The 57,671-nt window shown below is 72.2% G+C and carries 45 protein-coding genes and 1 pseudogene (1 of these 46 cut by a window edge); 19 read left to right on the top strand and 27 right to left on the bottom strand.

Annotation, left to right across the window (positions count from 1 at the left end):
* The 4 genes from HHL19_RS31790 to HHL19_RS31775 form a co-directional block, all read right to left on the bottom strand.
* Positions 1-848 carry the 5' end (the start) of a sialidase family protein gene (locus HHL19_RS31790; protein WP_169093851.1) on the bottom strand. 1,390 nt of this gene lie to the left of the window's left edge, so the window shows 848 of its 2,238 coding nt (coding positions 1-848); its start codon is at positions 846-848; its stop codon lies beyond the left edge, outside the window.
* A 103-nt stretch (positions 849-951) separates the two neighbouring features.
* Positions 952-1,878: a carbohydrate ABC transporter permease gene (locus HHL19_RS31785; RefSeq protein ID WP_169093850.1), complete on the bottom strand. Its 927-nt coding sequence runs from the start codon at positions 1,876-1,878 to the stop codon at positions 952-954.
* Complete coding sequence (locus HHL19_RS31780) at positions 1,875-2,927, bottom strand: ABC transporter permease subunit (protein ID WP_169093849.1); 1,053 nt, start codon at positions 2,925-2,927, stop codon at positions 1,875-1,877. Before HHL19_RS31780 ends, HHL19_RS31785 begins: the two co-directional genes overlap by 4 nt.
* On the bottom strand, positions 2,927-4,603 hold the full coding sequence (locus HHL19_RS31775; protein WP_169093848.1) for an extracellular solute-binding protein: 1,677 nt from the start codon (positions 4,601-4,603) through the stop codon (positions 2,927-2,929). Before HHL19_RS31775 ends, HHL19_RS31780 begins: the two co-directional genes overlap by 1 nt.
* 322 nt (positions 4,604-4,925) lie before the next feature.
* Between HHL19_RS31775 and HHL19_RS31770 the strand changes: the two are divergent.
* From HHL19_RS31770 to yicI, 3 genes and pseudogenes are all read left to right on the top strand, one after another.
* A pseudogene (locus tag HHL19_RS31770) lies at positions 4,926-6,251 on the top strand (glycoside hydrolase family 3 N-terminal domain-containing protein); the annotation flags it as partial.
* 885 nt (positions 6,252-7,136) lie between these two features.
* Entirely contained in the window at positions 7,137-7,616 is a 480-nt protein-coding gene (locus HHL19_RS31765; RefSeq protein WP_169093847.1) for a hypothetical protein, read from the top strand.
* Entirely contained in the window at positions 7,613-9,895 is a 2,283-nt protein-coding gene (gene yicI / locus HHL19_RS31760; RefSeq protein ID WP_169093846.1) for an alpha-xylosidase, read from the top strand. The genes HHL19_RS31765 and yicI overlap by 4 nt, the downstream gene beginning before the upstream one ends.
* 65 nt (positions 9,896-9,960) lie before the next feature.
* Here yicI and HHL19_RS31755 read toward each other — a convergent pair whose 3' ends face one another.
* The 3 genes from HHL19_RS31755 to HHL19_RS31745 all read right to left on the bottom strand — a co-directional run bounded on the left by HHL19_RS31755 (position 9,961) and on the right by HHL19_RS31745 (position 14,278).
* Positions 9,961-11,085, bottom strand: a complete 1,125-nt coding sequence (locus HHL19_RS31755; protein WP_169093845.1) for a ricin-type beta-trefoil lectin domain protein — start codon at positions 11,083-11,085, stop codon at positions 9,961-9,963.
* Between the two features lie 18 nt (positions 11,086-11,103).
* Positions 11,104-12,762, bottom strand: coding sequence for a ricin-type beta-trefoil lectin domain protein (locus HHL19_RS31750; RefSeq protein WP_169093844.1), 1,659 nt, complete (start codon positions 12,760-12,762; stop codon positions 11,104-11,106).
* An 88-nt stretch (positions 12,763-12,850) separates the two neighbouring features.
* Complete coding sequence (locus HHL19_RS31745) at positions 12,851-14,278, bottom strand: non-reducing end alpha-L-arabinofuranosidase family hydrolase (RefSeq protein WP_169093843.1); 1,428 nt, start codon at positions 14,276-14,278, stop codon at positions 12,851-12,853.
* A gap of 685 nt (positions 14,279-14,963) precedes the next feature.
* Between HHL19_RS31745 and HHL19_RS31740 the strand changes: the two genes are divergently transcribed.
* The 3 genes from HHL19_RS31740 (at position 14,964) to HHL19_RS31730 (ending at position 21,719) form a co-directional block, all read left to right on the top strand.
* Positions 14,964-17,258, top strand: coding sequence for a beta-L-arabinofuranosidase domain-containing protein (locus HHL19_RS31740; RefSeq protein ID WP_169093842.1), 2,295 nt, complete (start codon positions 14,964-14,966; stop codon positions 17,256-17,258).
* 225 nt (positions 17,259-17,483) lie between these two features.
* Positions 17,484-18,839, top strand: coding sequence for a PHB depolymerase family esterase (locus HHL19_RS31735; RefSeq protein WP_169093882.1), 1,356 nt, complete (start codon positions 17,484-17,486; stop codon positions 18,837-18,839).
* 51 nt (positions 18,840-18,890) lie between these two features.
* Positions 18,891-21,719 carry a glycoside hydrolase family 2 TIM barrel-domain containing protein gene (locus tag HHL19_RS31730; RefSeq protein ID WP_169093841.1) on the top strand — a complete coding sequence of 943 codons (2,829 nt, stop codon included), beginning with the start codon at positions 18,891-18,893 and terminating at the stop codon, positions 21,717-21,719.
* A gap of 60 nt (positions 21,720-21,779) precedes the next feature.
* On the opposite strand, the gene HHL19_RS31725 is transcribed toward HHL19_RS31730, so the two are convergent.
* The gene (locus tag HHL19_RS31725) at positions 21,780-22,202 is read right to left on the bottom strand and encodes a YjbQ family protein (RefSeq protein WP_169093840.1); all 423 of its coding nucleotides are present in this window, start codon (positions 22,200-22,202) and stop codon (positions 21,780-21,782) included.
* A gap of 132 nt (positions 22,203-22,334) precedes the next feature.
* Here HHL19_RS31725 and HHL19_RS31720 point away from each other — a divergent pair, with 132 nt between their 5' ends.
* Positions 22,335-23,411: an NAD(P)/FAD-dependent oxidoreductase gene (locus tag HHL19_RS31720; protein ID WP_169093881.1), complete on the top strand. Its 1,077-nt coding sequence runs from the start codon at positions 22,335-22,337 to the stop codon at positions 23,409-23,411.
* Here the strand turns inward: HHL19_RS31720 and HHL19_RS31715 are convergent.
* From HHL19_RS31715 to HHL19_RS31705, 3 genes are all read right to left on the bottom strand, one after another.
* Complete coding sequence (locus HHL19_RS31715; RefSeq protein WP_169093839.1) at positions 23,401-23,607, bottom strand: hypothetical protein; 207 nt, start codon at positions 23,605-23,607, stop codon at positions 23,401-23,403. The genes HHL19_RS31720 and HHL19_RS31715 overlap by 11 nt on opposite strands.
* A 130-nt stretch (positions 23,608-23,737) precedes the next feature.
* A complete protein-coding gene (gene mltG, locus HHL19_RS31710) occupies positions 23,738-24,628 on the bottom strand; it encodes an endolytic transglycosylase MltG (protein WP_169093838.1) in 891 nt (296 codons plus the stop codon).
* 285 nt (positions 24,629-24,913) lie between these two features.
* The gene (locus HHL19_RS31705; RefSeq protein WP_169093837.1) at positions 24,914-26,749 is read right to left on the bottom strand and encodes an ABC transporter ATP-binding protein; all 1,836 of its coding nucleotides are present in this window, start codon (positions 26,747-26,749) and stop codon (positions 24,914-24,916) included.
* A gap of 97 nt (positions 26,750-26,846) precedes the next feature.
* Between HHL19_RS31705 and HHL19_RS31700 the strand changes: the two genes are divergently transcribed.
* The 5 genes from HHL19_RS31700 to HHL19_RS31680 all read left to right on the top strand — a co-directional run bounded on the left by HHL19_RS31700 (position 26,847) and on the right by HHL19_RS31680 (position 35,730).
* The gene (locus HHL19_RS31700; RefSeq protein WP_169093836.1) at positions 26,847-27,308 is read left to right on the top strand and encodes a MarR family transcriptional regulator; all 462 of its coding nucleotides are present in this window, start codon (positions 26,847-26,849) and stop codon (positions 27,306-27,308) included.
* A 34-nt stretch (positions 27,309-27,342) separates the two neighbouring features.
* The gene (locus HHL19_RS31695; protein WP_169093835.1) at positions 27,343-30,267 is read left to right on the top strand and encodes an FAD-binding and (Fe-S)-binding domain-containing protein; all 2,925 of its coding nucleotides are present in this window, start codon (positions 27,343-27,345) and stop codon (positions 30,265-30,267) included.
* 250 nt (positions 30,268-30,517) lie between these two features.
* On the top strand, positions 30,518-31,942 hold the full coding sequence (locus HHL19_RS31690; RefSeq protein ID WP_169093834.1) for a Gfo/Idh/MocA family oxidoreductase: 1,425 nt from the start codon (positions 30,518-30,520) through the stop codon (positions 31,940-31,942).
* Between the two features lie 138 nt (positions 31,943-32,080).
* Entirely contained in the window at positions 32,081-33,952 is a 1,872-nt protein-coding gene (locus HHL19_RS31685) for an ABC transporter ATP-binding protein (RefSeq protein ID WP_169093833.1), read from the top strand.
* Complete coding sequence (locus HHL19_RS31680) at positions 33,949-35,730, top strand: ABC transporter ATP-binding protein (RefSeq protein WP_169093832.1); 1,782 nt, start codon at positions 33,949-33,951, stop codon at positions 35,728-35,730. The genes HHL19_RS31685 and HHL19_RS31680 overlap by 4 nt, the downstream gene beginning before the upstream one ends.
* A gap of 44 nt (positions 35,731-35,774) precedes the next feature.
* Here the strand turns inward: HHL19_RS31680 and HHL19_RS31675 are convergent, their stop codons facing one another.
* Complete coding sequence (locus HHL19_RS31675; RefSeq protein WP_169093831.1) at positions 35,775-36,704, bottom strand: zinc-binding dehydrogenase; 930 nt, start codon at positions 36,702-36,704, stop codon at positions 35,775-35,777.
* An 88-nt stretch (positions 36,705-36,792) separates the two neighbouring features.
* Here HHL19_RS31675 and HHL19_RS31670 point away from each other — a divergent pair, with 88 nt between their 5' ends.
* Positions 36,793-37,449, top strand: a complete 657-nt coding sequence (locus HHL19_RS31670) for a TetR family transcriptional regulator (RefSeq protein ID WP_169093830.1) — start codon at positions 36,793-36,795, stop codon at positions 37,447-37,449.
* A 68-nt stretch (positions 37,450-37,517) separates the two neighbouring features.
* On the opposite strand, the gene HHL19_RS31665 is transcribed toward HHL19_RS31670, so the two are convergent.
* Complete coding sequence (locus tag HHL19_RS31665; protein ID WP_169093829.1) at positions 37,518-38,309, bottom strand: metal-dependent hydrolase; 792 nt, start codon at positions 38,307-38,309, stop codon at positions 37,518-37,520.
* A gap of 132 nt (positions 38,310-38,441) precedes the next feature.
* Between HHL19_RS31665 and HHL19_RS31660 the strand changes: the two genes are divergently transcribed.
* From HHL19_RS31660 to HHL19_RS31650, 3 genes are all read left to right on the top strand, one after another.
* Positions 38,442-40,955: a DEAD/DEAH box helicase gene (locus HHL19_RS31660; protein WP_169093828.1), complete on the top strand. Its 2,514-nt coding sequence runs from the start codon at positions 38,442-38,444 to the stop codon at positions 40,953-40,955.
* A 12-nt stretch (positions 40,956-40,967) separates the two neighbouring features.
* Complete coding sequence (locus tag HHL19_RS31655; RefSeq protein WP_169093827.1) at positions 40,968-41,831, top strand: acyl-CoA thioesterase II; 864 nt, start codon at positions 40,968-40,970, stop codon at positions 41,829-41,831.
* A 196-nt stretch (positions 41,832-42,027) separates the two neighbouring features.
* Positions 42,028-42,762 (top strand): hypothetical protein, encoded by a 735-nt coding sequence (locus HHL19_RS31650; RefSeq protein ID WP_169093826.1) that lies wholly within the window; start codon positions 42,028-42,030, stop codon positions 42,760-42,762.
* 158 nt (positions 42,763-42,920) lie between these two features.
* On the opposite strand, the gene HHL19_RS31645 is transcribed toward HHL19_RS31650, so the two are convergent.
* Entirely contained in the window at positions 42,921-43,136 is a 216-nt protein-coding gene (locus tag HHL19_RS31645) for a DUF6011 domain-containing protein (RefSeq protein ID WP_169093825.1), read from the bottom strand.
* A gap of 38 nt (positions 43,137-43,174) precedes the next feature.
* Here HHL19_RS31645 and HHL19_RS31640 point away from each other — a divergent pair, with 38 nt between their 5' ends.
* Together HHL19_RS31640 and HHL19_RS31635 are read left to right on the top strand one after the other, a co-directional pair.
* Positions 43,175-43,657 (top strand): glutathione peroxidase, encoded by a 483-nt coding sequence (locus tag HHL19_RS31640; protein ID WP_169093824.1) that lies wholly within the window; start codon positions 43,175-43,177, stop codon positions 43,655-43,657.
* 93 nt (positions 43,658-43,750) lie between these two features.
* Entirely contained in the window at positions 43,751-44,542 is a 792-nt protein-coding gene (locus tag HHL19_RS31635; protein WP_169093823.1) for a putative protein N(5)-glutamine methyltransferase, read from the top strand.
* A gap of 5 nt (positions 44,543-44,547) precedes the next feature.
* Here HHL19_RS31635 and HHL19_RS31630 read toward each other — a convergent pair whose 3' ends face one another.
* Genes HHL19_RS31630 through HHL19_RS31570 form a run of 13 tightly spaced genes read right to left on the bottom strand, consistent with a single transcriptional unit; the run spans position 44,548 to position 56,402 of the window.
* Positions 44,548-45,264, bottom strand: a complete 717-nt coding sequence (locus HHL19_RS31630; RefSeq protein ID WP_169093822.1) for a hypothetical protein — start codon at positions 45,262-45,264, stop codon at positions 44,548-44,550.
* Positions 45,265-45,305: 41 nt separating this feature from the next.
* Positions 45,306-45,848, bottom strand: a complete 543-nt coding sequence (locus HHL19_RS31625) for a hypothetical protein (RefSeq protein ID WP_169093821.1) — start codon at positions 45,846-45,848, stop codon at positions 45,306-45,308.
* A gap of 26 nt (positions 45,849-45,874) precedes the next feature.
* Complete coding sequence (locus HHL19_RS31620) at positions 45,875-46,444, bottom strand: hypothetical protein (RefSeq protein ID WP_240981999.1); 570 nt, start codon at positions 46,442-46,444, stop codon at positions 45,875-45,877.
* Positions 46,441-46,953, bottom strand: a complete 513-nt coding sequence (locus HHL19_RS31615; RefSeq protein WP_169093820.1) for a hypothetical protein — start codon at positions 46,951-46,953, stop codon at positions 46,441-46,443. The genes HHL19_RS31620 and HHL19_RS31615 overlap by 4 nt, the downstream gene beginning before the upstream one ends.
* On the bottom strand, positions 46,950-48,224 hold the full coding sequence (locus HHL19_RS31610) for an MlaD family protein (RefSeq protein WP_169093819.1): 1,275 nt from the start codon (positions 48,222-48,224) through the stop codon (positions 46,950-46,952). The genes HHL19_RS31615 and HHL19_RS31610 overlap by 4 nt, the downstream gene beginning before the upstream one ends.
* Positions 48,221-49,417 (bottom strand): MCE family protein, encoded by a 1,197-nt coding sequence (locus HHL19_RS31605; protein WP_169093818.1) that lies wholly within the window; start codon positions 49,415-49,417, stop codon positions 48,221-48,223. The genes HHL19_RS31610 and HHL19_RS31605 overlap by 4 nt, the downstream gene beginning before the upstream one ends.
* Complete coding sequence (locus tag HHL19_RS31600; protein WP_169093817.1) at positions 49,414-50,454, bottom strand: MCE family protein; 1,041 nt, start codon at positions 50,452-50,454, stop codon at positions 49,414-49,416. The genes HHL19_RS31605 and HHL19_RS31600 overlap by 4 nt, the downstream gene beginning before the upstream one ends.
* Positions 50,451-51,500, bottom strand: coding sequence for an MCE family protein (locus tag HHL19_RS31595; RefSeq protein ID WP_169093816.1), 1,050 nt, complete (start codon positions 51,498-51,500; stop codon positions 50,451-50,453). The genes HHL19_RS31600 and HHL19_RS31595 overlap by 4 nt, the downstream gene beginning before the upstream one ends.
* A complete protein-coding gene (locus HHL19_RS31590) occupies positions 51,497-52,567 on the bottom strand; it encodes an MCE family protein (protein WP_169093815.1) in 1,071 nt (356 codons plus the stop codon). Before HHL19_RS31590 ends, HHL19_RS31595 begins: the two co-directional genes overlap by 4 nt.
* The gene (locus HHL19_RS31585; protein ID WP_169093814.1) at positions 52,564-53,817 is read right to left on the bottom strand and encodes an MCE family protein; all 1,254 of its coding nucleotides are present in this window, start codon (positions 53,815-53,817) and stop codon (positions 52,564-52,566) included. The genes HHL19_RS31590 and HHL19_RS31585 overlap by 4 nt, the downstream gene beginning before the upstream one ends.
* Position 53,818: 1 nt before the next feature.
* Positions 53,819-54,625, bottom strand: coding sequence for an ABC transporter permease (locus tag HHL19_RS31580; RefSeq protein ID WP_169093813.1), 807 nt, complete (start codon positions 54,623-54,625; stop codon positions 53,819-53,821).
* A gap of 2 nt (positions 54,626-54,627) precedes the next feature.
* The gene (locus HHL19_RS31575; RefSeq protein WP_169093812.1) at positions 54,628-55,392 is read right to left on the bottom strand and encodes an ABC transporter permease; all 765 of its coding nucleotides are present in this window, start codon (positions 55,390-55,392) and stop codon (positions 54,628-54,630) included.
* Positions 55,389-56,402: an ATP-binding cassette domain-containing protein gene (locus tag HHL19_RS31570; protein ID WP_169093811.1), complete on the bottom strand. Its 1,014-nt coding sequence runs from the start codon at positions 56,400-56,402 to the stop codon at positions 55,389-55,391. Before HHL19_RS31570 ends, HHL19_RS31575 begins: the two co-directional genes overlap by 4 nt.
* A gap of 614 nt (positions 56,403-57,016) precedes the next feature.
* Between HHL19_RS31570 and HHL19_RS31565 the strand changes: the two genes are divergently transcribed.
* A complete protein-coding gene (locus HHL19_RS31565) occupies positions 57,017-57,646 on the top strand; it encodes a hypothetical protein (protein WP_169093810.1) in 630 nt (209 codons plus the stop codon).
* Positions 57,647-57,671 lie beyond the last annotated feature (25 nt).

The following is a 57,671-nucleotide window of genomic DNA, read 5'->3' as shown; positions in this document are numbered from 1 at the left end:
GTCACGTACAGCTCGCGGGTGAGGCGGTCGTACGCGGCGCGGATCGGCACCCTGGCGGCGGTGCCGGTCGGCTGCCCGGGAACGGGCTCCCAGGTCCTTCCGTCGGACGTGCGGTACAGGTGGGGGCTGCCGGCGGTGCCGTCGGAGTCGCCCCAGCCGGCGTAGACGGTACGGCCCGCGGCGACCAGGAGGGTGATGCCCTGACCGGTGGCGCTCGGGGTGGCGGGGAAGGCCGCGGGCCGCCAGGTGGCGCCTCGGTCCGTCGACTTGAGCAGTCCGTCGTGGCGGGTGCCGAGCCACAGCGTGTCGCAGTTCCGCGGGTCGACCAGGAGCCGTTCGCCGCAACCGCGCCCGTCCTCGTTGGCTCCGAGCTTCACGGTGAGGTCCGTGCGCTTCCAGGTGGCGCCCCGGTCCTCGGACCGCAGTACGGCTCCGTTGCCGGCCCAGGGCTGCGTGTACGTGCCGAGGGCCAGGTACAGCCTGTTCCGGTGGGTCGGGTCGACGGCCATGGCCTCGACGCCGAGGAGGTTCCAGTCGTCCCAGCCGAGGTGGTCGGTCAGCGGGATCCAGCGGTCGGTGCGGTCGTCCCAGCGGTAGGCGCCCCCGATGTCGGTCCTGGCGTAGGCGAGCCCTCGTACCGAAGGGTGGAACAGCACCCCGCTGATGAAGCCGGTGCCGCCCATGGCGACGCCGCGCCACCGGTAGCCGGTCTCGGCGACGGCCGAGGGGGCGGCGGCCGAGGGGGCGGCGGCCCGCGCCTGCCCCGAGAGCGCGGGCAGGGAGACGACCGCGGCCGCGGCGGCGGAGCCGGCGAGAACGGAGCGCCTGCTGAGGTGGAACGTGCTCATGACATACCTCGGTCCTGAGACGGAAGGGGGGATCGAGCGGGGATCAGGGCGCGGGGCCGTGTCGACGCGCGCGGCTCCGCCGCGTGGGCGCGACCAGAGGGCGTCAGCCCTTGACGGCTCCCGTGAGCATGCCCTTCTTGAAGTGGCGCTGGACGAACGGGGAGGCCACCGCGACCGGGATCAGCGCGAGGACCATGACGGCCATCTGCAGCCCCAGGGAGGAGAGTTGGCCGGTGCGGACCGCCTGCTGGAGGCCGGTCGGCGCCTCGGTGTTCTTCTGGACCAGCTGGATGAGCACGTTCTGCAGCGGCATCATCTGCTGGTCGCTGAGGTAGATGGACGCGTTGAACCAGGCGCTCCAGTACCCGACCGCGTAGAACAGCGAGATGACGGCGAGCACCGCGCGCGACAGCGGCACGATGATGGTGAGCAGGATGCGCATCTCGCCGGCCCCGTCGATGCGGGCGGACTCGGTGAGTTCGGGTGAGATCCCCATGAAGAAGGCCCGCAGCACGAGGATGTTGAAGACGCTGACGGCACTCGGCAGGATCAGTGACAGATAGGTGTCGGTGAGGCCCAGCGACTGCACCAGGAGGTACGTCGGAATGAGGCCGGCCCCGAAGAACATGGTCGCCATGATGGCCATCAGGAAGAACCGGTGGCCCAGACTCCCCGGCCGCGACAGGCCGTAGGCCGCGAGCACCGACACCGTCATCGAGAACAGCGTGCCGAAGAGCGTGACACCGACCGAGACCATGATCGCCCGGCTGACCTGGCCCCCGCTGAGGAGTTCCGTGTAGTTGATGAAGGTGATGCCCTGCGGGATCACGACGAGGCCGCCGGCCTGGTCGATCACGGGCTTCGGGGAGAGGCTGGTGACGATCACGATCCACAGCGGGCCGAGCACTCCCAGACAGCAGAGCGCGAGGAAACCGCCCTTGGCGGCGAGTCCCGCCTTGCTCGGCGGCTCCTCCCACACGGGGCGGGCGGGAGCCCTGAGGCTGCGGATGAGCTGCGTGTTGAGGCTCACTTCTTGTACACCCCCTGCTCGCCCAGCAGGTGCGCGAACTTGTTCGCGCCCAGGACGAGACAGACTCCGATGAGTCCCTTGGCCAGGCCGACCGCGGCCGCGTAGCTGAAGTCGCCGTTCTGGATGCCCATGTTCCACACGTAGGTGTCGAGGACCTCGCTGGCCCCCGCGCCGACCGCGTACCGCTGGAGCAGGAACTGCTCGAATCCGACGCTCAGCGCGTCGCCCACCCTGAGGACGAGGAGCAGGGCGATCACCGGGCGCAGCGCGGGCAGCGTGACGTGCCACATGCGTCGCCAGCGCCCCGCGCCGTCCATGGCCGCGGCCTCGTACAGGTCGGTGCTGACGGCGGAGAGCGCCGCGAGGAAGACGATGATCCCCCAGCCGGCGTCCTTCCACACGGCCTGCGCGGTGACCAGGTACTTGAAGAGGTCCGCGTCGGTCATCAGGTCGAAGCCGCTCCACCCGTGCTTCTCCAGGGTCTGCGCGATGATGCCCGCGCCGCCGAGGATCTGCTGGAACACGGTGACGACGAGCACCCACGAGAAGAAGTGCGGCAGGTACATGATCGCCTGCGCCACGGCCCGCACCCGGGGCCGGATCACGCTGTTGATGACCAGCGCGAGGGCGATGGGGACGGGGAAGAACAGCACCAGTTGGAGCACGAACAGGACGATGGTGTTCTTCGCGGCGCTCCAGAACAGCGGGTCGTCGAGCATCCGCGAGAACTGCTCCACGCCCACCCAGGGGCTGTGGAAGATCGCCGTGATGCCGTTGCTCGAGACGTACGGGTCGTACTCCTGGAAGGCGACGACGTTGCCGAGCAGCGGGACGTAGTTGAAGAGCAGGAGCAGGGCGATGACGGGCAGGGTCATCAGGATGAGCGCGCGGTCGCGGCGCCACCGGACCCGGAACGGGACCTTGCCGGGCTTGGCGGCCCCGCGCGGCGCGCTCTCCTTCACGGTGGCCTCGGCGACCGCCGCCACCGGCTCTTCGGCGGCCGCCGGGGGACGCGTCCCGCCGGCCCTGCTCCCGGCCGTGACGGACATCAGTTGCCGCTGCCGTTCTTGTCGAGGAGCTCCTTGTACCAGTCGCGCAGCTTGTCGCCGCCGGAGGACTTCCAGGTGGAGATGGCCTGCTGGATGTCGGAGAGCTTCTTGTTGCCGCGCACGAAGTCGATCTCCAGCTGCTCGAACTGGCTGGAGAGGGTGGCGTACCGGGTCGGCTCGACGATGTTCATGCCGTAGGTGGACGTCTTCTTGACGAAGGCGCCCTGCCGCTGCTGCCACTCGACCTGCATGCGGGTGATGTCGGGGAGGTCGGGGTGGGCGGTGTAGGGGGCCGGGGCCGCGAGCAGCACCCAGGCGTTGTTCACCTCCTGGATGCCCCGGTCGTTCTTCACCGGGGCGCCGTTCTCGACCGTGTAGTGGGTGCCCTCGACGCCGTAGTCGACGAACATCCGCTCCTTGGTGCCGTAGGGCGCGGCCGCGAAGTTGGCGGCGGCCAGCGCGTTCTCGACGGTCTCCTTCGAGGCGTCCTTGCGGATCATCGACCAGATGCCGGCGGGCTGGCCGGCGTACAGCGTCGGGCTGCCGCCGTCGGCGCCGAAGTAGTCCATGCCGGCGATCTCGAAGTCCGGGTTGGACCTGGCCTGTTCGGCGGTCTTGCCGTACCAGGAGGACATGTCGTTGTTGTAGACCAGGACCTGTCCGGCGGTGAACCGCTGGCTCGGGTCGCCCGTGTTCGCCTTGTCGTCGGGATGGACGACGCCCGCGGCGAACAGCTTGCGGACCCACTCCAGATGTTCGAGGTACTCAGGGTGCTCGATGCGGTACGTCAGCTTGCCGTCGTCCCCGATGTTCCAGCCGAGCGACCCGGCGGGGCGGACACCGAAGATGCCCGCCGCCGACCACCTCATGTCACCGCAGGCCCACACCCTGGCCTTGGCGCTGGTGGCCTCCTTGGCCCAGGCGAGGAACTCGTCGGGCGACGTGGGAACCGTGTAGCCCTTCTTGTCGAAGACGTCCTTGCGGTAGAAGGGCACGATGTTGGGCACGGCGGCGGCGGGCATCGGGATGCCGCGCAGCGCGCCGCCGAAGATGCTCATGCGCCAGGAGTCGGTCGGGATCGCGGCCAGGTTCGGGTACTTCTTGACCTTGTCGCCCGCCAGGTAGGGGCCGAGGTCCATGAACTTCGCGGTGACGGCGGTCGAGATCTTGCCGACCAGTTCCCAGCTCGGCACGACCACCATGTCGGGTATGGAGCTGGAGGCGAGAACGGCACCGAGCTTCTCGCCGTAGGTGTTGCCGTCCTGGTTCTGCCAGGTGATCTTGGTGCCCGCCGCGGCGTCGAGCGCCGTGTAGTACGGGCACCCGGGCTTCGGCGGGGTGCCCCAGAGCGGGGCCATGATCTCCAGGGGAGCGCCGGTGCCGAGCCTCGTCGGGACCGAGGTGGCGAGGGCCGCGAGATCGACCTTGCCGGTGTACCCGGCCGACGAGCCGTTCTTCGCCGGAATGTCAGGCTCGGCGACCGTGCTGGCGACATAGGCCGGGAGCAGCTTGTCCGCGGCCTTGCCCGACGTGGCGCCCTCTCGCGACCCGCCGCTCCCCGTATCGCTGCAGGCGGCGAGGAGCGGCATCCCCCCGGCCACCGCTGCGGTGGCGACCGCCGTGGAGGCGAGGAAGCTTCTCCGACTCAGTCCGGAGGAGGCGGCATTCGGCGTCATTGCGTCAACCCTTCGTGGCGCACCTGGACACCCGGCGGTGGGCCGTCGGCTGCGGTGTCGTGACGGGAACTGGCTGAGCTGAAAGCGGACATTCGACCACTGCGGCGCAATGCCTAGTCGAAGCGCTTCGATGTTGCAGCGAGGTTAAGTCAACACCCAGGGGCGCACAAGAGTCGCTTCCAAGATTCCTCCGAGGGGCAGAAGGCGACTCCGGGCCCTTCCTGTAGGCCCTCTTGCATGCGATGACCCCGCTCTCTTGACACCTGCCCTGCGGACTGATGAGCATCGAAGCGCTTCACGAGCGCCTGCCGCTCCCCCTCAAGGGCCGGCCACCGTCTTCCCGCAGGCGGCGGGCCTGGGCGCGACCTGGAACGCGGGTCTCGTACGACGGGTCGGCGAGGCGGTGCCCAAGGAGGTCCGCGCGATGCGCGCCCGCGACGACCGCGTGGGCCTGAACGTCCGGGCCCCGACCGTGAACCCGCCGCGCCACCCGCTGTGGGGCCGCAACGAGGAGGGCTACTCGGAGGACCCGAAGCCCACCTCGGCCATCGCCACCGCCTCCACGCGCGGCCTGCGGGGCGAGCACCCGGCGTACCGGCGCACCGCGCCCGTCCTGAAGCACTGGCCGACCCACGCCGACGCGACGGGCCGCGACGTCACGTCCTCCTCGGTCCACCCGCGCGTCCCGCACGAGTACGGCCTGCGGGCCTTCCGCGAGACGGTCGAGGCGGGCGCCACGGCCGGGATGATGCCGGCGTACAACCTGGTCAACGGCCGCCCGAACCACGTCCCGCCCTCTCTGCGCGAGCATCTGCGCACCCGGACCGACGAGGAGCCGCTCGTCCGCTCGGACGCGGGCGCGCCCTCCACCCTGGTCGACTCCGAGCACTGCTTCGAGACCCACGAGGAGGCGACGGCCGCCGCGTTGCCGGCCGGCGTCGACAGCTGCACCGACCACGGCACCGACAGTTCGGAGATCACCGCACGGGTCCGCGGCGCCCCGCAGCGGGGCCTCCTGACCGAGCCGGACGTCGACGCGGCGGTCCGCCGCCGGCTCTCGGTCCGTTTCCGGCTCGGCGAGTTCGACCCGGAGGACGACCCGCCCGCGCTCACCACGGCCTGCGACACCCCGGACCACCGGGCCCTCGCGCAAGAGGCGGCCGGGCAGGCGGTCGCGCCGCTCAAGAACAGCGGTGGCCTGCTGCCGCTCGTGCCCGGCATCCGGCTCGCGGTGGTCGGGCCGCTCGCCGACGCGTGCGAGCTCGACTGGTGCAGCGGTACGCCGCCGCACCGCTGCACGCCGCTGACGGGCCTGACCGAGCGGTTCGGGTCGGAGCGCGTGCGGTTCGCGGAGGGCGTACGGTTCGCGGAGGGCTTGGACCGGATCCTGCTGAAGACCTCTGCCGGAACCTTCCTGCACGTCCCGGGCGTGCCGACCCCGCGCGCCCCCGACGGCCGCCGCCTCTCCGTCGCCGGGGACGGCCCTGTCCTGGCCTCCGCCGACCAGCCCGGAGGCCGGGTCGTCCAGGAGACGTTCCGCCCGGAACCGCACGAGAACGGCCACCTCCTTCGGCACATCGGTACGGGTCGCCCCCTCTCTGTCGCCGCCGACGGCCTGAAGGTTGCCGAGGGGAACGGGGAGATCTTCGAGGACCCGGCTTCTCCCGGTCCGCGTTCGACATCATCGGTCTCCCGCCCGGCCGGGCCGACGACGCACGTGACGCTGGGAAGAGCCGGGTCGCGGTCCGCCGTGATGTGCGGTTCGTCGAAGCGCTTCGCTCGGCCGAGCAGCCGTAGCGAGGAACCCTTTACGCAGCAAGAGGGCTGACACGCGGGAGTCGTCCTTCTTACCAAGCATTGACATCACCACTTGGGGGTGGCAGCGTCGAAGCGCTTCACCAACCGATCTCTCCCAGCTCGTGAGGTGTCTCTCCCGTGGGTTCTGCTTCCCAGCCCCCCGTTCGTCGGTGGCCGTTCCGCGATCCCGCGCTCCCGTGGGACCAGGTGGTTCACCACGGGCGCTCACGCCCGAGGGCGTCGGTGCCGGGCACACCGAGGGAGCTTGCTCCGAGGCCCCTCACACCGGTCGGCCGGTGACGGCCTCGTGCAGGGGCCTGGGCGGCGAGGGCCCGTGCCCGAAGTGCATCGGGTACCCGCGCCGGCACAGCCGCCACCGTGTGGCCGTGCGCCGACCACGAAGGCGGCCGCGGCCACGGCTCGGACGTGCCCACTCGACCGGCCTGGCCGCGTCGACGGTCGCGCTCTGCCACGGTGACCTCCCGCAGGACTGGGAGACGTCATCCCCCGGGGGCTGCGCCGCAGGCGGTGGCCGGCGCGTCCGGGAGACCGTCGACGCGTTCGCGCGGTGCGCGGCCCTCGCGGCCGGGCGCCACGGGGATCGGGGCGAGCGCTGCACTCTCGACGAGCCGCGCCGCTCCGCCTTCGTCGGCTACGCCGAGAGGCGCCCCGCGCACGGGGCCGATGCCTGGGCCGGCCCGCCGCCGGCCCCCGGCGGTCGCCCGGTGACCCGGAGATGATCGGCGAGCCGCCGGACCTCCCCGGCCTCGACTTCCACAAGCCGGTGACCGCCGCCGCGCCCCACCTCGGGGACGACTCCGAGCTCCGTACCGCAGTCGGCGTGGGCCTCGGCGTCGGCGAGCCGGCCCCGTACGGCGCCCGGCACACCACCATGGGCCGGTCCGTCGTCCCGGCCGCGCTCACGGAGTTCCTCCGCGCCCCGAGACCCGCTGCCCGCGGCTCCCACCGGTCTGGATCTCCGATGACGGCTCGACCGAGGACGACACCCTCGCCCTCGACGACCTGCCTCACGCCCCGGACCGGAGCGCCGACCCGGCCGACCACCTCGTCGCCGTCGCGGATGCCGTCGCGGATGCCGTCGCGGATGCCGTCACGGCCGAAGTACACGCTTACCCGAACGCCCAAGGACAGCTACCACTGGTACCGGGGCCTGATCACCGCGCCTCGCGCGCGGGCGGAGGAAACTGCCCGATGAAGTTCACCGACGGCTACTGGCTGATGCGTCCGGGAGTCACCGCACGCCACGCCGCCGAAGTCGCCGACGTCCGGACCGACGAGCACCGGATGACCCTGTACGCGTCCGTGAAGCACGTGACCGATCGCGGTCACACGCTCAACAGCCCGCTGCTCACTGTGGAGTGCTGGTCGCCGGCCGAGGGCGTGATCGGGGTGCGTACCACCCACCACGCCGGATCGGTGCGGCCCGGACCGGAGTTCGCGCTCCCCGGCGCCGGGCCGGAGGCGGGCAAGGTGCGCCGGGACGGCGACGTCGTCGAACTCGCCTCCGGCGAACTGGCCTTGCGGGTGGACACCGCACGGCCGTGGTGCCTGGAGTTCTCCGCCGGCGGCCGGGTGCTGACCTCCGCGGGAGAGCGGGGGACCGGATTCGTCACCGACGCCGAAGGACGCCACCACATGGTGGGCCGACTCCCCCTGGGCGTGGGCGAACTCGTCTACGGGCTCGGCGAGCGGTTCACCCCGTTCGTCAAGAACGGGCAGTCCGTGGACATCTGGCAGGCGGACGGCGGCACCAGCAGCGAACAGGCGTACAAGAACGTCCCCTTCCACCTGACCAGCCGCGGCTACGGCGTCTTCGTCAACCACCCCGGCAAGGTGAGTTACGAGGTCGGTTCCGAGGCGGTCGGCCAGGTCCAGTTCAGCGTCGAGGACCAGACCCTGGAGTACTTCGTCATCCACGGCCCCACCCCCAAGCAGGTCCTGGAGCGCTACACGGCCCTCACCGGCCGCCCCGCGCTACCGCCCTCCTGGGCACTCGGCCTCTGGCTGACCACCTCCTTCACCACCGACTACGACGAGGCCACCGTCAACCGCTTCGTCGACGGCATGGCCGCACACGGCATCCCGCTGAGCGTGTTCCACTTCGACTGCTTCTGGATGCGCGCCTACCAGTGGTGCGACTTCGACTGGGACCCCGCCACCTTCCCCGACCCGACCGGCATGCTGACCCGCCTCAAGGAGCGGGGGTTGCGGATCTCCGCCTGGATCAACCCCTACATCGCGCAGAAGTCGGCCCTCTTCGAGGAGGGCATGCGCGAGGGCCACCTGGTGCGCCGCCCGGACGGAAGCGTGTGGCAGTGGGACCTGTGGCAGCCCGGCATGGCACTGGTGGACTTCACGAACCCCGCCGCCCACGACTGGTACACCGACAAGCTCCGCACCCTCCTCGACACGGGCGTCGACTGCTTCAAGACCGACTTCGGCGAACGCGTCCCCACCGACGTCGTCTGGCACGACGGCTCCGACCCCGAGCGGATGCACAACTACTACACCCACCTCTACAACGAGGCCGTTTTCGAGCTCCTGCGCGAGGTGCGCGGCGAGGGCGAGGCACTGCTCTTCGCCCGCTCCGCCACCGCCGGCGGCCAGCAGTACCCCGTCCACTGGGGCGGCGACTGCGAATCCCACTTCACCGCCATGGCCGAGTCCCTGCGCGGCGGACTCTCCCTCGGCCTGTCCGGCTTCGGTTTCTGGAGCCACGACATCGGCGGCTTCGAGGGCACCCCCACCCCCACCGTCTTCAAGCGCTGGGTGCAGTTCGGCCTGCTCTCCTCGCACAGCCGCCTGCACGGCAGCAAGTCCTACCGCGTGCCGTGGGACTACGGCGACGAGGCCGTCGAGGTCACCCGCGAGTTCACCCTGCTCAAGCACCGCCTCGCCCCCTACCTCCAGCGGGCCGCCCAGCAGGCCCACGCCACCGGCGTCCCGGTGATGCGCGCGATGGTGCTTGAGTTCCCCGACGACCCGGCCGCCGCCACGCTCGACCGGCAGTACCTCCTCGGCGACGACCTCCTCGTCGCCCCGGTCTTCACCGACGACGGCACGGTCGACTACTACGTGCCCGAGGGGACGTGGACCAACGTCCTGACCGGAGCCCAGGTCACCGGCCCCCGATGGGTGCGCGAGCGGCACGGCTTCCACACCCTGCCGCTGCTCGCCCGCCCCGATTCCGTCATCCCGCTCGCCGCGGACGACCAACACCCCGTCTCCGCCTGGGCGGACGGCGTCGAACTGCGGATCCACGCCTTCGCCGACGGGGCGGAGCGCACCGTCGTGATCCCGCGCACCGACGGCCCCGGCGAGACCGCCCGCTTCCATGTGCGCCGCACCGGCGACCGCCTCCACGTGACCACCGACAGCCCACACCCCTGGCAGCTGCGGATCGGCGGCCCGGACGCGACGGCGCACACCCGGCCGGCCGGCACCTCGGAGGCCGAGCTGCCGTACCCGGCCTGACCCCGACGCCGGATCCCTCCCGGGGACCCGAGCCCGGAGAGGGCTCGGGTCCCCGGCAGTGGTGGTCATCCGGCGGTCAGAGTGGTCCACTTCTGGTTGGAGCCGTTGTGGCAGTCCCACAGCTGGAGCTGTGTGCCGTCGGCGGTGGAGGAGCCGGGGACGTCGAGGCAGCGGCCGGAGGCGGGGTTGCGATAGCCGCCGTTGTAGGGCTGCCAGACCTGGTTGGCGCCGCCGTGGCAGGCCCAGAGCTGCACCTTGGTGCCGTTGGCGGTGCCCCAGCCGGCGGCGTCGAGACACTTGCCGAGGGAGCGCAGGGTGCCGTCGGTGTAGGCGGACCAGTACTGGTTGGCGCCGCCGCCGCAGCTCCACGTCTGGACCGCGGTCCCGTCGGCGGTCCCGGCGCCGCTGACGTCCAGGCACTTGCCGGTGACGCCGGACTGGACGCGTGCGGGGGCGGGGGCGGGGTTCCGCAGCCACCCGGCGCCGTCCGCGGCCTGGACGCCGCGGTGGAAGGCGTCGGCCATCTTCCGGTAACCCGCGTCGTTGGGGTGCAGGGCGTCGGCCAGATCGGCCGTGGTCAGGCCGCTCATGTCGACGTACGCGACGCGCTTGCCCGCCGCCTGCGCCTCGCTCACGATGCCGGGAACGGCCCGGTTGTAGGCGGCACGGTACTGCTCCTCGGATCCGCTGGTGGACACGACCAGGGAGGCGACGAGGACAGTGGCGTCGGGGGCCGCGGCGGTGACCCGGTCGACCAGGGACTTCAGCCGGGCGGTGGCGGTGGAGACCTGGTGGGAGCGGTCCAGGTCGTTGGTGCCGATGTGCAGCGTCACGACGTTGGGCCGGTAGCGGGTCAGCGAAGCGTCGGCCAGCGCGGCGATCTGCTCGATGAGGTATCCGGAGTGGCCCTCGTTGTCGGGGTCGGACATCGAACCGGCCCGCCCCGTACCCACGAAGTCCACCGGGTGGCCGTCCGCCGCGAGCCTGTCCCACAGCGGGGCCCGGTAGCCGTTGCCCGTACTGCTTCCCACGCCCCAGGTGATCGAATCGCCCAGCGGCATGACGCGTAGGGGCGTGTCGGAGGCGGCGGAGGCCGCACCGGCCGGGGTCGCCCCTGCCGCGGTCACCCCGGTCACCCCGAGCGCGGCGGCGACCAGCGTGATCAACGGGCGCATCCAGGACTTGCTCATGCGTTTTCCTTTCTCGCGTTACGGAAGCGTGGTCCACTTCTGGTTGTTCTGGCCGTGGCAGGTCCACAGGACGACGGGGGTCCCGTTGGCCGTGCCGGCCCCGTTCGCGTCGAGGCACAGACCGGCGTGGACGTTGCGCACCGACCCGTCGGCCTGCCTGGTCCACTTCTGGTTGTCCTGACCGTTGCAGGGCCAGATGACGACCGGCGTGCCGTTGGTGGTGCCCTGGCCGGAGGCGTCCAGGCACTTGTCGCCGTAGACGCGGATCTCGCCACCGGCCCACGTGGTCCAGAGCTGGTTGGCCGCCGTGTGGCAGTCCCAGATCAGCGCCTTCGTCCCGGCCGCGGTGGAGGCGCGGTCCACGTCCAGGCAGCGGCCCGACCCGGTGCCGCGCAGACGTGCGGTGGTGGAGGCCAGCGGGCTTCCCCCGGTCATCCGGAACACGGCGACACCGTGCGCGGGCACGTTCGCGGAGACCTGGCCGGAGGTGCTCGACGTACCGCCGGTCCACAGGTCGGTGAGGGCGAACGACTGCCCGGCGAGGCCGACCTGCGCCGCCGTGGCGGTGATGGTCCTGGGGCTCCCTCCCCTGTTGAGCAGGCCGACGGCGACCGAGCCGTCGGACAGGGGCTTGGCGAACACCTCGGTGTCGCCGTCGTCACGCACCCTGCGTCCGCCCGCCCCCAGCGCGTCCTGGTCGACGGCTATCAGGCGGGGGTTGCGCAGGATGGCGCTCACGTCGGCGGACATGGTGCGGATGTCGTTGCCGGCCATGAGCGGGGCACCCATCAGGGCCCACAGGGCGAAGTGGGTGCGGGCCTCGGTCAGGGACAGGCCGGGGCGGCCGACGACCAGCATGTCGGGGTCGTTCCAGTGCCCCGGACCCGACTGCGCGGCCAGGGGTGCGGTGACGTCGAGCACGTTGCCGACGCCCATCGGGTAGCTGTTGGTGTTGGTGTTCTGCCAGATGTCGAGCAGGTCCTCGGTCGTCCGCCACAGGTCGGCGACCTCACCCCAGTCGTAGGTGGCGCCGGTGGGGGCGTGGAAGCTGTTGGGGTTGATGCTGTAGACGATCGGACGGCCCGTGGCGCGCAGGGCGTCGCGCATGAGGGTGAACTGCGCGACCTGCTCGCCGAGGGTGCCGCTGCCGGAGCACCAGTCGTACTTGAGGTAGTCCACGCCCCAGGAGGCGAACGTGGCGGCGTCCTGCCTCTCGTGTCCCTTGCTGCCCGTGGAGCCGGGGTAGGTGCCCACGCCCTGGGCACACGTCTTCTCGTTCGGGGCCTGGTAGATGCCGAACTTCAGGCCCTTGCCGTGGATGTAGTCCCCGAGCGCCTTCATGCCGCTGGGGAACGTGGTGGGGTTGGCCCGCAGGTTGCCGGCCGCGTCACGCTGCGGGTCGAACCAGCAGTCGTCGACCACCACGTACTGGTATCCGGCGTCCCGCATACCCGAGGACACCATCGTGTCGGCGGCCTGGCGGACCTGCGCCTCGGTGATCCCGCATCCGAAGCTGTTCCAGCTGTTCCACCCCAGCGGAGGGGTGAGCGCGGGGCTGCCGGGCGCCGCCTCGGCGGTCGTGTCGGCGGTGGCGGGGGCGGAGGCGGTGACGCAGGCGGTGAGCGTCAGCGCGGCGGCCGCGAGGAGTCGCGGTAATCGTCGGTACGGGGGAACCATGGGGTTCTTCCTTCCTGGCCCGCACGGCGTGGGCCGCCGTGCGGGCCGGATCGGCGGGGTCATGAGTGGTGCTCGGGTGCCGCGGGGTTCAGCGCTGCAGGGTGAGCAGGGCCGGCCGGTACGGCAGTTGCTGGTAGGGGGTTCCCTGCGGTGTGGCGGGGTCGTAGCCCTGGTAGAGGAACCGCAGGTTGCAGGGGTCGATGGTCATGGTCTGGTCGGCGTCGACGCGGATCAGGTCACCGTGGCTGATGTCGTCGGTCCAGGTGGCGCCGCTGTTGGCCTTGCCCGCGAAGGGGCTGCTCTCGCTGCCGGCCTGGACGGTCCACGGACCGTCCAGGCTGGAGGCGGTGAACGAGCGGAAGAAGCGGTCCTCGTTCGCCCCCCGTGCCTCGACGATCATGAGGTACTGGTTCCGGCCCTGGACCTTGTAGACCTCCGGCGCCTCGAACAGGTTCTTCACGGTGTCGCTCATGACCGTCGTGTACGAGGAGCCGAAGTTGCCGGGGAAGTTCCCGATCGGCAGGGTCGACCGGTAGATCTTGCCGTTGTCGTCGGCGAAGAACAGGTGCATGTTCCGGTCGTCGCCGATCAGGGTCGGGTCGATGGGGCCGGACTCGGGGAGGCTGCCGGTGAACAGCGGCTGCGGGGCGGACCAGCCGTTGGGATCGGTGGGGTCGCTGGACGTGCGGTAGGCGAAGGGCCAGGCGGTGCCCCATCCGTTCGAGGCCAGTACCCAGATGTTCTTGGGTGCGAAGTAGAAGAGCTTGGGCGCCACCGCCAGGCCCTGGTCCATCCCGGTCTGGGTGGACGTCGCCATGTCCTGCCAGTCGGTGAAGGGACGGAACGCCATCGTGCCCCACGAGGAACCGTCGGACGTGGTCGCGTAGACCAGGTTCTGGCCGTTGTACGGGACGGTGGTGAAGTCCTTCAATGCGGCCCACCCGTTCGCCGGCCGCGCCAGCGGGCCGGTCGAGGTCCACCGGTACGTCGACGGAAGGGCGCATGTGTCGCCCGGCCCGGACAGACCGGTCCACTTCTGGTTGTCACCGCCGTGGCAGTTCCACAGCTGTACGGCGGTGCCGTCGGCCGCGCCACCGCCCGACACGTCCAGGCACAAGCCGGACTCCACGGCGACGATCGTGCCGTCGGTGCCGACCCGCCACCGCTGGTTCGTACCGCCGTGACAGCTCCATATCACCGGCCGGGTCCCGGCCGTGGTGGCGTGACCCGGAACGTCCAGGCACTTGTCGCCGTACACGGTCAGCCGATTGTCGTCCGTCAGCGTCCACCGCTGGTTGGTCCCGCCGTGGCATTCCCAGATCTGCAGGTTCGTGCCGTCGGCCCGGCCGGCTCCCGGCACATCGAGACACCGGCCGGAGCCGGCACCCCGCAAGGCGCCGCTGGTGGCCGCGTGGGCCGGTCCGGCGACGAGCATCGCCGCCAGCGAGACCAGAGCCGCAAGCACGGCGGGAAGCGCCAGGAACGGATGTCCACGGGGGATTCGGCGTCTGCGCATAGTGACCTCACACATCCTTGAGTCAGCGATTCGAGCGCCCGGGCCCGGAACCGGGCCCCTTCCGGGGTGCGGGGCATGAGGTGCCCGGTCTCCGGCGCCGCCGGACGAAGCCGCACCGCATTTCCGGGGAATGTTCGAAATGACGAACAGCGTGCGATACTTCGTGCAGAAGATAGATTCGCCCCGAGGCGTCGTCAACGTTTTCGACGAGTTTCGCCACGGCGCATGGCACCCCCGCCCGGATCACGAAATCGCCGGGCCCCCCACACAGTTGACCCACGCATCGGATGCCGTTTACGTTCAGCGTCGACCGTGTCGGACCATTCGACCTGTTCGAAATATCGAATATCGAATATCAGAGGTACGGGGACAATCCCTCCCCCGGAAGCAACCTCATGGCCCAGCCCTGGGCGAGGTGAGCACGAACCGGGAAGCACTCTTCGCCGGTCCGGAATAGTACGCACGCATTCGGGCGAATCCCGCTCGAACTCTTCCGGACGGCTATTTCGCCGTGTCGCCCGAAATCACTTCCCCTGGTTCGTCACCGGCGCCTCGAACCAGCGATGGACCTTCCTCCGCTGGACCTTCCTCCATGTCCCCGGCCGGGGCTTCCCGAGGGTGGAGCGGAAACCTCGCCGGGTGTCACCGACCGAGCAATCGCCCTCTCGTCATCGAAAGGTGCACGATGTCTTCCTCCATCAGCCGACGGCGCCTGCTGCAGGCAGCCGGGATCACGGCCGCGGGATCCCTCATGGGCGCACATCCCGCACAGGCGGCCGTTCCTCCCGCAAGGGCCGACTCAGGGGTCTCGGCGCACCCCTTCGCACTCGGCCAGGTCCGGCTCACCGCAAGCCGATGGCTGGACAACCAGAACCGCACGCGGAACTATCTGCGGTTCGTCGACGTCGACCGGCTGCTGTACAACTTCCGCGCCAATCACCGGCTCTCCACCGGCGGCGCCGCCGCCAACGGCGGCTGGGACGCACCGGACTTCCCCTTCCGCACCCACGCCCAAGGACACTTCCTCACGGCCTGGGCACAGCTGTACGCCGTGACCGGGGACACCGTCTGCCGGGACAAGGCCACCTCCATGGTCGCGGAGCTGGCCAGATGCCAGGCCAACAACGACGCCGCCGGTTTCAACGCCGGATACCTCTCCGGCTACCCCGAGTCCGACTTCACCGCTCTCGAACAGCGGACCCTGAGCAACGGCAACGTGCCGTACTACACCATCCACAAGACCCTCGCCGGCCTGCTGGACGTATGGCGCCACATCGGCAGCACACAGGCCCGTGACGTACTGCTCGCCCTGGCCGGATGGGTCGACCGGCGCACCGGCAGGCTGAGCGGCCCGCAGATGCAGGCCATGCTGCAGACCGAGTTCGGCGGCATGAACACCGTGCTGACCGACCTGTACCAGCAGACGGGCGACGCGCGGTGGCTCACCGTCGCCCAGCGGTTCGACCACGCCACGGTGTTCGACCCCCTGGCGTCCGGGCAGGACCGGCTCAGCGGACTGCACGCCAACACCCAGGTGCCCAAGTGGATCGGGGCCGCCCGGGAGTACAAGGCCACCGGCACCACCCGCTACCGGGACATCGCCACCAACGCCTGGAACTTCACCGTCGACGCGCACACCTACGCCATCGGCGGCAACAGCCAGGGGGAGCACTTCCGCGCCCCGAACGCGATCGCCGGCCACCTGAGCAAGGACACGTGCGAAAGCTGCAACACCTTCAACATGCTCACCCTCACCCGGGAGTTGTTCACGCTGGACCCGAACCGGGTCGCGCTGTTCGACTACTACGAGCGGGCGTGGCTCAACCAGATGATCGGCCAGCAGAACCCGGCCGACGACCACGGCCACGTCACCTACTTCACCCCGCTCGATCCGGGAGGCCGACGCGGAGTGGGCCCGGCGTGGGGCGGCGGCACCTGGAGCACCGACTACGGCACCTTCTGGTGCTGCCAGGGCACGGGCCTGGAGATGCACACCAGGCTGATGGACTCCGTCTACTTCCGCAGTGACGACACGCTGATCGTGAACCTGTTCGTGCCCTCGGTGCTCGACTGGTCGGAACGCGGGATCACCGTCACCCAGACCACGGCGTACCCCGTCAGCGACACCACGACCCTGCGGGTCACCGGCGACGTCAGCGGCACGTGGGCCATGCGCGTCCGCATCCCGAGCTGGACCTCCGGGGCCACGATCAGCGTCAACGGCACGCGACAGGACATCACCACCACCCCCGGCAGCTACGCCGTCCTGACCCGCTCCTGGACCTCCGGCGACACGGTCACCGTCCGGCTGCCCATGCGGGTCATCACGCGAGCGGCCGACGACGACCCGAACGTCATCGCGATCACCTACGGCCCGGTGGTCCTGTCCGGCGACTACGGCGACTCGGCGCTCGGCTCCCTCCCGACGCTGAACACGTCGTCGATCACACGGACCAGCAGCGGTTCGCTCGCCTTCACCGCCACCGCCGACGGCTCCCCCGTCGACCTGGGCCCGTTCCACGACGCGCACGGCCACAACTACACCGTCTACTGGAACACCAGCGGCACCGTCCGGCTCGCCAACGTGGGCAGCGGTCTCGTGCTGGGCATCCAGAACATGTCCACGGCCGACGGTGGCCGCGCTCTGCAATGGAACGACTCGGGCACCGCCGACCACGACTGGCACATGATCGCCGACGGCAGCACGGTCCGCTTCCGCAACGCCCACAGCGGCAAGGTGCTCGGCGTCCTCAACATGTCGACGACGGACGGAGCGACCGTCCTGCAGTGGTCGGACAACGGCACCGCCGACCACCGATGGACGCTGCTCGACCAGGGCGACGGAACCTACCGGATCCGCAACGAGCACAGCGGCAAGTTGCTCGCCATCGCGAACGACTCCACCGCCGTGGGTGCGTTCGCGGTCCAGGACTCCGACGACGGCACGGCCGACAACCGGTGGCGCATCGTGAGGAACTAGCCCGCCGAGGAGACCCGGCCCCACCCTCGGCCTCCTGCGTCGGCGACGACTCCTCTCGTCGCGGCGATCAAGGTCGGCCGGCGGCCGCCGGCGAGCATTGAAGCGCTTCACCCACAACTCTCTCGCAGCGCCAGGCATTGACACCACACCCCGGTGATGGAAGCGTCGAAGCGCTTCACCACCTGGTCCTTCCCGGCCGCACCGGATTCCAGAAAGGGCACCGTCATGTCCCGGAAGTCCCCGAAGCGAAGCGTCACGGATGTACTGACAGCCCTGCTGACGGCGGTCTCGTCGCTGATCGCGGCGCTCGTACTGACCGGCACCTCGGCCGCCACCGCGTCGGCCGCGTCACTGACCGAGGTGACCGACTTCGGCAGCAACCCCGGAAACCTGCGGATGTACGTCTACAGGCCCGACAACGCTCCGGCACGCCCGGCCGTGCTGGTGGCGGTGCACTACTGCACCGGCACGGCGCCCGCCTTCCACGCCAACACGCAGTTCGCCCGCCTGGCCGACCAGTACGGGTTCGTCGTCGTCTACCCGGACGCGAACGTCAGCGGGCAGTGCTTCGACGTCTCCTCGCCCCAGGCACTCCGGCATGACGGGGGGAGCGACCCCACGAGCATCGCCTCGATGGTCCGGTACACCCTGCGGAACATGAACGCCGACCCCGCCCGGGTCTATGTCACCGGCGCCTCGTCCGGCGCGATGACGACCAATGTCCTGCTCGGCGACTACCCCGACCTGTTCAAGGCCGGTGCGGCGTTCATGGGCGTGCCGTTCGGCTGCTTCGCCACCACCGACGGCTCCGGCTGGAACAGCGCCTGCTCCACCGGCCGGATCACCAAGACCCCGCAGGAGTGGGGCGACCTCGTCCGGAACGCCTACCCGGGATACGCCGGCCCCCGGCCGCGGATGCAGCTGTGGCACGGCACCGAGGACGAAGCCCTGGACTACGTGAACTTCGGTGAAGAGATCAAGCAGTGGACCCATGTGCTCGGGGTGAGCCAGACCCCGGTCCTCACCGACTCCCCGCAGCCCGGCTGGACCCGCACCCGCTACGGCTCCGCCGGCACGCAGGCACCGGTCGAGGCGATCAGCATCCAGGGCGCCGGGCACAGCCTGCCCGCCGACGGCATGGCGGCCCGGGCCATCGCCTTCTTCGGACTCGACGGATCCGGCGGGGACGGCGGGACCACCACGGGCCCGGTCCACGCCATCGGTTCCGGAAAGTGCCTGGACGTGCCCGGCTTTTCGCAGAGCAACGGCACCCGGACGCAGATCTGGGACTGCAGCGGCGGCGCCAACCAGACCTGGACCAGCACGTCGACCAAGCAGCTCACCGTCTACGGCGGCGCCAAGTGCCTCGACGCGACCGGCACCACGGCCGGTGCCGGAGTCGCGATCTGGGACTGCAACGGCGGCACCAACCAGCAGTGGGACCACAACGCCGACGGCACCCTCACCAGCGTCCGGTCAGGGCTCTGCCTGGACGTGACCGGAGCCTCCACCGCCAGCGGCGCACGGGTCCAGCTGTGGGACTGCCACGGCGGCAGCAACCAGCAGTGGCGCCTCGGCTGACGCCACCGCCCAGAACTTCCCTCCCGATGGTTTCCGAAAGCTGGAGATGTCATGCAACTGTCACGCCGTGGCGTTCTGGTCCTGGGCGCGGCCGGAGCGGCCCTCGCCGGAGGCCTTCCCACGGGCTCGGCCCGGGCCGCCGAGGCCGGGACGGCCGGCGGAACGGACGCTTCGACGCGCACCGAGCGCGTGTATCTGTCCGGTGAGGACGCCGACCACCCGGTCGACTGGGACTTCCTGTGCACCAGCGGCCGGCGCAGCGGCAGTTGGGGCAGCATCCCGGTCCCGTCCAACTGGGAGTTCCACGGATACGGCACCTACAACTACGGGTGGAACCTGCGCCCGGAGGAGAAGGGCCGCTACCGGCACACCTTCACGCCGCCCGCCCACTGGCGTGACCGGCGCGTCTTCCTCGTCTTCGAGGGCTCGATGACCGACACCGAGGCGTGGATCAACGGCGAGCCGACCGGGCCCGTCCACCACGGCGGCTTCTACCGGTTCCGGCACGAGGTGACCGGAAAACTGCGTCCGGGCCAGGACAACCTCCTGGAGGTGACCGTCAGCAAGGAGTCCGCCGACGACTCCGTCAACCGGGCCGAACGCCTCGGGGACTACTGGAACTTCGGTGGCATCTACCGCCCCGTGCACCTTGAGGCGTTCCCGCTCCGGCACATCGAGCGCATCGCCGTCGACGCCCGCGCCGACGGCACGCTGCGGATCGACGCCCATCTGTCGGGTACCGGCTCGGCCGACCGTCTCACCGCCCGGGTCACCGACCTCTCCGGGCGCCCGGTCGGCGCCCCGTTCACCGCGGCCGTCGCTCCCGGCGACACGACGGTGACCCTCAGGACCGCTGTCGACTCCCCCCTCCGGTGGACGGCGGAGACACCGCACCTCTACCGCGTCGAGGTCGCACTCCGCGCCGACGGCGACCGCACCGTCCACCGCGTCGACGAGAGATTCGGCTTCCGCACCGTCGAGGTGCGCCCCGGCGACGGCGTGTACGTCAACGGCGTCAAGGTCCTCCTCAAGGGAGCCAACCGGCACACCATCTGGCCCACCTCCGGCCGGGCGACCAGCGCGCGCATCAGCCGCAAGGACATCCTCCTGATGAAGGAGATGAACATGAACGCGGTCCGGATGGCCCACTACCCGCCGGACCCGCACTTCCTCGACCTCGCCGACGAACTCGGCCTGTACGTGCTCGACGAACTGGCCGGCTGGCAGAAGTCCTACGACGAAGCGGCAGGCAGGCCCCTCGTCGCCGAGATGGTCACCCGTGACGTCAACCACCCGTCGATCCTGTTCTGGTGCAACGGCAACGAAGGCGGCTGGAACACCGCCCTCGACGGCGACTACGCCCGCCACGACCCCCAGCAGCGCACGGTGCTCCACCCCTGGGCGAACTTCGGCGGCGTCGACACCGACCACTACGAGACGTACGACAGCACGCGCCGCATCCTCCGGGAACGGGGGGACGTCTTCATGCCCACCGAGTTCCTCCACGGTCTCTACGACGGCGGCGCCGGCGCGGGCCTCGACGACTACTGGAAGCTGATGGGGCGTGAACGGCTCTCTGCCGGAGGCTTCCTGTGGTCACTGATCGACGAGGGCATCGTGCGGGACGACCTCGGCGGCGCCGTCGACGTGGCGGGCAACGCCGCGCCCGACGGCATCCTCGGCCCCTTCCGTGAGAAGGAGGCCAGCTTCTACACGATCAAGGACATCTGGTCGCCGGTGCAACTCGCCGAGCCGGAGCGGTTCGCCTCCGGCCTGCCGGACGACTTCGACGGGCGGATCCGCCTCACCAACCACTACGCCTTCACCAATACCCGTGCCTGCCGGTTCACTTGGCGGCTTGTGGACTTCCACACCCCGTCGCAGCGGCGGGACGGCCATACGGTCCGCGCCCAGGGCACCGCCTCCGCGCCGGACATCGATCCCGGCGGGCGAGGTGTGCTGCGCCTGCCCCTGCCGTCCAGTTGGCGCCGCGCCGACGCCCTCGCGCTCACCGTCACCGACGCCGACGGACACGAGCTCCACAGCTGGACCTGGACCATCACATCCGCCACCGACCAGGCTCGACGGCTGGTACGGACGGGCCCGGGACCAGCCGTACGCGGCCGGCTCGCGGACGGCAGGCTCACCCTCACATCCCGCCACACCACCGTCACGCTCGACGCCACGACGGGCCTGCTGGCCGGCGTCACCCACCGAGGGAAGCACTTCGCGCTCTCCCGTGGCCCGCTGCCCACCACCGGAACGGCCGACCTCGCCCGCCTGACGCACGGGCCCGACGGCAACGGCTACACGGTGGAGGCCGAGTACTCCGGCGTCCTGCGCCACGTCCGGTGGTGTCTGCACCCCAGCGGCTGGCTGCGGCTGGACTACCGCTACCACCTCACCGGCGAGCACGACCTCTTCGGCGTCGGCTTCGACCATCCCGAATCGCAGGTGACCGGCGTGACATGGCTCGGCCACGGGCCGCACAGGGTGTGGAAGAACCGGCTGCGCGGGGTCGCGACGGATGTCTGGACGAAGCAGTACAACGACACCGCGACCGGTGCCGACGGCTGGGTGTACCCGGAGTTCAAGGGCTACCACGCGGACGTCCGCTGGGCGTCCCTGCACACCACCGCCGGACGCATCACCCTGGTCTCCGAGGACGAGAACCTCTACCTCCGCCTCTTCACCCCCCGGTTCGGCCCCGACCCCCGCCACACCGCGCCGCCCTTCCCGAAAGGCGATCTCTCCTTCCTCGACGCCATCCCGGCCATCGGCACCAAGTTCGACCCACCGGCCGCCCTCGGCCCCAGCGGCGCCCCCACCACGGCGACGGGCGACTACGGCCGAACCCTGTACTTCCGGTTCTCCCCGTAGCCTCCGCCGACGAACCAGGCCAGGGCACGGATCCCGGAGAGTGCGAGGGCGGCCTCGGGACTAACCGAGGAACGACAAGCGGACCTGGCGGTTCGGGTTGTCCTTGTTGGTGTCGACCAGGCAGACCGACTGCCAGGTGCCGAGGCTGAGGCGGCCCGCGATGACGGGGAGGGTGGCGTGGGGCGGGAGGAAGGCGGGGAGGACGTGGTCGCGGCCGTGGCCGGGGCTGCCGTGGCGGTGCTGCCAGCGGTCGTCGGCGGGGAGCAGGTGGTGGAGGGCGGCCAGGAGGTCGCTGTCGCTGCCGGCGCCGGTCTCCAGGACGGCGAGGCCGGCGGTGGCGTGGGGGACGAAGAGGTTGAGGAGGCCGTCGCGGCCGAGGGCCGTCTCCGTCAGGAAGTCCTCGCAGGCGCGTGTCAGGTCGGTGACCGTCTCCCGGGAGCCGGTGGTGAGGCTGAGGACGCGGGTGGTGAAGGAGTGGGACATGGGGCCATCCTGCCGCGCGGGCGGCGGTGGCGCTCGGCCTCGTGGCGGGATGATCGGCGGCGGCCGGAGCGCTGAGGGGTGGGGAAGATCCTGGGGCGGGCCATAGTTAGTAGAAACGTGAACGAAAATTTGGTGGACGTGGTGGTGGTCGGGGCCGGGCAGGCGGGGCTGTCCGCCGCGTTCCATCTGCGGCGGGTGGGGCTGGAGCCGGAGCGGGACTTCGTGGTGCTCGACCACGCGCCGCGCGCGGGTGGGGCGTGGCAGTTCCGGTGGCCGTCGCTGACCTACGGGAAGGTCCACGGGATGCACGCGCTGCCGGGGATGGAGCTGGTCGGCGCCGATGCCGCCCGCCCCTCGTCCGAGGTGATCGCGGGGTACTTCGACGCGTACGAACGGCGCTTCGGGCTGCGGGTGCACCGGCCGGTGGACGTGACCGCCGTCCGGGAGGGCGCGGGCGGGCTGCTGCGGGTGGAGAGTTCGGAGGGGGTGTACGCGGCCCGGGCCCTGATCAACGCCACCGGGACGTGGGACCGGCCCTTCTGGCCCCGGTATCCCGGACAGGAGACCTTCCTGGGCAGGCAGCTGCACACCGCGCGGTATCCGGGGCCCGAGGCGTTCGCGGGGCTGCGGGTGATCGTGGTGGGGGGCGGCGCTTCGGCGACGCAGCACCTGCTGGAGATCGCGGAGTACGCCGCCGGGACGACCTGGGTGACGCGGCGCGAGCCGGTCTTCCGGGAGGGGCCGTTCGGCGAGGCCGAGGGGCGGGCGGCCGTCGCCCTCGTCGAGGAGCGGGTGCGGCAGGGGCTGCCGCCGCGGAGCGTGGTGTCGGTGACCGGGCTGCCGCTCGACGACGCCATCCGGGCGGGGCTCGCGAGCGGGGTGCTCGACCGGCAGCCCATGTTCGAGCGGATCACGCCGACCGGGGCCGTCTGGACGGACGGCCGTACGGTCGACGCGGACGTGATCCTGTGGGCGACCGGCTTCCGGCCGGCCATCGACCACCTGGCCCCGCTGCGGCTGCGCGGGCCGGGTGGGGGCATCCAGCTGGAGGGGACCCGCGCCGTCCTCGACGAGCGCGTCCATCTGGTCGGTTACGGGCCCTCCGCCTCGACGATCGGCGCCCATCGGGCCGGTCGTGCCGCGGTGGCCGAGATCCGCCGTCTGCTGGCACGCGGGCCGGAGCGCGCGCGAGAAGCCGTCACGGTCTGAGCGAGCCGTCGCGCGGGCGCCGCCACTCCCGCTCCGGCGCGTACCCCGGCCCGTCCTCCAGGTAGACGGCGCTCCGACTGAGGAGGACCTGGGTGAGGACGTCGTGGGCGAGGGCGAAGTGCCGCTCGTCCGGGTGGGTGGTCAGCCGGATGTCCACCCAGGCGTCGTCGAAGTCCACCCCGCTGACCCGGGCCACCCGTCTCGCCTGCCAGGAGGTGATGGGAGACCAGATCCAGCGACGCCGCCTGAGTCGTCTGAGCTGCTTCATGCGCTGCCCAACGAGCCCGTCGCCCTCGCGATGCGATGGAAATCGGTCTAAATCGGGGTCAGTCGGACCCTTCTCGGTCGCCGCCCTTCCGGACCTCTTGCCGTCGTCGCTCGTTGAACTCGGCGACGTTCGCCTGGTGGGTCGCGTAGTCGGCGGTGAAGCGGGTGTCGCCGGGGGTGACCGTGACGAAGTAGAGCCAGTCGCCGGCCGGTGGGCGGAGTGCGGCGGCCATGGCCTGCTCGCCGGGGTTGCCGATGGGGGCGGGCGGGAGGCCCTGGTGGGCGTAGGTGTTGTAGGGGCTGGTGTTGCGGGTGTCCTCGACGGTGGTGTCGACCGTGCTGCGGTCCAGGGCGTAGTTGAGGGTCGAGTCCATCTGGAGGGGCATGCCGCGGGCGAGCCGGTTGTGGACGACGCGGGCGACCTTGGCCATGTCCTCGGGGGTGTCCGCCTCGGCCTGGGCGATGCTCGCGACGATCAGTGCCTGGTGGGCGGTGAGGCCGTGGGCCCGGGCGGCCTCGGCGGTCGCCGGGGTGCCGAGGCGACGCCCCGCGGTGGCGATCATGTAGCGGAGCAGGCCCTCGGCGGTGGTGCCTTCGGGGAGCGGGTACGTGGCGGGGAAGAGGTAGCCCTCCGGGTTTCCGGCCGCCTCGGGCGGGAGTCCGAGGGCCGCCGCGGGGGCGGAGGCGACCGTGCGGGCGGTGCCGTCGGGCAGGGCGAGGGCGCGGTCGACGGCCTCGTACACCTGGGCGGAGCGCCAGCCCTCCGGGACGAGGAGGCTGGGCGGCACGGGCGGGGTGGCGGGCTCGTCGTGCGGGAGGAGGAGCAGGAGGGGGACGGCGGCCGCGACGGCGAGCGCCACCAGCGCCCCGGCGAGGACGGCCAGCCGGCCGCGGCGGGTGAGCCGGGGGCGGCGGCGGGGTGCGTACGGGGAGGGCGGCCGGTACGGCATGGGCGCACCGTAACCCGGCGGCCCGGGGATTCCGGGGACCCCGCACACGGCGGCGCCGCCGGTTCCCTGGGACGGGGAACCGGCGGCGCCGGGAACTGCGTGCGTCAGACGAGCCAGCCCAGGAAGTGGAAGACGCCGGCGAGCAGATCGGTGATGACGTTCATGAGGGTGCTTCTCCTCGTACAGGTGTTTCGTGGGACAGCGCAGTCGCGGTCTGCAGCCCGTCGCTTGCGCACCGTAATCATCCGACGCCGTACGGGAGTTGGGCAATGAATCCCGGAACGATCACACGTTCGCGGGAACAACCGCTCGCACGTTCGCCTGTTCGTCGCGGCGGACCAGGGCGGCGTACCTGCCGTCCTTCGCCATCAGCTCCTCGTGGGTGCCGCTCTCGGCAATCCGGCCCGCCTCCAGGACGACGATCCGGTCCGCGTCGCGGACGGTGGAGAGGCGGTGGGCGATGGTGATCGTGGTGCGGCCCGCGGAGAGGGCGTCGATGGCCTGCTGGACCGCGTGCTCGGTACGGGTGTCGAGGGCGCTGGTCGCCTCGTCGAGGATGAGCACCGGCGGGTCGCGCAGGATCGTGCGGGCGATCGCCAGGCGCTGCTTCTCGCCGCCGGAGAAGCGGTAGCCGCGCTCGCCGACCAGGGTGTCGTACCCGTCGGGCAGCGAGGCGATGTGGTCGTGGATCTGGGCGGCGCGGGCGGCGGCCTCGATCTCCTCGTCGGTGGCCTCGGGCTTGGCGAAGCGGAGGTTGTCGGCGACGGAGGCGTGGAAGAGGTACGTCTCCTGGGAGACGACGCCGATCGCGGAGGCGAGGGTGTCGAAGCCGAGGTCGCGGACGTCGACGCCGTCCAGGGTGACCCGGCCGTCGGTGACGTCGTAGAGCCGGGGCACGAGGTAGCTGAGGGTGGACTTGCCGGAGCCGGTGGGGCCGACGACGGCGAGGCTGCCGCCGGCCGGCACGGTGAGGTCGATGCCGTCGAGGGTGGGGCGGCCGGCGCCCTCGGGGTCGTAGTGGAAGCGGACCCCCTCGAAGCCGATCTCGCCGCGGACGGTGTCGGGGCGGACGGGCTCCTCGGGCTCGGTGATGTCCACCGGGAGGTCGAGGTACTCGAAGATGCGCTGGAAGAGCGCGAGCGAGGTCTGGATCTGGACGCCGGTGGAGAGCAGGCTCACGGTGGGCCGGAAGAGGCCCTGCTGGAGGGAGACGAAGGCGACCAGGGTGCCGAGGGATATCGCGGCGCCGCCGGCCTGCACGGCGAAACCGGCCGCCCAGTAGAGCAGGGCGGGCATGGCGGCCATGACGATGCCGATGACGGACATCCGCCAGCGCCCGGCCATGGAGGAGCGCACTTCGAGGTCGACGAGGCGCTCGGACTCCCGGGAGAAGGACTCGGTCAGCGAGTCGGCGCGGCCCATGGTGCGGCCGAGGAGGATGCCGCTGACGGAGAGCGACTCGGTGACGGTCGCCGCCATGGCGGCCATCTGCTTCTGCCGCTGGGTGGTGATCCGCTTCCGCTCGTCGCCGACCCGCCGGCTGATCCACACGAAGACGGGGAGCAGGAGCAGGGAGAAGAGGGTGAGCCGCCAGTCGAGCGCGAGCATGGCGACGACGGTGGCGACGACGGCGGTGACGTTGGAGACCAGGGAGGTGGCCGTGGAGGTCACGGTGGCCTGCATGCCGCCGATGTCGTTGGCGATCCGGGACTGGACCTCTCCGGTCCTGGTCCGGGTGAAGAAGGCGAGCGGCATCCGCTGGAGCCGGCCGTAGACGGCGGTGCGCAGGTCGTGCATGACGCGCTGGCCCACCGTGGTGGAGATCAGGGTCTGGAGCACGCCGAAGACGCCGGTCAGGACGGCGGTGACGATCATGCCGAGGGCGAGCAGGCTGAGCAGCCCGGTGCGCCCCTGGGGGATCGCGGTGTCGAGGATCTCCTTGAGGAGGAACGGGGTGGCGACCGAGACCAGCGAGGCGGCGGCGACCAGGAGGCCGACGAGCGCGAGGCGGGCGCGGTAGGGACGGAAGAGGCCGAGGATGCGCCGCAGCTGCGCGGGCTCCTTCGGCTGCGCGGGATCGCGCGGCGGTGGTGTCCAGGTGGACTCGTCGTGGGGGCGCATGGGCTCCTTCGAGGGTACGGGACAGGAGAGTACGGTTCGGACCATAGCTCACTCTTACCTATGTTCACAATGAGCGTGGTCCTGATAGTGTTCCCCCATGAACACCCCCGTCCCGAGCACCCCCGACCCCGACGGGCTCCTCGCCGAGCAGCTGCTCCGGCTCACCCGCCGGCTGCACCGCATCCAGAAGCGCCATCTGGAGCCGGTCGGCATCACCCCGGCCCAGTCCCGGCTGCTGCGCACGGTCGCCCACTACGGGGACGCCCCGCCCCGGATGGCCGACCTCGCCGCCCGTCTCGAAGTGGTCCCCCGCGCCGTCACCAGCCTCGTCGACGGCCTGGAGGCGGCCGGGCGGGTGCGCCGGGTGCCCGATCCGAGCAACCGCCGGGTCATCCGGATCGAGCTCACCGACGAGGGGCGCGCCACGCTGCGGGAGCTGCGCAGCGCGCGCCGGGCGGCCGCAGAGGACATCCTGGCTCCATTGACCGTCGAACAGCGCGAGGTGCTCGGAGGTCTGCTGACCGCCCTGGCCGGGCCCGTCCCGGGGAGCGGCTGCTGACGCCGCCGGCGCCCGCGCCGAGGGGAGCCGAGCCATGCCGCTGCTGGAACCGAACCCGCGGGCCCTCAGCCCGGGCCGGAAGCGGACCCCGGCTCCCGACCGGGTCCCGGACCTCCAGGCACGCGGCACGCCGCGGCGGCTGCGCGAGGAGCTGGCGGCGCTCCTCGGCCCCGGGAAGGTCCTCTCCGGCGTCTCCGACCTGGTGCGGTACGCCTCCGACGCCAGCCCCTACCGGTTCCTGCCGCAGGTGGTCGTGGTCGCCGAGGACGTCGACGACGTCTCGGCCGTGCTCTCGTACGCGCACGGCAAGGGCCGCGAGGTGGTCTTCCGGGCCGCCGGGACCAGCCTCAACGGGCAGGCGCAGGGCGAGGACATCCTCGTCGACGTCCGCCGCCACTGGGCCGGCGTGGAGGTCCTGGGCGGCGGCGCCCGCGCCCGGATCCGCCCCGGCACCACCGTCGTCCGCGCCAACGCGGCCCTCGCGCCGTACGGCAGGGTGCTCGGGCCCGACCCGGCCAGCGCGGTCGCCTGCACGATCGGCGGGGTCGTCGCCAACAACGCCTCCGGGATGACCGCCGGCACCACCCGGAACTCCTACAAGACGGTCGCCTCCCTCACCTTCGTGCTGCCGAGCGGCACCATCGTCGACACCGCCGACCCGGCCGCCGACGAGGAGCTGGCCCGGGCCGAGCCCCGGCTGTGCGCGGGGCTGCTCGCGCTGAAGGCCGAGATCGAGGCCGACGCGGAGCTGACGGACCGGATCCGCGCCAAGTACCAGATCAAGAACACCAACGGCTACCGCCTCGACGCCTTCCTCGACGGCGCCACGCCGGTGGAGATCCTGCGCGGCCTGATGGTCGGCTCGGAGGGCACCCTCGGCTTCCTCTCCGAGGTCGTCTTCGACACCCTGCCGCTCGACCGGCTCGTCTCCACCGCGCTGCTCTTCTTCCCCTCCCTGCCCGCCGCCGCGGCGGCGGTGCCGCGCTTCAACGAGGCCGGGGCGCTCGCCGTCGAGCTGATGGACGGCAACACCCTGCGGGCCTCGGTGCGCGTGCCCGGCGTCCCCGCCGACTGGGCGGAGCTGCCGAAGGACACCACGGCGCTGCTCGTCGAGTTCCGGGCGCCGGACGAGGCGGCGCTCGCCGCGTACGAGGAGGCGGCGCGCGAGGTTCTCGCCGGGCTCGGCCTGGTCGCCCCGGTGGCCTCCGTCGCCAACGCCTTCACCCGGGACGCGGGCACGATCGGCGGCTACTGGAAGGCCCGGAAGGCCTTCGTGACGGCCGTCGGCGGCTCCCGCCCGTCCGGTACGACCCTGATCACCGAGGACTTCGCGGTGCCCCCGGCCCGGCTCGCCGAGGCCTGCGCCGAGCTGCTCGACCTGCAGGCCCGGCACGGCTTCGACGCGGCCGTCGCCGGTCACGCCGCCCACGGCAACCTCCACTTCCTGCTCGCCTTCGACGCCGCGGACCCGGCGGACGTCGAGCGGTACGCCTCCTTCATGGACGAGTTCTGCAAGCTCACCGTCGAGCGGTTCGACGGCTCGCTGAAGGCCGAGCACGCCACCGGCCGCAACATCGCCCCCTTCCTGGAGCTGGAGTGGGGCCCGAAGGCGACCGGGCTGATGTGGCGGACCAAGGAGCTCGTCGACCCCGACGGGGTCCTCGCCCCGCGGATCGTCCTCGACCGCGACCCGCAGGCCCATCTGCGCGGCCTGAAGACCATCCCGTCCGTGGAGCGGATCGCCGACCCGTGCATCGAGTGCGGATTCTGCGAACCGACCTGCCCCAGCCACGACCTGACGACCACTCCGCGCCAGCGGATCGTGCTGCGCCGGGAGATGCTGCGGCAGGCCGACGGCTCCCCCGTCGAGCTCCGGCTCCTGGAGGCGTACGGCTACGACGCCGTCGACACCTGCGCCGGCGACTCCACCTGCAGGCTGGCCTGCCCGGTCGGCATCGACACCGGCGCGCTGATGAAGGAGTTCCGGCACGAGCGGCACTCCCCGCGCGAGGAGCGGATCGCCGCCCTCGCCGCGCGGCGCTTCCGGGCCGTGGAGGCCTCCGCGCGGCTCGCGGTGGGCGCCGCGGACCGGCTCGGCGACGGCCTCCTGGCGCGGGTGACCGGCCTCGCCCGCAAGGCCGTCCGGCCCGACCTCGTACCGGAGTGGCTGCCGGAGATCCCCGGCGCGGCGCCCCGCCGGCTGCCCCGCACCCACCGTCCGGCGGCCGTCGCCGTCTACTACCCGGCCTGCGTCAACCGCGTCTTCGGCAATCCGGACGACGCTCCCGGCCCCTCCCTCCCCGAGGCCGTCGTCGCCGTCTCCGCCAGGGCCGGGAAACCCGTGTGGATCCCCGACGACGTGGCCGGCACCTGCTGCGCCACGATCTGGCACTCCAAGGGGTACGAGCGGGGCAACGAGGTGATGGCCAACCGGATCGTCGAAGCCGCCTGGGGCTGGACCGCCGGCGGCCGGCTCCCGCTGGTCGTCGACGCCTCCTCCTGCGCCCTCGGCCTCGCCCACGAGGTCGTCCCGTACCTCACCGAGGACAACCGCGCCCTGCACGCCGAACTGACCGTGGTGGACTCCCTGGTGTGGGCCGCCGAGGAACTCCTCCCCCGCCTGGAGGCCCGCCGGACCGTGGGCTCCGCGGTCGTCCACCCCACCTGCTCGATGCGGCACCTCGGGGACGCCGACCGGCTCACCGAACTCGCGGAGTTCTGCGCCGAGGAGGTCGTCGTACCGGTCGACGCGGGCTGCTGCGCCTTCGCCGGCGACCGGGGCATGCTCCATCCGGAGCTGACGGCCTCGGCGACGGCCCGGGAGGCCGCCGAGGTCACCGCCCGCCCCTTCGACGCCCACCTCTCGGCCAACCGCATGTGCGAGATCGGCATGGACCGGGCCACCGGCCGCCGATACCGCTCGGCGCTGCTCGCCCTGGAGGAGGCGACCCGCCCCTGAGACCGCCCCGGCCGCCGCCAAGGCCGACCGTCAAGGCCGACAGGGCCCCTCACCCTCGCAGGTGAGGGGCCCTTCCCATGTTCGATTACCGGCCGTCCGGTGCCGCGCACCGCTGGGGAATCCGGAACAGTAAAGTCCAACGACCCGCCGCAGGAGTCCAAACAGGCATCCTTGCGCGCCACAGGTCACAGGGGCCAGGGTCCTGAGCGGGATTCATGAACCAGCCGCCCGGACAGCCTCTGGAGGTTCCATGAACGAGCAGTCACCCCACGACCCGAGCCGCCGATCAGTCCTCAGGACCACGGCGGGAGCCGCCGGCGCGAGCCTCGGTCTCGGCGCCCTCGGCACCGGCGCCGCCCACGCCGCCGGACCGGCCGCCACCGCCCCCGACCCGGCCGCCACCGGGACCGCCGCGGCGCCGAAGCGCCAGGGGGCCACCATGGCCGGCGTCCCCTTCGAGGGGCGCTCCACCGTCCGGGTCGGCATCATCGGCCTCGGCAACCGCGGTGGCAGCATGATCGACAACTTCCTCGTCGTCCCGGGCGTCCGGGTGGTCGCCGTCTGCGACCCGGTGCGCGCCAAGGCCGAGCGGGCCGCCGCCAAGGTCACCGCCGCCGGGCAGCCCGCCCCCGCCGTCTACACCAACGGCGAGAACGACTACGAGAAGCTGTGCGCCCGCACCGACCTCGACTTCGTGTACGTGGCCACGCCCTGGGAGCTGCACTTCCCGATGGCCAAGGCGGCGATGCTGAACGGCAAGCACGTCGGCGTCGAGTGTCCCGTCGCCATGGAGCTCCAGGAGCTGTGGGAGCTGGTCGACCTCTCCGAGCGGACCCGGCGCCACTGCATGCAGCTGGAGAACTGCTGCTACGGACGGAACGAGCTGCGGGTCCTGCGGATGGCGCACGCCGGGAAGTTCGGGCAGCTGCTGCACGGCGCCGGGGCGTACAACCACGACCTGCGCGGCCTGATGTTCTCGCCGACGTACTACGAGGGGCCCTGGCGGCGGCGGTGGCACACCCGGCTGCGCGGAGACCTCTACCCCAACCACGGCTTCGGCCCGGTCGCCAACTACATGGACGTCAACCGGGGCGACCGGGTGGTGAGCATCAGCAGCTTCGGCACCCCGGCGCTCGGGCTCGCCGAGTACCGCGCCGCGCACATGCCGGCCGGCGACCCGAGCTGGAAGGAGTCGTACATCGGGGCCGACCGGACCATCAGCCTCGTGCAGACCGCCAAGGGCCGGGTCATCCGGCTCGAACACGACGTGTCCACCCCGCATCCGTACAGCAGGATCAACAGCCTGGGCGGCACGAAGGGCGTCTTCGAGGACTACCCGGCCCGGATCTACATCGAGCCGGACCACACCGACGACCGGTGGGCCGACTTCTCCGCCTACGCCGACGAGTTCGACCACTGGCTGTGGAAGGAACACGCCAACCCGCCGGGCGGGCACGGCGGCATGGACTACATCATGGTCTTCCGGCTGATGCAGTGCGTGCGGCTCGGGCTCGTGCCGGACTTCGACGTGTACGACGCGGCGACGTGGACGGCCCCGGTGCCGCTGAGCCACGCCTCCATCCGGGCGAACGGCGCGCCGCAGCAGATCCCCGACTTCACGCGCGGCGAATGGCGCCGGGCCCGCTCGGGGATGGACTCGCCCCGACCTGCCTGAGGCACCGGGCCACCGGGCGTCCGGGCACGAAAATCGATTGCCCGCCTCCGGCTGAGGGGGCCAGGCTGGAACGGTTTCCCCCGCGGCGCCGCACACCGACGGCCCGCCCCCCAGCCACACCCGGAGACGTGGGACGCCATGCAGATCCGAGACCTTCCCTACGCCGACCCGGGGGTGCCCGACGTCCGTTCGGGCACCCGCTTCCTGATCTGGCTGGGGCGCATGCAGCTCGGCGGGCAGGTGCGGTCGCTGCTGTGGGGGCTGCTGCTCCAGCTGTCGATCGCCGGCCTTCCGGTCGGCGTCGGCATCGCCGTGCAGGCCGTCGTCGACGGCGACGGCGGGCGGCTCGCGGCCGGCTGCGGGGTGGTCGCGGCGCTCGGCGCCGGGATCGCCGTCGGCGACACGATGCTGCACCGCACCGCCGTCACCAACTGGATCACCGCCGCCGCGCGGGTCCAGCAGCTCCTCGCCCGCAGGACCGCCGAGCTCGGCTCGCTGCTGACCCGGCGGGTCGCGGCCGGAGAAGTCGTATCCGTATCAACGGGTGACGTCGAAAAAATCGGATGGTTCGTCGAGGCGTTCTCGCGGTTCGCCGCCGCCGTCCTCACCCTCCTCGCCGTCTGCGTCGGGCTGATCGTGTACGAGCCGGCGCTCGGCGCCGTCGTCGCGGTGGGCGTCCCGGCGCTCGCGCTGGCCGCGCTTCCGCTGCTGCCGCGCGCCACCCGGCGGGCGGACGTGCAGCGCGAGAAGGCCGGCAAGGCCACCGAACTCGCCGCCGACACGGTCGCCGGACTGCGCGTGCTGCGCGGCATCGGCGGCGAGGAGCTGTTCCTCGGCCGCTACCGGGCCGCCTCGCAGGAGGTCCGCCGCGCGGCCGTGCGCAGCGCCCGGATGTGGGCGCTGATCGCCGCCGTCCAGGTGCTCCTTCCGGGGCTGCTGCTGATCGCCGTGGTGGCGTACGGGGCGGGGCTGGTGCTCGACGGCCGGATCACGGTCGGCGCGCTGGTCACCGTCTACGGCGCGGTGGCCCTCACCCACCATCCGCTGCGGAACGTGGAGGAGATCGCGATGGCGTACGCCTTCTCCCGGCCCTCCGCGAAGCGCGCCGCGCGGGTGCTCGCGCTCACCCGGGTGACCGAGCCGGCCGGGGACTCCCGGGACCGGCGGGCGTCCGGTGACCTGTACGACCCGGTGAGCGGACTCATCGCGCCCGCCGGGCAGTTCACGGCCGTGGTGTGCGGGGACCCGGACGCGGCCGGCCGGCTCGCGGAGCGGCTCGGCGGGCATCCGGCCGAACCGGGCGACGACCACGTCTCGGTGCGGCTCGGCGGGGTGCCGCTCGACGAGCTGTCGCTGGACGCGGCCCGGACGGCCGTCCTGGTCCAGGACAAGGAGCCGGTCCTGCTGTCCGGCACCCTCCACGAGCTGCTCGACGTGCCGTCGTCCGGCGCGGTCCGGCCGGAGGAGGCGCTCGCCGCGGCCCAGTGCGGTGACGTCCTCGACGCGCTCGCGCAGGCGTCGGTGGACACCGACGGCGACCCGATGCGGACCCGGATCACCGAGCGGGGCCGTTCGCTCTCCGGCGGGCAGCGGCAGCGTCTCGCGCTGGCCCGCTCGCTGGCGACCGACCCGGAGGTGCTCGTCCTCGACGAGCCGACCTCGGCGGTCGACTCGCACACCGAGGCGCGGGTCGCGGCGGGCGTGCGCAAGCTGCGCGCGGGCGGCACGACGGTGGTGCTGGCCTCCTCGCCGCTGCTCCTGGACCTGGCGGACCGGGTGGTCCTGGTCCACGAGGGCCGGGCCGTCGCCCACGGCACGCACCGCGACCTGCTCGCCGGGGAGCCGCTCTACCGGGCGGTCGTCACCCGGGAGACGGAGGACGGGACGGGCGACGGGACGGGCGACGGGACGAACGCCGGGACGGACGACACGACCGGCGACGACAAGGATTCCGGACTCGCCGCGACGACCGCGGCCGGACACGAAGCACTGGAAGGGGAGACGGCATGATCGGCCTGGCGCCGCCCGCGTACGACCCGGCGGCCCCGACGACCGCCACCACCCTGCCCGTCGCCGCCGGCGCGACCGTGCGGGCCTATGTCCGCGAGCTGCTGCGCCGGCACCGCACGGCGTTCCTGGTCCTCGTCGGCGTGAACGCGGTGGCCGTGATCGCCTCCATGGTGGGGCCGTACGTGCTCGGCCAGGTGGTGGACCGGCTCGCCGAGGGCGCGCGGGAGCTCCGTCTGGGGCCCGCGGTCGCGCTGTTCGCCGTCGCGCTCGCCGTGCAGGCCTTCTTCGTGCGGCTGGTCCGGCTGCGCGGGGCGATGCTCGGCGAGGAGATGCTCGCCGACCTCCGGGAGGACTTCCTGGTCCGCGCGGTCGGGCTGCCGCCGGGCGTCCTGGAGCGGGCGGGCACCGGCGACCTGCTCTCCCGGATCACCACCGACGTGGACCGGCTGGCCAACGCCATGCGCGAGGCCGTGCCGCAGCTCGTCATCGGCGTGGTCTGGGCGGGGCTGCTGATCGGCGGGCTCGCGATCACCGCGCCGCCGCTCGCGCTCGCCGTGGTGATCGCCGCGCCGCTGCTGATCGCCGGCTGCCGCTGGTACTTCAAGCGGGCGCCGTCCGCGTACCGTTCGGAGGCGGCGGGGTACGCGGCCGTGGCGGCCGCGCTGGCCGAGACGGTCGACGCGGGCCGCACGGTCGAGGCGCACCGGCTCGGCGCGCGCCGGGTGGCGCTCTCGGACCGGCGGATCCAGGAGTGGACCCGATGGGAGCGGTACACGCTCTACCTGCGGGCGGTGCTCTTTCCGGTGGTCAACCTGACGCACACGCTGGTGCTGTGCGGGGTCCTCGCCATCGGCGGCTTCTGCGTCTTCCGGGGCTGGATGGACGTCGGGCAGCTGACGACGGGCGCGCTCCTCGCCCAGATGCTGGTGGACCCGATCGGGATCGTGCTGCGCTGGTACGACGAGCTCCAGGTGGCGCAGGTGTCGCTGGCCCGTCTCGTGGGCGTGCGCGACATCGAGCCGGAGCCCGGCGACGCGTCGGTGCGGCCGGAGGGCCGTTCGGTCGAGGCGGCCGACGTGCGCTTCGGCTACCGGGAGGGCGTGGATGTACTGCACGGGGTGTCGCTGGCGGTGGCTCCGGGCACCCGGCTCGCGCTCGTCGGCCCCTCGGGGGCGGGCAAGTCGACCCTGGGCCGGCTGCTCGCGGGCATCTACGGGCCGCGCGCCGGTGAGGTCACGCTCGGCGGGGCCGAGCTGGCCCGGATGCCTGCCGAGCGGGTCCGCGAGCACGTGGCGCTGGTCAATCAGGAGCACCACGTCTTCGTGGGCACGCTCCGCGACAACCTGCTGCTCGCCCGCCCGGAGGCCGGGGACCCGGAGCTGTGGTCGGCGCTCGCGGCCGTGGACGCGGAGGCCTGGGCGCGGGCGCTCGACGCGGGCCTGGACACCGAGGTCGGTTCGGGCGGCAGGACGCTGACCCCGGCGCAGGCCCAGCAGATCGCGCTGGCCCGTCTGGTCCTCGCCGATCCGCACACGCTGGTCCTGGACGAGGCGACCTCGCTCCTCGACCCGCGCGCGGCCCGCCATCTCGAGCGTTCCCTCGGACGGGTCCTGGACGGGCGGACGGTGGTCGCGATCGCCCACCGCCTGCACACCGCGCACGACGCCGACCTGATCGCGGTCGTCGAGGACGGCCGGATCAGCGAACTGGGCCACCACCACGACCTGGTCGCGGCGGACGGCGCGTACGCGGCGCTGTGGCGGTCCTGGCACGGCTAGGAGCGGTGCCGCAGGCCCCGCGGGGCCGTCCGGAGAAGGCGGCGTCAGGAGAACGTGAGGACCGCCTTGCCGTGGAGGTCGCCGGCGCGGAGGGCGGCGACGGCGTCCGCGGCGGCGCTCCAGTCGCCGCGCCAGGCGATGCCGGGGTCGAGCTCGCCGTCCGCGACGCGGTGGGCGAGCCACCCGAGGTCGCGGTCGAGTCCGGTGCAGCCGAGCAGGAAGAAGGTGACGAGGGACCGGTCGTGGCGTCCCTCGTCGCCGAAGAGCGCCCCGAAGGGGAAGTCCTCGCCGCGGCCGGCGGCGTGACCGACGGCGACGAGCGTGCCGCCCTCGCGGAGCGTCCCGTACGCCTCGACGAGCCGGTCGCCGCCCACCAGGTCGAGCACGCCGTCCACCGGCCGTGCGGCCTCCTTCGGGGCGGCGACCACCTCGTGCGCGCCGAGGCGGCGCAGCAGGTCGCCGTGGGCGTCGGGGTCGCCCGTGCAGGCGACGACGTGCGCGCCGGCGGCGCGGGCGAGCTGGACGGCGTACCGGCCGACGCCTCCGGTGGCCCCGGTGACCAGGACGTCCCGTCCGAGGAGGGGGCCGAGCCGGTGGAGGGCGCGCAGGGCGCTGGTGGCGGCGACGGGGACCGTGGCCAGGGCGGCGGGGTCGGCTCCGGCGGGCGCGGTTCCGATCATCGCGGTGTCGACGGCCCGGAGTTCGGCCCAGGCCCCGTCCCCCATGAGGGTCACGACGGGTGTTCCGGCGGCCGGTCCCGTGCCGTCGGCGGCGGCCCGTTCGACCACTCCGGCGGCGTCCCAGCCGAGGACCGTGCCCGGGGGCGCGGAGTTCAGGGCGAAGGCGATCTCGCCCGCGTTGAGGGAGGTCGCGGTGGTGCGGACGAGTGCCTGGTGGGGTGCGGGGACGGGGTCGGGGGCGGTGCCGAGGCGGAGGCCGCCGGGGGCCGAGGGGTCGACGAGAAGCGCGCGCACGGGTGTCCTCCATCGGACGAGCCATCAAAATGCCACTGAGTGGCATAAGCCTATAGGGGGCGTTCGCCGCTCCGATACAGTGGGGCCGATGACGGCCGAGACCCCTCCCCCGCTCCCGCTGCGGGAACGCAAGAAGCTCCGCACCCGGCAGACCCTGGTCACCACCGCGCTCGAACGCTTCGGCGCGCACGGCTTCGACGGCGTGACGCTCGACGGGCTCTGCGAGGCGGCCGAGGTGTCGAAGCGGACCTTCTTCCGCTACTTCGACAGCAAGGAGGACGTCGCCATGGCCCCCACCCAGGACCTGTGGACCGCCTTCCTCGACGTCCTGGACACCGACCCGCAGGACGCGCCGGAGGCGCGGCGGCCGCTCCTCGCCGTCCTCGCGGACCGCCTCGCCGAGGCGCTCGCCCGGATGCCGGCCGACGGCTGGGCCGAGCGCGCCCTGGCGAGCCGCCGGCTCGCCGCGCGCACGCCGTCGATGGACGCCCACGGCCTCGCGTTCTGCGACCGCACCACCCGTGCCGCGCTGCTGGTGCTCGACCGCCGCTTCACCCTCGACGGACCCGGCACCCTCCGCGCCCGCCTGGCGCTCGACATGCTCGTCTCCGCGTTCCACCAGGCGCTTGAGGCCTGGGTGGCGCAGCCGGCCGGCCACACCGTCGAGGACCTGACGCGCCGGCTGCGGGCGGTCGCGGCGGAGCTGCCGCACGCGGTCACCGCGACGGCGGCCCCGCACGCCTGAGCCGTACGGATACGGGGAGGGGCCGCACCGGAAACGATCCGGTGCGGCCCCTCCCCGTACGCGTACGGCTAGAAGAATCCGAGGGCCGAGGCTCCGCCGATGCCGCCGAGGAGCATGAAGGCCGGCATGAGGACCTTCAGCTCGACCCAGCTGCCGGCGCGGAAGCGCATGCCCTTCGGGGGGCCGATGGGGTACCAGCGCTTGCGGCCGATGGGGATCGGCCACAGGATCGGGCAGCCGGAGACGGTGAGCGCGTCGCCGACGTCGTGGACGAGGGCGCCGAGGACGACCGGCAGGCCCAGCCACAGGTACTCCTGGCCGGGGCCGGTGAAGAGCCAGTCGGAGCCGTTGCCCGGCTGGTCGAGGACGCCCGCGAGGATCCAGGCGCTGGTCGCGCCGAGCAGCCAGACCAGGACGTCGCTGGACATCCGGGCGGCCCGCCACAGCAGCCCCTCGACCGCGAGCACGAGGTGGACGAAGAGGATCGCGAGGACCGCCCAGCGCCCGCCGGTCACGGCCGCCACCGAGCAGCCGCCGCCGATGAGGACCGCCCACAGCCAGGTGTGGGTGAGGGTGCGGTGGCCGCCGGAGCGGCGCGGGTCCTGGGGGCTGCGGGTCGCCTTGTAGACGGCGTACGACAGCTTGTCGACGATCTCGCACAGGCCCCGGGAGACGGGGCCGAAGGCGCGCGAGATGGTGGCCGACTTGTGGTCGAGGTCGGGGGCGAGGGCCGCGCCCGCGCACAGCAGCGCGCCGGCGAGCAGCACCGGCCAGGGCATCGGGTGGTCGAAGGCGGCCGCGGCGGCTCCGACGCCCAGCCAGGCCGCCGCGCCGGACAGTGAGTGCGCCGGTCCCATCATGGTCGGTGTCGCCCCGTTTCTCCCCTGCCGGCGCCGAGTTGACGGCCGGTCGACGGACCAGCCTAGCGGGCGTGATCTTGGCCTCCGGCGGCCGGTTCCCTCATCCGGGCGGAATGCAGGCAAGATGGGAGCGTGACCCTTATCGATCAGCTGCCGCCGACCGCCGACCCCGACGCCCTCTTCGAGGCCTTCTCCGCCTGGGCCGAGGAGCGCGGCATCTCGCTCTACCCGGCGCAGGAGGAGGCGCTGATCGAGGTGGTGTCGGGGGCGAACGTCATCCTGTCGACCCCCACCGGGTCCGGGAAGTCGCTGGTCGCGGCGGGCGCCCACTTCACCGCGCTCGCCAACGACCAGGTCACCTTCTACACCGCGCCGATCAAGGCCCTGGTGTCGGAGAAGTTCTTCGACCTGTGCAAGATCTTCGGCACCGAGAACGTCGGCATGCTGACCGGCGACGCGTCCGTGAACGCGGACGCGCCCGTCATCTGCTGCACGGCCGAGGTGCTCGCCTCGATCGCGCTGCGCGACGGCAAGGACGCCGACATCGGCCAGGTCGTCATGGACGAGTTCCACTTCTACGCGGAGGCGGACCGGGGCTGGGCCTGGCAGATCCCGCTGCTCGAACTCCCCCAGGCGCAGTTCGTGCTGATGTCGGCGACGCTCGGCGACGTGTCGATGTTCGAGAAGGACCTGACCCGGCGCACCGGCCGGCCGACCTCGGTGGTCCGCTCGGCGACCCGGCCCGTGCCGCTCTCGTACGAGTACCGGCTGACGCCCATCACCGACACCCTGACCGAGCTCCTGGAGACCAAGCAGGCGCCCGTCTACATCGTGCACTTCACGCAGGCCCAGGCCGTCGAGCGAGCGCAGTCGCTGATGAGCATCAACATGTGCACGCGCGAGGAGAAGGACAGGATCGCCGAGCTGATCGGCAACTTCCGCTTCACCACCAAGTTCGGCCAGAACCTCTCCCGGTACGTCCGCCACGGCATCGGCGTGCACCACGCCGGCATGCTGCCGAAGTACCGGCGGCTCGTGGAGAAGCTGGCGCAGGCCGGTCTGCTCAAGGTGATCTGCGGGACGGACACCCTCGGCGTCGGCGTCAACGTGCCGATCCGCACGGTGCTCTTCACCGCCCTCACCAAGTACGACGGCAACCGCGTCCGCACGCTGCGCGCCCGTGAGTTCCACCAGATCGCGGGCCGGGCCGGCCGGGCCGGCTTCGACACCGCCGGCTTCGTGGTGGCACAGGCCCCCGAGCACGTCATCGAGAACGAGAAGGCGCTGGCGAAGGCGGGCGACGACCCGAAGAAGCGCCGCAAGGTGGTCCGCAAGAAGGCCCCCGAGGGCTTCGTCGCCTGGAGCGACACCACCTTCGAGAAGCTGCAGACCGCCGAGCCGGAGCCGCTGACCTCCCGCTTCAAGGTCACCAACATCATGCTGCTCTCGGTGATCGCCCGCCCGGGGAACGCCTTCGAGGCGATGCGCAAGCTCCTGGAGGACAACCACGAGCCGCGCAAGGCGCAGCTGCGGCACATCCGCCGGGCCATCGCGATCTACCGCTCGCTGCTCGACGGCGGTGTGGTGGAGCAGCTGGACACCCCCGACGCCGAGGGCCGCCACATCCGGCTCACGGTCGACCTCCAGCAGGACTTCGCGCTGAACCAGCCGCTGTCGACCTTCGCGCTCGCCGCCTTCGACCTGCTCGACCCGGAGTCCCCCTCGTACGCCCTCGACATGGTCTCGGTCGTCGAGTCGACGCTCGACGACCCGCGCCAGATCCTCCACGCCATGCAGAACAAGGCGCGCGGCGAGGCCGTCGGGCAGATGAAGGCGGACGGCGTCGAGTACGAGGAGCGGATGGAGCGGCTCCAGGACGTCTCGTACCCGAAGCCGCTGGAGGAGCTGCTCTGGCACGCGTACAACGTGTACCGGAAGTCGCACCCCTGGGTCGGCGACCACCCGGTGTCGCCGAAGTCCGTCATCCGTGACATGTACGAACGGGCCATGACCTTCACGGAGTTCACCGCCCACTACGAGCTGGCGCGCACCGAGGGCATCGTGCTGCGCTACCTGGCGAGCGCGTACAAGGCGCTCGACCACACCATCCCGGACGACCTGAAGACGGACGACCTGGAGGACCTCATCGCCTGGCTGGGCGAGATGGTGCGCCAGGTGGACTCCTCGCTGCTCGACGAGTGGGAGCAGCTCGCCAACCCGGAGGTCCAGACCGCCGAGGAGGCGCAGGAGAAGGCCGACCAGGTCAAGCCCGTCACGGCCAACGCCCGCGCCTTCCGCGTCCTGGTGCGCAACGCGATGTTCCGGCGGGTGGAGCTGGCGGCGCTCGACAAGGTCGGCGCGCTCGGCGAGATGGACGCCGACGCCGGCTGGGACGCGGACGCGTGGGGCGAGGCGATGGACGCGTACTGGGACGAGTACGACGACCTGGGCACCGGACCGGACGCGCGCGGCCCCAAGCTGCTCGCCATCGAGGAGGACGCGGCGCACGGCCTGTGGCGCGTCCGGCAGACCTTCGCCGACCCGAACGGCGACCATGACTGGGGCATCAGCGCGGAGGTGGACCTGGCCGCCTCCGACGAGGAGGGCCGGGCGGTCGTCCGCGTGACGTCGGTCGGACAGCTGTAGAGGAGTTCAGTGGTGACGAATCCCGCCGAGAGGCTCGTGGACCTGCTCGACCTGGAGCAGATCGAGGTGAACATCTTCCGCGGCCGCAGTCCGCAGGAGTCGCTGCAGCGGGTCTTCGGCGGGCAGGTCGCCGGGCAGGCCCTGGTGGCGGCCGGGCGGACCGTGGACGCGGACCGGCCGGTGCACTCGCTGCACGCCTACTTCCTGCGGCCGGGCCGGCCGGGCGTGCCGATCGTCTACCAGGTGGAGCGGGTCAGGGACGGGCGGTCCTTCACGACCCGCCGGGTCACGGCCGTCCAGGAGGGGCGGACGATCTTCAATCTGACGGCCTCCTTCCACCTGCCGGAGGAGGCGGGCTTCGAGCACCAGCTGCCGCCCCGGCACCTGGTGGACCCGGAGAGCCTGCCGAGGCTCGCGGACGAGGTCCGCGACCACCTCGGTGGGCTGCCGGAGTCGATGGAGCGGATGGCGCGCCGGATGCCCTTCGACATCCGGTACGTCGACCGGCTGCGCTGGACGAAGGACGAGGTCGAGGACGCGGATCCGCGCAGCGCGGTCTGGATGCGGGCGGTCGGGCCGATCGGCGACGACCCGCTGATCCACACCTGCGCGGTGACGTACGCCTCCGACATGACGCTGCTCGACGCGGTGCGGATCCCGATCGAGCCGCTGTGGGGTCCGCGCGGCTTCGACATGGCGTCCCTGGACCACGCGATGTGGTTCCACCGGCCGTTCCGGGCCGACGAGTGGTTCCTGTACGAGCAGGAGTCCCCGGTCGCGACCGGCGGCCGGGGACTGGCCCGGGGCCGGATCTACGACCGGGAGGGCCGGATGCTCGTCTCGGTGGTCCAGGAGGGCCTGTTCAGAAGGCTGTGACCCGCCCCGGGTCACTCGGCGGTGACGCGCAGGGTGGACATGGTTCAGGGCTCCGGTCGTTCGGTTGGCTCGGGTTCGGGTCTCCTCGCGCCCCACCCTGACGGACCGTGAAATCCCTGCCCACTGCTTTCGCGGGCTGGTATCGTCGCGATCTTCGCCGGGCCCGGTCCGGACGGAGTCCCGTCAGGACCACACCGTGGCCTCTCCCGCGCTGACCGCAGCCCTCCGCCGCGTCGACGCCTTCTTCGACGGCATGACCGCTCCCGCCGACGGGTGCCTCCACTGCTACGGGGCGGAGGAGCTGGCGCTCCTCTCGATACCCCGGGCGCCGCTGGGCGACGATCTGGCGCGTCAGTTCTTCCACGAGGAGCCCGGACACTTCGGCGACCACCCGGCGGTGCTGCGGCGGGTGCTGCCGGAGTTCCTCCATTACCTCGCGGACGGCCGGTTCTCCGGCATGGGGTACGCGCCCGCCGGTCTCGGCCGGGTGCGGTGGCAGGGGTGGCCCGCCGAGCAGGCCGGGGCGATCGCGGGCTTCCTCGACGTGTGGTGGCGGGAGACGCTCGCCGCCCCCGCGCCCCCGTACGGGGTGGGGGCGGTGTGGAAGCTGTGCGTGGAGATCCACGGCTCGCTGGCGCCCGTCCTCGACGTGTGGGCCGCCGCGCCCCGGGGCGGGACGGCGGACCGGCACCTCGCCGACTGGGTGGCGTACCGGATCGAGGACCTGCTCGACGACGACCCGTCCGTCCTGCCCTGGTACGTGGACCTGGACGACGTCCTTCTGCCCGAGCTCCAGGCCTGGCTCGTCGAGCACGCCCCCGCCCGGCTCGCCGGCCACCCCGATCCGCTGCTCGCCCGCAAGGTCGCGCTGCTGGCGCTCGCGGAGGAGGAGCGGTGGCCGGCGTACGCGGAGTTGGTCGACGGGCCCTAGGCCGTGTCTTTCGGATCAGGTCGGATCAGCTCGCGGCGTCTGGTGCCGTGCATCGCAAGGCGGAGGAGGGAGTCCATGCGGAGCATCGGCGACTGACGACAACGCGGCGAGGCGCGGTGCCAGACGCCGCGAGCCCGGCATGATCCGGAAGACACGGCCTAGGGGTCCAGGCCGGGCAGCGGGTCCTGGTCGACCTCGTGGCGGCGGGTGCGGATGTCGGGGGCCGGGGGGTGGAGCTTGGCGTCGCAGGTGGGGCCGAGGCCGGTGCGGCGGGAGTCGGCGCCGGTCAGCGGACGGCCGCAGAGACGGCAGCGTACCCGGCGCGACGCTCCGGGGACGGAATCGACCGCGATTGCCAGCGGTTCTTCACTCATGTTGTGATCACACCCTAGTCTCGACGAGGAGCTCCCCCATGAGTCTGTACGACATCCCGCTGAAGAACCTGGCCGGCGACCCGGTCTCCCTTGCCGACTACCGCGACAAGGCCGTGCTGGTCGTGAACGTGGCGTCCAAGTGCGGTCTCACCCCGCAGTACGAGGGCCTGGAGCGGCTGCAGAAGGCGTACGGCGAGCGCGGTCTCACCGTCGTCGGCGTGCCCTGCAACCAGTTCCTCGGGCAGGAGCCGGGGTCGGCGGAGGAGATCCGGTCCTTCTGCTCGACGACGTACGGCGTGACCTTCCCGCTCCTGGAGAAGACCGAGGTCAACGGCGACGCCCGGCACCCGCTGTACACCGAGCTGACGCAGGTCGCGGACGCCGAGGGCGAGGCCGGTGACGTGCAGTGGAACTTCGAGAAGTTCCTGATCTCCGCCGACGGCTCCGTGACCCGCTTCCGTCCGCGCACCGAGCCGGAGGCCCCCGAGGTCGTCGCGGCCATCGAGGCGCTCCTCGTCTGAGCGGCGCGCACGCGTGGAGGCCGGTGCCGGGTCCTGCCCGGCACCGGCCTCCACGCTGACGTACCGCCCGCACCCACCCACGAACAGGACTTCATGTCGCTCGACCCCACCGCCGCCCTCCGCTCCGCCACCGTCGCCCGGCTGCGCGCCGCGGGGTGCGTCTTCGCCGAGGACGAGGCGGAGCTCCTCCTCTCCGCCGCCTGTGACACCGCCGAACTCGACGTGCTCGTCGAGCGGCGGGCCATCGGCCACCCCCTGGAACACGTCGTCGGCTGGGCCGGGTTCGGGGGGCTGCGGATCGCCGTCGACCCCGGCGTCTTCGTGCCCAGGCGGCGCACCGAGTTCCTCGTCGAGCGGGCCGTCGCGCTCGCCGCGCCCGGCGCGCTCTGCGTCGACCTGTGCTGCGGCTCCGGCGCCGCGGGCGCGGTGCTGCTCTCGGCCGTCCCGGGCGCCCGCGTGCACGCCGCGGACATCGAGCCCGCCGCCGTCCGCTGCGCCCGCCGGAACGTCGAGCCGCGCGGCGGCCTGGTCCACGAGGGCGACCTCTTCGCTCCGCTGCCCGACGAACTGCGCGGCCGGGTGGAGATCCTGGTGGCCAACGTGCCGTACGTACCGACCGGGGAGGTCGGGCTGCTGCCGCCCGAGGCGCGCGAGCACGAGCCGCTCGTCGCGCTCGACGGCGGCGCCGACGGGCTCGACGTGCTGCGCCGGGTGGCCGCCGGGGCGCCGGAGTGGCTGGCGCCGGGCGGGCGGCTCTTCGTCGAGACGAGCGAGCGGCAGACCGGGGCGGCGGCCGAGGCCGTCGCCGCGCACGGTCTGACGCCCCGGTTCGAGAGCTGCGAGGAGCGGTACGCGACGGTGCTCGTCGCGGCCCTGGAGGGCTGAGCCGCTCAGCGGCCGAAGGTGTCGATGCCCTCGACCAGCCAGTTCCCGTCGCGCAGGACGACGTCCACGGCGAACATCGCGCCCGCGTAGACGCCCTGGTCCTGGGCCTTCTTCTTGGGGTCTCCGGCCGTGCTGACGCTGCTCTGGTCGGCGTAGACGAGGACGCGGGCGCGGTCGCCGTCGATCCGCTCGACCGCGCTGTCGGTGACGGTCGTGGTGATCACCGACTTCTGTGCGCCGGCCTGCGCGAGCACCCCGGCGAAGAGGGTCCGGTGCTGCTCGACGGCCTTGCCGGTGAGGAAGGTCTTCGCGGCCCGGTCGAAGGCGGCGGCGTCGGTGTGGTCGTAGGAGAAGAGGGCGGCGACGGCCTCGGCCGTCCGCCCCTTGATCTCGCTGGTCCTGGCCGGGTCGGTGAGGGCGGTGTTCGCCCGCGCCGGGTCGTCGCGCAGCTCGCCCGCCCTGCCGTGCGCCCACCCCGCGAAGCCGCCGAGCAGGAGCGTCAGGGCACAGAGGACGAGGAGGGGGGTGCGGTGACGTGGTCGCGCCTCCCCCGCCTCCTTCTTCTTCTGTTCTTCCTGTACGGGCTTCGCCGCCGTTCGCCGTCGCGTCTCCGGTGCGGGCCCGGTCAGGAGGCCCACGGGGCCCTTGGGGTCGGGGCCCGGCTGTTCGGCGCGGGCCTGGCGGCGGCGCTCGCGGTTGAGGTGGTGGCGGGGCGTCGGCATGGTGCGGTGTCCTTAGGTCGTAGGGGGCGGGTCCCGGTCGGTCAGCCGGTCGCCGTGCCGCCGACGGGGGCCTGTCCCAGACCGCTGAGCTTCCACTGCCCGTCGGTGCGGGTGAGTTCGCCCAGCATGCGGCTGTCCTTGTCGGTGCTCTTGCGGTCCGGTGTGGTGACGGTGACGCGGAGGGCGACGAGCAGCCGGGCGCGTCCGGCGCGTTCGTCGAGCTCGGTGACGGCGCCGGCGAGCACCCGGGCCGTCGTGACCGTCTTCGCCGCCTTCACCTGTCCTTCGAACTCCTGGCGTCCGTCGACGAGTTGCTCGTGGAGTTCGCCGGTCGTGGACGACTCCCAGAGGTCGAGTCCGCGGTCGGTCCGCCGGTGGTCGAGGGTGTTGAGGTTCTGCACGGCCTGCTCCCCCGCGGCGAGCGCCCGGTCGCGTTCGGCGGCGTAGGCGGCGGAGTCGTCGTGGGCGGCGGCGTACCAGGCTTGGCCGGTCCAGGCCGCGACGCCGCCCGCGGCGAGGGTGAGGACGAGGGCCGCGGCCAGGGCGGGCCGGGTGCCGGCCCGGGTGCGGTCGGCGCGTGTCATGGGGTGCTCCCGTCTCCCGCTCATCGTCAGCGGGGCTCGATGTCGGTGATGACCCAGCGGTCGTCCTGGAACCGGGCGGTGACGGTGAGCTGGGCGGCGGCGGCGGTGGGCGCGCCCTTGTCCCGCCGGGAGACCTGGTCGAGGAAGACGAGGAGGCGGGCGCCGTCCCCGTCGAGTTCGATCACGCCGGTGCGGACGGCCTGGGTGGAGAGGGTGATCCGCTGCTCGACGAGGCTCTTGCGGACCTGGGCGAAGAGCTCGGTGTACTGGCGGGCGGCGCGGCCGGCGAGGACGGTCCCGGCGTTGCGTTCGGCGGCGTCGGAGCTGGTCGGCGTGTAGGAGAAGATCCGGGCGAGGCCCTCGCCGACGTCGCCGGCGACGCGGGTGGTGGCGGCGGTGTCGGTGAGGGCCTGGTTCCGTGCCGAGGGGGTGGTCCGGAGCTGGTGGGCGCCGTAGAAGAAGGCGCTGCCGCCGAGGAGGAGCGCGGTCAGGGCGGTGGCCAGGGCGGCCGTGCGCCACCGGGGGGCGCGGGGCTCGGGCCCGGTCTCCCCGGTGGCGGCGGGTTCCGTCTCCGGGGCCGTCTGGGTCGCGGTCATTCGGGGGTGGCCTCCTCGGTTCCGGCGACGGGCACGGCGCTGAGCGCCGACACCCGCCAGGTGGACTCGCCGGTGCGGGTCAGGACGGCCTCCAGGCGTTTGCGGTCGGTGGTGGCCGCGCCTCCTCGGGGGGTGACGTCGACCTGGAGGGTCGCGAGGAGCTTCGCCGTGCCGGCGCGGGTGTCGAGCGCGGTGAGGGCTGCCTCGGTGACCGTGGCGCGGGCGGAGGGGCCCACCGTGGGCTCGGTGCGGGCGAGTTCGGTGCGGAGGGGGCCGGTGGAGGCGTCGCGCCAGGCCTCGATGCCCGCTTCGGCGCGCTCGCGGGTGGAGGCGTCGAGGGTGTGGAGGACGGTGAGGCGCTGCCGGCCCTCGGCGAGGGCGGTGTCGCGTGCGCGGCCGAAGGCGAGCTCCTGGTCGGTGCGGGCCTGGGTGTAGGTCCAGGCGCCGGTGGCGCAGAAGCCCAGGGCGGCGGTGAGGGCGCCGGCGGCGAGGAGCCGGCCCCGCCTCATCGGGCGCTCCCGGGCGCGAGGCCGAGGAGTCCGGCCAGGTCGGTCGGGCCGCCGGTCTGCCCCGGCAGGGCCAGGGCGCCGGGCAGGGGCCGCTCGGCGCCGCCGGTCCGGTCCTGGCGCGGGTTCAGGGTGCCGGGGGCGCGGGCCGGGGCGGGCGCGGCGTCGCCCTTGGGGGCGTGGGCGGAGCCGCGGACGTTGGTGCCGGTCGCGGCGGGGCTGGTGCAGGCGGCGCCGGTGTTGAGGGCGGGCGCGGTGCCGAGGTCCAGGCCGTTGCGGTAGCGCGTACCGCCGTAGCCGGAGGTGCAGGGCAGCGGCGTGAAGAAGGTGACGGCGAGGCCGATGTTCAGGCGGCCGCCGTCGACGGCGGTGGCTCCGGCCGAGACGGCCGCCGGGTACTTCACGAGGAGTTCCTCGATGCCGCGCTGTCGGGTGAGGGCGAGTTCGGAGGGGGTGAGGAGGTTGGCGAGGACGACGCTCAGGCTCGGGTCGAGGTCGTCGAGGAGGCCGCTGACCTGGCCGGCCGCGTCGGGGGTGACGGTGAGGAGCCGGCGCAGGTCGGCGTCGGAGCCCTTGAGGGTGGCGGCGAGTTCGCGGGCCCCGGTGGCGAAGTCCCGGATGGCGCGGCTCTCGTCGGCCTGGGTGCGCAGGACGACCTCGCCGTCCCGGATGAGGCGGGTGGTGGCGGGCAGGGAGCGGTCGGCGGCCTGCACGAAGGCGCTGCCGCTGTCGAGGAGGACCTGGAGGTCGTCGCCGTGGCCCTCGAAGGCCTTGCCGAGTTCGTCGACGACCGTGCGCAGCGACTCCAGGGGGACGGAGCGGGTCAGCGCGTCCATGCTGCCGAGGACGTCGGTGACGGGGGCGGGCACCTGGGTGTCGGACTGGTCGATGCGGGCGCCGTCGGCGAGGAAGGGGCCGCCGTCGCTCTCGGGGCGCAGGTCGATGTACTGCTCGCCGACGGCGGAGAGTCCGGCGACGACGGCCCGCGCGTCGGCGGGGATCCGGGGTGCCGACTTCTTGATGCGGAGCTCGGCGACGACGCCGTCGGCGGTGAGGTCGAGGGCGCCGACGCGGCCGACGGAGACGCCCCGGTAGGTGACGTCGGAGTGGGTGAACAGGCCGCCGGTGCGGGCGAGATGGACGCGGACGGTGTAGTGGTCGGCGACTCCGGCGTAGTGGCCGAGGTCGGCGTAGCGGACGCCGACGAAGGCGAGGACGGTGACGGCGATGACGAGGAAGGCGAGGTTCTTCAGCCGTACGGCACGGGTGATCACCGGCGTTCGCCTCCGTCCTTCGGTTCGTTCGGCGTCAGTGCGGGCAGGGGCAGCGGGTCCGTCGGGGTGGGGCTGGGGATGGGCGTCGGGTCGGCCTTCGGGACGAGCGGCGGGATCACCTCGGTGCCGGGGGCGGCGGCGAGGTGGAGGTAGGTGTTGAGGTAGTCGCCCTTGACGCCCTTCATGACCTCGTCGGTGAAGGGGTACGTGAGCAGGACCTGGAGCGAGTCCGGGAGGTCGGCGCCCGCGTCGGCGAGGGCCGTCAGGGTGGGGGCGAGGGCCTTGAGGTCGGCGATCATGTCCTTCTTGCTCGCCTCGACGGTGGAGACGGCGACTCCGGAGAGGGTGTCCAGGGCGCGGAGCATGGTGAGGAGGGAACCCCGCTGGTTCTCCAGGGTCTTCAGGCCGGGCGAGAGGTCGGTGAGGATCGTGTCCACGTCCTTCTTGCGGCCGGCGAGGGTGGTGGAGAGCCGGTTGAGGCCGTCGAGGGCGCGGGTGATGTCGCCGCGGTGCGCGTCGAGGGTGGTGACCAGGGTGTCGACCCGCCTGAGCATCGAGCGGACCTGGGGTTCGCGTCCGCCGAGCGCCGCGTTCAGTTCGCGGGTGATGGTCTTGAGCTGGTTGAGGCCGCCGCCGTTGAGGAGCAGGGAGAGGGCGCCGAACACCTCCTCGACCTCGGTGTTGCGGCTGGTGCGGGCGAGCGGGATGACGCTGCCGTCGGTGAGCCGGGCGCCGGTCTGCGTGCGGGCGGCGGCCGGCCGCGCCCCGCCTCGGGGCGCGGCCGTGGCCGGGGCGACGAGCTGGACGTACTTCTCGCCGAGGAGGCTGGACTGTTCGACGCGGGCGCCGGCGTCGGCGGGCAGCCGGACGTCTCCGTTGATCTTCAGGGTGACGCGGGCGGTCCAGGTGGCGGGGTCCAGTTCGATGGCGGTGACGCGGCCGACGGCGACGTCGTTGACCTTGACCGCGGACTGCGGCACCAGGCTGAGGACGTCGGCGATCTCGGCGGTGACCGTGTAGGGGTGGTCGCCGAGGTCGGCGCCGCCGGGCAGCGGCAGGTCCTGGATGCCGTCGAAGCGTACGGACGGCGTGGGGAGCGCGCCGAGGGCGAGGGCCAGGCCGAGGCCGAGGGCGACCGCGCCGGCGGCTCCGGCGCCGGCGGCCCTGGCCGAGGGCAGGCGGGGGCGTCTCACCGGTCCTCCTCTGTGGGGCTGGTGGGCGTGGAGCCGGTCGCGGAGGCTCCGGCGACGGGCAGCGGGAGCAGCGGTCCGCCCATGCTGATCTCGTTGAGGTCGGCGCGGCCGTCGATGGTGCGGGTGGACGGGTCGTAGGCGTTGACGAGGTTGCCGGCGGCGAGCGGGGCGACGTCGAGGGCTTCGGCGAGGGAGGCGCGCTGGTCGACGAGGGTCCGGGTGAGGGGGACGAGCCGGTCGACGTTCTTCTTGAGTTCGCCGCGGTTGTCCTTGATGAAGGTCTTCACCTGGGCGAGGGCCTTGCCGAGTTCTGCGAGGGCTCCGGCGAGGTCGTCCTTGTTCTCGGCGAAGTAGCCGACGACCTCGTCGAGGCGTTCCTGGGCGGTGCGGACCTCGGTGTCCTTCTCCTTGAGCATGGTGGTGAAGGTCTGGAGCCGGCCGAGGCTCGCGAAGAGGTCGTCGCTGCTGCCGTCGAGGGTCTTGGCGGCCTTGCCGAAGCGGTCGATGGAGGTGCCGATGGCGGCGCCGTTGCCCTTGAGGTTCTTCGCGCCGGTGTCGAGGAGTTCGGTGAGGGCTCCGGCGGAGTTGGCGCCGTCGGGGCCGAGCGCCTCGCTCAGGTCGGTGATCGAGGCGTACAGCTGGTCGATCTCGACGGGGACGCGGTTGCGGGAGGCGGGGAGTTCGGCGCCGTCGTCGAGGGCGGGGCCCTCGCTGTAGGCGGGGCTGAGCTGGACGTACCGGTCGGCGACGATGCTGGGGGCGACGACGAGGGCGCGGGCGTCGGCGGGGACGCGGACGCCTTCGTCGAGGCGGAGGGCGACGCGGACGCGGGTGCCCTGGGGTTCGACGGACTCGACCTCGCCGACGCGGACGCCGAGGACGCGCAGGTCGGAGCCGGCGTAGATGCCGATCGCCCGGTCGAAGTACGCGGTGACGCGGATGCCGTCGTCGTCGAGGGCGCGGACGGTGACGAGGCCGCAGGCGGCGAGGACCGCGAGGGCGAGCCCGGCGACGAGGGGCTTTCTGGTGGTGCTCATCGTGTGCCGTTCCCCTTCGCCGTGGCCTGCCGCTCGGGCGGCATGCAGCCGGTCGTGGGCTGCGCGCCCTCGGGCAGGTAGGTGCGGGGCACCACGCCGCACAGGTAGCTGTCGAACCAGCGGCCGTTGCCGAGGGTGTTGCCGACGAGCCGGTAGTAGGGGCCGACGAGCGCGAGCGTCTTGTCGAGCTGTCCGCTGTTCTTCTCCAGGACGTCGGTGACCCGGCCGAGGGCCTTGAGGGTGGGGCCGAGCTGTCTGTCGTTGTCGCCGACGAGGCCGCTGAGTTCGGTGCCGAGGGCGCGGCTGCCCTTGAGGAGGGCGCGGATGGCGTCGCGGCGCTTCTGGAGTTCGCCGAGGAGGGAGCCGCCGTCCTCCAGGAGCACCTCGAAGCTGGACTTCTTCTCCTGGAGGGTCCGGGTGAAGGTGGCGCTGTTCTTCAGGAGGCGGGCGAGTTCGGTGTCCCGCTTGGAGACGGTCAGGGACAGCCGGGAGAGCCCGTCGGCGGCGGTGCGGACGTGCGGCGGGGAGTCCTTGAAGGTGTCGGAGATGGTGCGGAAGCTCTCGGCGAGTTTCCCGGTGTCGATGTCGTCGATGGTGCCGCTGAGGTCCTGGAAGGCCTGGGTGACGTCGTACGGGGAGGTGGTGCGGGCGAGCGGGATGCGGGTCCCGGGGTCCTGGGCGGCGGAGCCGAGCGGGTCGAGGGCGAGGTACTTCTCGCCGAGGAGGGTCTTGATGGCGATGGCGGCGGTGGACCGGTCGCCGACCCAGGCGTCGCCGACCTCGAAGGTCACCTTGACCTTGGGGCCGTCGAGGGTGACGCCGGTGACCTGGCCGACCCTGACGCCGGCGACGCGGACCTCGTCGCCCGCGTCGAGCCCGGCGGCCTCGGAGAAGTCGGCGCTGTAGGCGGTGTCGCCGCCGGCGAGCGGCAGCCGGTCCGCGTGGTAGGCGAGGGCGGCGAGGAGACCGAGGAGGACGAGTCCGACGACGGCGACCCCGATGGGGTTGCGTTCCTTCACCGGCTTGATCCGGCCGAAGAGGCTCATCCGCGGCACCTCGGTTCGGTGACGGCGATGCCGGTGGGGGGCTTGGAGCCGTCGGAGGTGGTGACGCCGCTCACGCGCGCCTCGCAGAGGTAGAGGTTGAACCAGGAGCCGTACGAGGAGAGGCGGGCCAGGGCGGTCAGCTTGCCGGGGGTCCGGGCGAGGAACCGCTCGATGCTCGGGGTGTGGTCGCCGAGGGTGGTGGAGAGCCTGCCGAGTTCGCGGATGTCCTTCTTGAGCGGGGCGCGCCCGTCGTGGAGGAGTCCGGCGGTCGTGGTGGTGAGGTCGCCCATGGCGCGGACGGCCTCGCCGAGGGGCTTGCGGTCGGTGTTGAAGCCGGTGACGAGCTTCTGGAGGGTGACGACGAGGTCCTCGAAGCCGGCCTCGCGGTCGTTGAGGGTGGTGAGGACGGTGTTGAGGTGGGTGACGACCTCGCCGACGGCCTTGTCCTTGGCGGCCACCGTGGAGGTGAGGGAGCCGATGTGGCGCAGCAGGCTGTCGACGGTGCCGCTCTCGCCCTGGAGGACCTGGACGAGCGAGCCGGCGAGGTCGTTGACGTCGGCGGGCGAGAGTCCCTCGAAGAGCGGTTTGAAGCCGTTGAAGAGGAGGGTGAGGTCGAGGGCGGGGGTGGTGCGGTCGAGCGGGATGGTGTCGCCTTCGGAGAGGGTGCCGGCGAGGTCGCCGCTGCCGCGGCCGAGGGAGACGTACCGCCGGCCGACCATGTCGAGGTACTTGATGCCGGCGGTGGCGGAGCGGGGCAGCGGGCGGTCCTCGCGGACCTCGAAGGTGACCTGGGCGAGGCGCCGGTCGACGACGCGGACGTCGGTGACCTCGCCGACCTTCACGCCGGCGACGCGCACCGAGTCGCCGGCGACGAGGCCGGTGACGTCGGTGAAGAGCGCCTTGTAGGCGTGGGTGGCGGAGCCGACGCCGGTGTCGGCGATGCTGAAGCCGAGGACGGTGGTGGCCACCGCCGTGACCAGGACGAACGCCAGGGACTTGAGGACGGTGCCGGTGAGTCCGCGGCGGCGGGAGTACGCGGCTTCCTTCGTCTTCGTCTTCGTCCTCATCGCAGGGTCACCTCCGTTCCGCGGAAGGCCGGGCCGGCGAGCAGGCTGCTCCACTCCGGCAGTTCGCCGGGGTGCTTGCCGGCGGCGGGGGCGAGGAGTTCGGTGACGAGGTCGTTCTCCTGCGGGGAGTTGGCGGGCCCGAGGTCCTGGTCGGCCGCGGCGGAGGCGCGGGCGGCGGGGGCGACGGGGACGCCGAGGTAGGGCACGGGGTGGCAGCGGGGGCCGCCGCCGGAGCCGTACCGCGGGGTGTCGCGGCCGGGGACGTACGCGCCCCGGGAGGGGACGGCGGTGACGTTCACGTGGAGTCCGGGCCGGTCGGTGCCCTTGCCGAGCGCCTTGTCCATGGCGGGCACGAACCGGGCGAGGGTGCCCAGGGTGCAGGGGAAGGACGAGGAGTACTCGGAGAGCAGCTCCAGGGTGGGCCGGCTCGTGGCGCTGAGCCGGATGACGGCGTCCTTGTTCTTCCGCAGGAAGGCGGTGAGGTCCCGGGCGGTGCGGGTGGTGGCGCCGAGGGTGCCGGAGAGCGCGGCCTCCTGCTCGGCGAGGGTGCCGCTGGTGGTGGTGAAGTCGGTGAGCGCGGTGAGGATGTCCGGGGCGGCGTCCGCGTAGAGGTGGCTGACCTTCACGAGTTCCTTCAGGTCCCGGGTGAGGGCGGGCAGCTGGGGGTTGAACTTCTTCAGGTGGGCGTCGAGCCGGGCGAGGGTGTCGCCGAGCTTCTCGCCGCGGCCTTCGAGGGCCTGGGAGACGGCCGACAGGGTGGCGGAGAGCTTCTGCGGCTGGACGGCGGTGAGCAGCGGCAGCAGGTCGTCGAGGACCTGCTGGAGTTCGATGGCGTTGCCGGAGCGGTCCTCGGGGATGACGTCGCCGGGGCCGAGCGGCTCCGGGGAGGGGTTCGCGGGCGGGACGAGGGCGACGAACCGTTCGCCGAAGAGGGTGGTCGGCAGCATGTGGGCGCGGACGTCGGAGGGGACGTGGCCGAGGGCGCCGGGGCGCAGGGCGAGGGTGAGGCGGGCGCCGGTGTCGGTGGCGTCGATGGCGCGTACCTCGCCGACGACGACGCCGCGGAGCTTCACCTCGGCGCCGAGGTGCATCTCGTTGCCGACGCTGCCGGTCTCGACGGTGACCGGGTCGGAGTCGGTGAACTTCTTGTCGTAGACGGCGACCGCCAGCCACGCGAGGAGGGCGGGGACGAGCAGGAAGACGACGCCGGCGGAGCGGCGGCGCAGGGTCTGGCCTCGTGGAGCGTTCATGTCACCCCGCCACCTTCACGGTCGTGGTCGCGCCCCAGAGGGCCAGCGACAGGAAGAAGTCGGTGACGCTGATCAGCACGATGGCGTTGCGCACGGAGCGGCCGACGGCGATGCCGACGCCGGCGGGGCCGCCGGAGGCGCGGAAGCCGTAGTAGCAGTGGGCGAGGATCACCATCACGCTGAAGATCAGCACTTTGAGCATGGAGAGCAGGACGTCGGTCGGGGAGAGGAACAGGTTGAAGTAGTGGTCGTACGTGCCCTGGGACTGGCCGTTGAAGAGGACGGTGACGGTGCGGGAGGCCAGGTAGGAGGAGAGCAGGCCGACCGCGTACAGCGGGACGATGGCGACGACGCCCGCGATGATCCGGGTGGTGACCAGGTAGGGCATGGAGCGGACGCCCATGCCTTCGAGGGCGTCGACCTCCTCGTTGATGCGCATGGCGCCGAGCTGGGCGGTGAAGCCCGCGCCGACGGTCGCGGAGAGGGCGAGGCCGGCGACGAGCGGGGCGATCTCGCGGGTGTTGAAGTAGGCGGAGACGAAGCCGGTGAAGGCGGCGGTGCCGATCTGTTCGAGGGCGGCGTGGCCCTGGAGTCCGACGACGGTGCCGGTGAAGAGGGTCATGGCGACCATCACGCCGATGGTGCCGCCGACGACGCCGAGGCCGCCGGAGCCGAAGGCGACCTCGGCGAGCAGCCGCTGCACCTCCTTGAGGTAGCGGCGCAGGGTCCGGGGGACCCAGAGCAGGGCCCTCACGTAGAAGAGGAGCTGGTCGCCTGAGCGGTCGAGCCAGCCGAGCGGGGAGGCCACCGTCAGCCTCCCTTCGGCGGGACGATCTGGAGGTAGATGCCCGTCAGCACCATGTTCACGAAGAACAGCAGCAGGAAGGTGATGACGACGGCCTGGTTGACGGCGTCGCCGACGCCCTTCGGGCCGCCGCGCGGGTTGAGTCCCCGGTACGCGGCGACGATGCCGGCGATGAACCCGAAGACCAGCGCCTTGAGTTCGCTGATGTACAGGTCGGGCAGCTGGGCGAGGGCGGAGAAGCTCGCGAGGTACGCGCCGGGGGTGCCGCCCTGGAGGACGATGTTGAAGAAGTAGCCGCCGAGGGTGCCGACGACGGAGACCATGCCGTTGAGGAGGACGGCGACGGCCATGGTGGCGAGGACGCGCGGGACGACGAGCCGCTGCACCGGCGAGACGCCCATGACCTCCATCGCGTCGAGCTCCTCGCGGATCTTCCGGGAGCCGAGGTCGGCGCAGATCGCGGAGCCCGCCGCGCCGGCGATGAGGAGGGCGACGATGAGCGGGCCGGCCTGCTGGATGACGGCGAGGACGGAGGCGCCGCCGGTGAAGGACTGGGCGCCCAGCTGCTGGGTGAGCGAACCGACCTGAAGGGCGATCACGGCGCCGAAGGGGATGGAGACGAGCGCGGCCGGCAGGATCGTGACGCTGGCGACGAACCAGAACTGCTCGATGAACTCGCGGAACTGGAAGGGCCTGCGGAAGACGGCCCGGGTCACCTCGGCGGCGAGCGCGAAGAGGCGGCCGGTCTGCCGCAGCGCCCCGCCGATCACGCCCCGCCCCCGGGGGACGGCGCCGGTACGGCCCGTGCGGCCGCCTGTCGGGCGTAGGTGTCCTCGATGGCGGCGCGGGCGGCGGGCGGCAGGGTGTCCAGCATGCCGAGGACGCGCTCGCGGCGGCGTACGACGGCGGCGCGCGGGGGCAGTCCCGGCGAGGGCTCCAGCTGCGGGACGATGACGCGGGGCCCGTCGGGGCGGCCCGCGGCGGCGCTGTCGGCCTCGGCGGCGAGGGCGGCGGCGTCCTTCTCCTCGGACATACCGATGGGGCCTTCGCGGCGGCCGGCGAGGAACTGGGTGACGACCGGTTCGTCGCTGGTGAGGAGGACTTCGCGCGGTCCGAAGGTGACCAGGTTGCGCCGGAAGAACATCCCCATGTTGTCGGGGACGGTGGCGGCGATGTCGAGGTTGTGGGTGACGATCAGCATCGTCGCGTCGATCCGCGCGTTGAGGTCGATCAGCAGCTGGGAGAGGTACGCGGTGCGCACCGGGTCCAGGCCGGAGTCGGGTTCGTCGCAGAGAACGATCTGGGGGTCGAGGACGAGCGCGCGGGCGAGTCCCGCCCGCTTGCGCATGCCGCCGCTGATCTCGCCCGGCAGTTTACCCTCGGCGCCGAGCAGGCCGACGAGTTCGATGCGTTCCATGACGATGCGGCGGATCTCGGACTCCCGTTTGCGGGTGTGCTCGCGCAGCGGGAAGGCGATGTTGTCGAAGAGCGTCATGGAGCCGAAGAGGGCGCCGTCCTGGAACATGAGGCCGAAGAGCTTGCGGGTCTCGTAGATGTCCCGTTCCCGGCCGCCGACCATGTCGACGCCGTTGATGAGAACGCGGCCCCGCTGGGGTTTGAGCAGCCCGATGAGCGATTTCAGGAAGACCGTCTTCCCGGTTCCGGAAGGGCCGAGCATGACGCTCACCTCTCCGGCCGGCAACGTCAGCGAAACGTCCTGCCAGATGTTCTGTCTGCCGAAGGACATGGTCAGCCCCTCGACGGCTACTTCGATTCCCATCTCACCTCCAGCGGACGTGCGTGACGCGTGCGCCGCGGGCGCACGGTAGGCCGTTCCGGATCACCCGGACAATAGCTGTGGCGCAAACTCATTGATCCGCTTCCGCGTTTGTCACCGCGAAGACAAAGCGTTCTCCCGACTTGTCTTCTGCGCGACAGATAGGGGCGCCGACCTGCGACTGGGTGTCGGCTCCCGGGAACGCTACGACCGAGTAACCTCACGGGGCAATACCGGATCCGGAGTTTTCACGGAACAGGCCGCAGGAGTGGCCCTTTTATCAGGCGGGAGACAATTCAGGGCGCCGACTTGTCACCGGCCGAAGAAAGGGGAGGGGAGGGGGCCCAAAAAGCCCCTCCGACCTCGCATGATCGATCAGAATTGTCGACAATGCGCACTCCGGAACCAAGCGGATTCCCGCCATCGCTCACCCTCTTGACAGGCAATACAACAAGTTCAAAGAATCATGGTTCACGCCATTGTTCGGCTAAGTTTCCCGCAAGTAACGTCTCATTTCGCGGCAGGGAGAACGTCAGGCCGCCGGCCTCTCCGCCCTCACCGCAGCACCCCCACGAAGCACCCTCTGCCGGTCAATCCCCAAGGAGAACCCCAGAGCCATGAAGAAGTCGATCAGAAACATCGCCGTGGTCGCGGGAGCCGCGTCGGCCGCGTTCGCCCTCGCCATCAGCCCCGCCAGTGCGGTGGCCTCGACGGTCTGGACGGTCAGCCCCAACCCGGCCAGCATCACCGCCGTCAACAGCGGGAACATCGTCCTCAGCGTCAACGGCATCGCGATGACGTGTACGAAGTCGAACGGCGCGGGCACCGGCGCGAGCACCACCGGCAACCCGGCCACCGTCGGCAAGATCAACTCCATCGCCTTCGGCGCCTCCGGCGCGCCCTGCACCAGCGTCCTCGGCCCGGTGACCACGGTCCCGACCACCCCCTGGACGATCGTCGCGCAGGACTACACCGCCTCGACCGGCGTCACCAAGGGGTACGTCGGCAACGTCAACGCCAAGGTGACGGTCGGCGCCTGCGTCTTCCGCGTCAAGGGCAAGGCGTCCGGCACGTACACCAACTCGACGGGCGCGCTGGCCGTCAACAGCGTCGCCGGCGAGCTCACCGTCGTCGAGTCGACCGGCTGCGGCGCGGCCGTCCCGGTCGGCGCGAAGCCGACCTTCAAGGGCACGTACCTCTTCAAGGTGGGTACGGCGATCCCGACGATCGTCGGCTCCAACCCGTAAGGCACCGGGACTCCGCGTCCGCCGC

Origin of the sequence: Streptomyces sp. R302 (assembly GCF_012927245.1) — a bacterium.
GTDB lineage: Bacteria > Actinomycetota > Actinomycetes > Streptomycetales > Streptomycetaceae > Streptomyces.
Note: the sequence above shows the minus strand (reverse complement) of the source record. Positions and strands in the feature narration are given on the sequence as shown.

Coding starts and splice junctions, on each gene's coding strand:
- HHL19_RS31780 (WP_169093849.1), bottom strand. CDS start 2,927: ATGTCCGTCACGGCCGGGAGCAGGGCCGGCGGGACGCGTCCCCCGGCG.
- HHL19_RS31775 (WP_169093848.1), bottom strand. CDS start 4,603: ATGACGCCGAATGCCGCCTCCTCCGGACTGAGTCGGAGAAGCTTCCTC.
- HHL19_RS31765 (WP_169093847.1), top strand. CDS start 7,137: ATGATCGGCGAGCCGCCGGACCTCCCCGGCCTCGACTTCCACAAGCCG.
- yicI (WP_169093846.1), top strand. CDS start 7,613: ATGAAGTTCACCGACGGCTACTGGCTGATGCGTCCGGGAGTCACCGCA.
- HHL19_RS31755 (WP_169093845.1), bottom strand. CDS start 11,085: ATGAGCAAGTCCTGGATGCGCCCGTTGATCACGCTGGTCGCCGCCGCG.
- HHL19_RS31750 (WP_169093844.1), bottom strand. CDS start 12,762: ATGGTTCCCCCGTACCGACGATTACCGCGACTCCTCGCGGCCGCCGCG.
- HHL19_RS31745 (WP_169093843.1), bottom strand. CDS start 14,278: ATGCGCAGACGCCGAATCCCCCGTGGACATCCGTTCCTGGCGCTTCCC.
- HHL19_RS31740 (WP_169093842.1), top strand. CDS start 14,964: ATGTCTTCCTCCATCAGCCGACGGCGCCTGCTGCAGGCAGCCGGGATC.
- HHL19_RS31735 (WP_169093882.1), top strand. CDS start 17,484: ATGTCCCGGAAGTCCCCGAAGCGAAGCGTCACGGATGTACTGACAGCC.
- HHL19_RS31730 (WP_169093841.1), top strand. CDS start 18,891: ATGCAACTGTCACGCCGTGGCGTTCTGGTCCTGGGCGCGGCCGGAGCG.
- HHL19_RS31725 (WP_169093840.1), bottom strand. CDS start 22,202: ATGTCCCACTCCTTCACCACCCGCGTCCTCAGCCTCACCACCGGCTCC.
- mltG (WP_169093838.1), bottom strand. CDS start 24,628: ATGCCGTACCGGCCGCCCTCCCCGTACGCACCCCGCCGCCGCCCCCGG.
- HHL19_RS31705 (WP_169093837.1), bottom strand. CDS start 26,749: ATGCGCCCCCACGACGAGTCCACCTGGACACCACCGCCGCGCGATCCC.
- HHL19_RS31700 (WP_169093836.1), top strand. CDS start 26,847: ATGAACACCCCCGTCCCGAGCACCCCCGACCCCGACGGGCTCCTCGCC.
- HHL19_RS31695 (WP_169093835.1), top strand. CDS start 27,343: ATGCCGCTGCTGGAACCGAACCCGCGGGCCCTCAGCCCGGGCCGGAAG.
- HHL19_RS31690 (WP_169093834.1), top strand. CDS start 30,518: ATGAACGAGCAGTCACCCCACGACCCGAGCCGCCGATCAGTCCTCAGG.
- HHL19_RS31685 (WP_169093833.1), top strand. CDS start 32,081: ATGCAGATCCGAGACCTTCCCTACGCCGACCCGGGGGTGCCCGACGTC.
- HHL19_RS31680 (WP_169093832.1), top strand. CDS start 33,949: ATGATCGGCCTGGCGCCGCCCGCGTACGACCCGGCGGCCCCGACGACC.
- HHL19_RS31670 (WP_169093830.1), top strand. CDS start 36,793: ATGACGGCCGAGACCCCTCCCCCGCTCCCGCTGCGGGAACGCAAGAAG.
- HHL19_RS31665 (WP_169093829.1), bottom strand. CDS start 38,309: ATGATGGGACCGGCGCACTCACTGTCCGGCGCGGCGGCCTGGCTGGGC.
- HHL19_RS31645 (WP_169093825.1), bottom strand. CDS start 43,136: ATGAGTGAAGAACCGCTGGCAATCGCGGTCGATTCCGTCCCCGGAGCG.
- HHL19_RS31640 (WP_169093824.1), top strand. CDS start 43,175: ATGAGTCTGTACGACATCCCGCTGAAGAACCTGGCCGGCGACCCGGTC.
- HHL19_RS31635 (WP_169093823.1), top strand. CDS start 43,751: ATGTCGCTCGACCCCACCGCCGCCCTCCGCTCCGCCACCGTCGCCCGG.
- HHL19_RS31630 (WP_169093822.1), bottom strand. CDS start 45,264: ATGCCGACGCCCCGCCACCACCTCAACCGCGAGCGCCGCCGCCAGGCC.
- HHL19_RS31625 (WP_169093821.1), bottom strand. CDS start 45,848: ATGACACGCGCCGACCGCACCCGGGCCGGCACCCGGCCCGCCCTGGCC.
- HHL19_RS31620 (WP_240981999.1), bottom strand. CDS start 46,444: ATGACCGCGACCCAGACGGCCCCGGAGACGGAACCCGCCGCCACCGGG.
- HHL19_RS31615 (WP_169093820.1), bottom strand. CDS start 46,953: ATGAGGCGGGGCCGGCTCCTCGCCGCCGGCGCCCTCACCGCCGCCCTG.
- HHL19_RS31600 (WP_169093817.1), bottom strand. CDS start 50,454: ATGAGCACCACCAGAAAGCCCCTCGTCGCCGGGCTCGCCCTCGCGGTC.
- HHL19_RS31595 (WP_169093816.1), bottom strand. CDS start 51,500: ATGAGCCTCTTCGGCCGGATCAAGCCGGTGAAGGAACGCAACCCCATC.
- HHL19_RS31590 (WP_169093815.1), bottom strand. CDS start 52,567: ATGAGGACGAAGACGAAGACGAAGGAAGCCGCGTACTCCCGCCGCCGC.
- HHL19_RS31585 (WP_169093814.1), bottom strand. CDS start 53,817: ATGAACGCTCCACGAGGCCAGACCCTGCGCCGCCGCTCCGCCGGCGTC.
- HHL19_RS31570 (WP_169093811.1), bottom strand. CDS start 56,402: ATGGGAATCGAAGTAGCCGTCGAGGGGCTGACCATGTCCTTCGGCAGA.
- HHL19_RS31565 (WP_169093810.1), top strand. CDS start 57,017: ATGAAGAAGTCGATCAGAAACATCGCCGTGGTCGCGGGAGCCGCGTCG.